This window comes from Williamsia sp. Y721 (assembly GCF_059683565.1).
This window is the reverse complement of sequence record NZ_JCASNH010000001.1, coordinates 1,726,982-1,784,652: the sequence shown is the minus strand read 5'-3', so window position 1 is coordinate 1,784,652 and position 57,671 is coordinate 1,726,982. Positions and strand designations below refer to the sequence as shown.

At 61.6% G+C, this 57,671-nt stretch carries 48 protein-coding genes (1 of these 48 cut by a window edge); 27 read left to right on the top strand and 21 right to left on the bottom strand.

From position 1 onward, the window contains the following. From AC56PL_RS07980 to AC56PL_RS07965, 4 genes are all read right to left on the bottom strand, one after another. Window positions 1-385 carry the 5' portion of a mycofactocin-coupled SDR family oxidoreductase gene (locus AC56PL_RS07980; RefSeq protein ID WP_497153595.1) on the bottom strand. The gene continues 455 nt to the left of window position 1, outside the view, so 385 of the gene's 840 nt are visible here — the first part of the coding sequence; it begins with the start codon at window positions 383-385; its stop codon lies off the left edge, out of view. Between the two features lie 137 nt (window positions 386-522). Further along, window positions 523-1,977 (bottom strand): aldehyde dehydrogenase family protein, encoded by a 1,455-nt coding sequence (locus AC56PL_RS07975; RefSeq protein WP_497153447.1) that lies wholly within the window; start codon window positions 1,975-1,977, stop codon window positions 523-525. A 71-nt stretch (window positions 1,978-2,048) separates the two neighbouring features. Beyond that, entirely contained in the window at window positions 2,049-2,966 is a 918-nt protein-coding gene (locus AC56PL_RS07970) for a TIGR03564 family F420-dependent LLM class oxidoreductase (protein WP_497153446.1), read from the bottom strand. 2 nt (window positions 2,967-2,968) lie between these two features. Continuing rightward, window positions 2,969-3,577: a carboxymuconolactone decarboxylase family protein gene (locus AC56PL_RS07965; protein WP_497153445.1), complete on the bottom strand. Its 609-nt coding sequence runs from the start codon at window positions 3,575-3,577 to the stop codon at window positions 2,969-2,971. Between the two features lie 181 nt (window positions 3,578-3,758). Between AC56PL_RS07965 and AC56PL_RS07960 the strand changes: the two genes are divergently transcribed. Beyond that, entirely contained in the window at window positions 3,759-4,346 is a 588-nt protein-coding gene (locus tag AC56PL_RS07960; RefSeq protein ID WP_495515789.1) for a TetR family transcriptional regulator, read from the top strand. Window positions 4,347-4,366: 20 nt separating this feature from the next. Here AC56PL_RS07960 and AC56PL_RS07955 read toward each other — a convergent pair whose 3' ends face one another. Then, a complete protein-coding gene (locus tag AC56PL_RS07955) occupies window positions 4,367-5,131 on the bottom strand; it encodes an SDR family NAD(P)-dependent oxidoreductase (protein WP_497153594.1) in 765 nt (254 codons plus the stop codon). A 2-nt stretch (window positions 5,132-5,133) separates the two neighbouring features. After that, on the bottom strand, window positions 5,134-5,967 hold the full coding sequence (locus tag AC56PL_RS07950) for a TauD/TfdA dioxygenase family protein (RefSeq protein ID WP_497153444.1): 834 nt from the start codon (window positions 5,965-5,967) through the stop codon (window positions 5,134-5,136). 85 nt (window positions 5,968-6,052) lie between these two features. Between AC56PL_RS07950 and AC56PL_RS07945 the strand changes: the two genes are divergently transcribed. The 8 genes from AC56PL_RS07945 (at window position 6,053) to AC56PL_RS07910 (ending at window position 13,558) form a co-directional block, all read left to right on the top strand. Further along, window positions 6,053-6,637: a TetR/AcrR family transcriptional regulator gene (locus AC56PL_RS07945; RefSeq protein ID WP_497153443.1), complete on the top strand. Its 585-nt coding sequence runs from the start codon at window positions 6,053-6,055 to the stop codon at window positions 6,635-6,637. A 607-nt stretch (window positions 6,638-7,244) separates the two neighbouring features. Beyond that, a complete protein-coding gene (locus tag AC56PL_RS07940) occupies window positions 7,245-8,231 on the top strand; it encodes a thiamine pyrophosphate-dependent dehydrogenase E1 component subunit alpha (protein WP_497153442.1) in 987 nt (328 codons plus the stop codon). Then, window positions 8,231-9,232, top strand: coding sequence for an alpha-ketoacid dehydrogenase subunit beta (locus tag AC56PL_RS07935; RefSeq protein WP_497153441.1), 1,002 nt, complete (start codon window positions 8,231-8,233; stop codon window positions 9,230-9,232). Before AC56PL_RS07940 ends, AC56PL_RS07935 begins: the two co-directional genes overlap by 1 nt. Window positions 9,233-9,253: 21 nt before the next feature. Continuing rightward, window positions 9,254-9,484, top strand: a complete 231-nt coding sequence (locus AC56PL_RS07930) for a biotin/lipoyl-containing protein (protein ID WP_497153440.1) — start codon at window positions 9,254-9,256, stop codon at window positions 9,482-9,484. Between the two features lie 28 nt (window positions 9,485-9,512). Next, window positions 9,513-10,937 carry an aromatic ring-hydroxylating oxygenase subunit alpha gene (locus AC56PL_RS07925; protein ID WP_497153439.1) on the top strand — a complete coding sequence of 475 codons (1,425 nt, stop codon included), beginning with the start codon at window positions 9,513-9,515 and terminating at the stop codon, window positions 10,935-10,937. Between the two features lie 25 nt (window positions 10,938-10,962). Then, window positions 10,963-11,313: a 2Fe-2S iron-sulfur cluster-binding protein gene (locus AC56PL_RS07920; RefSeq protein ID WP_497153593.1), complete on the top strand. Its 351-nt coding sequence runs from the start codon at window positions 10,963-10,965 to the stop codon at window positions 11,311-11,313. Beyond that, entirely contained in the window at window positions 11,294-12,901 is a 1,608-nt protein-coding gene (locus AC56PL_RS07915) for an FAD-binding protein (protein ID WP_497153438.1), read from the top strand. The genes AC56PL_RS07920 and AC56PL_RS07915 overlap by 20 nt, the downstream gene beginning before the upstream one ends. A gap of 39 nt (window positions 12,902-12,940) precedes the next feature. After that, window positions 12,941-13,558 (top strand): TetR/AcrR family transcriptional regulator, encoded by a 618-nt coding sequence (locus AC56PL_RS07910; RefSeq protein WP_497153437.1) that lies wholly within the window; start codon window positions 12,941-12,943, stop codon window positions 13,556-13,558. A gap of 59 nt (window positions 13,559-13,617) precedes the next feature. Here the strand turns inward: AC56PL_RS07910 and AC56PL_RS07905 are convergent, their stop codons facing one another. Next, window positions 13,618-14,610 carry an NAD-dependent epimerase/dehydratase family protein gene (locus AC56PL_RS07905; protein ID WP_497153436.1) on the bottom strand — a complete coding sequence of 331 codons (993 nt, stop codon included), beginning with the start codon at window positions 14,608-14,610 and terminating at the stop codon, window positions 13,618-13,620. A gap of 187 nt (window positions 14,611-14,797) precedes the next feature. Between AC56PL_RS07905 and AC56PL_RS07900 the strand changes: the two genes are divergently transcribed. Both AC56PL_RS07900 and AC56PL_RS07895 read left to right on the top strand, forming a co-directional pair. After that, window positions 14,798-16,345: an AMP-binding protein gene (locus AC56PL_RS07900; RefSeq protein WP_497153592.1), complete on the top strand. Its 1,548-nt coding sequence runs from the start codon at window positions 14,798-14,800 to the stop codon at window positions 16,343-16,345. 67 nt (window positions 16,346-16,412) lie between these two features. Further along, window positions 16,413-17,798: an ABC transporter substrate-binding protein gene (locus tag AC56PL_RS07895; protein WP_497153591.1), complete on the top strand. Its 1,386-nt coding sequence runs from the start codon at window positions 16,413-16,415 to the stop codon at window positions 17,796-17,798. Window positions 17,799-17,882: 84 nt separating this feature from the next. On the opposite strand, the gene AC56PL_RS07890 is transcribed toward AC56PL_RS07895, so the two are convergent. Then, window positions 17,883-18,065 (bottom strand): hypothetical protein, encoded by a 183-nt coding sequence (locus tag AC56PL_RS07890; protein WP_497153435.1) that lies wholly within the window; start codon window positions 18,063-18,065, stop codon window positions 17,883-17,885. Between the two features lie 330 nt (window positions 18,066-18,395). Here AC56PL_RS07890 and AC56PL_RS07885 point away from each other — a divergent pair, with 330 nt between their 5' ends. Further along, window positions 18,396-19,268, top strand: coding sequence for an SDR family NAD(P)-dependent oxidoreductase (locus AC56PL_RS07885; protein WP_497153434.1), 873 nt, complete (start codon window positions 18,396-18,398; stop codon window positions 19,266-19,268). Between the two features lie 1,389 nt (window positions 19,269-20,657). Here the strand turns inward: AC56PL_RS07885 and AC56PL_RS07880 are convergent. Next, window positions 20,658-21,857: a metallophosphoesterase gene (locus AC56PL_RS07880; RefSeq protein WP_497153433.1), complete on the bottom strand. Its 1,200-nt coding sequence runs from the start codon at window positions 21,855-21,857 to the stop codon at window positions 20,658-20,660. An 82-nt stretch (window positions 21,858-21,939) separates the two neighbouring features. On the opposite strand from AC56PL_RS07880, the gene AC56PL_RS07875 reads away from it, so the two are divergent. Together AC56PL_RS07875 and AC56PL_RS07870 are read left to right on the top strand one after the other, a co-directional pair. Then, on the top strand, window positions 21,940-22,287 hold the full coding sequence (locus tag AC56PL_RS07875; RefSeq protein ID WP_497153590.1) for a transposase: 348 nt from the start codon (window positions 21,940-21,942) through the stop codon (window positions 22,285-22,287). A gap of 808 nt (window positions 22,288-23,095) precedes the next feature. Then, window positions 23,096-24,526 (top strand): peptidoglycan-binding domain-containing protein, encoded by a 1,431-nt coding sequence (locus tag AC56PL_RS07870; protein WP_497153432.1) that lies wholly within the window; start codon window positions 23,096-23,098, stop codon window positions 24,524-24,526. A gap of 950 nt (window positions 24,527-25,476) precedes the next feature. Here AC56PL_RS07870 and AC56PL_RS07865 read toward each other — a convergent pair. The 3 genes from AC56PL_RS07865 to AC56PL_RS07855 all read right to left on the bottom strand — a co-directional run bounded on the left by AC56PL_RS07865 (window position 25,477) and on the right by AC56PL_RS07855 (window position 29,000). Beyond that, window positions 25,477-26,004, bottom strand: coding sequence for an MFS transporter (locus tag AC56PL_RS07865; protein WP_497153589.1), 528 nt, complete (start codon window positions 26,002-26,004; stop codon window positions 25,477-25,479). Beyond that, complete coding sequence (locus AC56PL_RS07860; RefSeq protein WP_497153431.1) at window positions 26,001-26,915, bottom strand: MFS transporter; 915 nt, start codon at window positions 26,913-26,915, stop codon at window positions 26,001-26,003. Before AC56PL_RS07860 ends, AC56PL_RS07865 begins: the two co-directional genes overlap by 4 nt. Before the next feature lie 669 nt (window positions 26,916-27,584). Continuing rightward, the gene (locus AC56PL_RS07855; protein ID WP_497153430.1) at window positions 27,585-29,000 is read right to left on the bottom strand and encodes a pyridine nucleotide-disulfide oxidoreductase; all 1,416 of its coding nucleotides are present in this window, start codon (window positions 28,998-29,000) and stop codon (window positions 27,585-27,587) included. A 199-nt stretch (window positions 29,001-29,199) separates the two neighbouring features. Here AC56PL_RS07855 and AC56PL_RS07850 point away from each other — a divergent pair, with 199 nt between their 5' ends. From AC56PL_RS07850 to AC56PL_RS07830, 5 genes are all read left to right on the top strand, one after another. Further along, window positions 29,200-29,712: a hypothetical protein gene (locus AC56PL_RS07850; RefSeq protein ID WP_497153429.1), complete on the top strand. Its 513-nt coding sequence runs from the start codon at window positions 29,200-29,202 to the stop codon at window positions 29,710-29,712. Between the two features lie 365 nt (window positions 29,713-30,077). After that, entirely contained in the window at window positions 30,078-31,076 is a 999-nt protein-coding gene (locus tag AC56PL_RS07845) for an alpha/beta hydrolase (RefSeq protein ID WP_497153428.1), read from the top strand. Between the two features lie 270 nt (window positions 31,077-31,346). Further along, window positions 31,347-32,111 (top strand): amino acid hydroxylase, encoded by a 765-nt coding sequence (locus AC56PL_RS07840; RefSeq protein ID WP_497153588.1) that lies wholly within the window; start codon window positions 31,347-31,349, stop codon window positions 32,109-32,111. Between the two features lie 69 nt (window positions 32,112-32,180). Then, complete coding sequence (locus AC56PL_RS07835; protein ID WP_497153427.1) at window positions 32,181-36,131, top strand: amino acid adenylation domain-containing protein; 3,951 nt, start codon at window positions 32,181-32,183, stop codon at window positions 36,129-36,131. Window positions 36,132-36,363: 232 nt separating this feature from the next. Then, window positions 36,364-37,149 (top strand): O-methyltransferase, encoded by a 786-nt coding sequence (locus tag AC56PL_RS07830; protein WP_497153587.1) that lies wholly within the window; start codon window positions 36,364-36,366, stop codon window positions 37,147-37,149. Window positions 37,150-37,327: 178 nt separating this feature from the next. Here AC56PL_RS07830 and AC56PL_RS07825 read toward each other — a convergent pair whose 3' ends face one another. Together AC56PL_RS07825 and AC56PL_RS07820 are read right to left on the bottom strand one after the other, a co-directional pair. Beyond that, a complete protein-coding gene (locus tag AC56PL_RS07825) occupies window positions 37,328-38,503 on the bottom strand; it encodes an SGNH/GDSL hydrolase family protein (RefSeq protein WP_497153426.1) in 1,176 nt (391 codons plus the stop codon). Between the two features lie 957 nt (window positions 38,504-39,460). Beyond that, window positions 39,461-40,192: a TetR family transcriptional regulator gene (locus AC56PL_RS07820; protein WP_495515767.1), complete on the bottom strand. Its 732-nt coding sequence runs from the start codon at window positions 40,190-40,192 to the stop codon at window positions 39,461-39,463. 84 nt (window positions 40,193-40,276) lie between these two features. Between AC56PL_RS07820 and AC56PL_RS07815 the strand changes: the two genes are divergently transcribed. From AC56PL_RS07815 to AC56PL_RS07795, 5 genes are all read left to right on the top strand, one after another. After that, window positions 40,277-41,146: an NAD(P)H-binding protein gene (locus AC56PL_RS07815; protein ID WP_495515766.1), complete on the top strand. Its 870-nt coding sequence runs from the start codon at window positions 40,277-40,279 to the stop codon at window positions 41,144-41,146. Window positions 41,147-41,403: 257 nt separating this feature from the next. Further along, a complete protein-coding gene (locus AC56PL_RS07810; protein WP_497153425.1) occupies window positions 41,404-42,816 on the top strand; it encodes a 3' terminal RNA ribose 2'-O-methyltransferase Hen1 in 1,413 nt (470 codons plus the stop codon). After that, complete coding sequence (locus tag AC56PL_RS07805) at window positions 42,813-45,308, top strand: polynucleotide kinase-phosphatase (protein WP_497153424.1); 2,496 nt, start codon at window positions 42,813-42,815, stop codon at window positions 45,306-45,308. Before AC56PL_RS07810 ends, AC56PL_RS07805 begins: the two co-directional genes overlap by 4 nt. Window positions 45,309-45,510: 202 nt before the next feature. Continuing rightward, the gene (locus AC56PL_RS07800; protein ID WP_497153423.1) at window positions 45,511-46,215 is read left to right on the top strand and encodes a GntR family transcriptional regulator; all 705 of its coding nucleotides are present in this window, start codon (window positions 45,511-45,513) and stop codon (window positions 46,213-46,215) included. Further along, on the top strand, window positions 46,202-47,068 hold the full coding sequence (locus AC56PL_RS07795; protein ID WP_497153422.1) for an SCO6745 family protein: 867 nt from the start codon (window positions 46,202-46,204) through the stop codon (window positions 47,066-47,068). Before AC56PL_RS07800 ends, AC56PL_RS07795 begins: the two co-directional genes overlap by 14 nt. A 303-nt stretch (window positions 47,069-47,371) precedes the next feature. On the opposite strand, the gene AC56PL_RS07790 is transcribed toward AC56PL_RS07795, so the two are convergent. Then, window positions 47,372-47,932, bottom strand: coding sequence for a TetR/AcrR family transcriptional regulator (locus AC56PL_RS07790; RefSeq protein WP_497153421.1), 561 nt, complete (start codon window positions 47,930-47,932; stop codon window positions 47,372-47,374). Between the two features lie 86 nt (window positions 47,933-48,018). Here AC56PL_RS07790 and AC56PL_RS07785 point away from each other — a divergent pair, with 86 nt between their 5' ends. After that, window positions 48,019-48,480 (top strand): nuclear transport factor 2 family protein, encoded by a 462-nt coding sequence (locus AC56PL_RS07785; RefSeq protein WP_497153420.1) that lies wholly within the window; start codon window positions 48,019-48,021, stop codon window positions 48,478-48,480. A gap of 152 nt (window positions 48,481-48,632) precedes the next feature. On the opposite strand, the gene AC56PL_RS07780 is transcribed toward AC56PL_RS07785, so the two are convergent. Beyond that, complete coding sequence (locus tag AC56PL_RS07780) at window positions 48,633-49,307, bottom strand: TetR/AcrR family transcriptional regulator (RefSeq protein ID WP_497153419.1); 675 nt, start codon at window positions 49,305-49,307, stop codon at window positions 48,633-48,635. Window positions 49,308-49,389: 82 nt separating this feature from the next. On the opposite strand from AC56PL_RS07780, the gene AC56PL_RS07775 reads away from it, so the two are divergent. Continuing rightward, window positions 49,390-50,526 carry an FAD-dependent oxidoreductase gene (locus tag AC56PL_RS07775; RefSeq protein ID WP_497153418.1) on the top strand — a complete coding sequence of 379 codons (1,137 nt, stop codon included), beginning with the start codon at window positions 49,390-49,392 and terminating at the stop codon, window positions 50,524-50,526. Between the two features lie 387 nt (window positions 50,527-50,913). On the opposite strand, the gene AC56PL_RS07770 is transcribed toward AC56PL_RS07775, so the two are convergent. The 3 genes from AC56PL_RS07770 to AC56PL_RS07760 form a co-directional block, all read right to left on the bottom strand. Beyond that, window positions 50,914-51,195: a hypothetical protein gene (locus tag AC56PL_RS07770; RefSeq protein WP_497153417.1), complete on the bottom strand. Its 282-nt coding sequence runs from the start codon at window positions 51,193-51,195 to the stop codon at window positions 50,914-50,916. A 2-nt stretch (window positions 51,196-51,197) separates the two neighbouring features. Continuing rightward, on the bottom strand, window positions 51,198-51,455 hold the full coding sequence (locus AC56PL_RS07765) for a multicopper oxidase domain-containing protein (protein ID WP_497153416.1): 258 nt from the start codon (window positions 51,453-51,455) through the stop codon (window positions 51,198-51,200). 455 nt (window positions 51,456-51,910) lie between these two features. Next, window positions 51,911-53,257 carry an FAD-binding oxidoreductase gene (locus AC56PL_RS07760; protein WP_497153415.1) on the bottom strand — a complete coding sequence of 449 codons (1,347 nt, stop codon included), beginning with the start codon at window positions 53,255-53,257 and terminating at the stop codon, window positions 51,911-51,913. Between the two features lie 120 nt (window positions 53,258-53,377). Between AC56PL_RS07760 and AC56PL_RS07755 the strand changes: the two genes are divergently transcribed. Further along, window positions 53,378-54,289: a sigma-70 family RNA polymerase sigma factor gene (locus tag AC56PL_RS07755; protein WP_497153414.1), complete on the top strand. Its 912-nt coding sequence runs from the start codon at window positions 53,378-53,380 to the stop codon at window positions 54,287-54,289. 228 nt (window positions 54,290-54,517) lie between these two features. Here the strand turns inward: AC56PL_RS07755 and AC56PL_RS07750 are convergent, their stop codons facing one another. Then, entirely contained in the window at window positions 54,518-55,303 is a 786-nt protein-coding gene (locus AC56PL_RS07750) for an acyl-CoA thioesterase domain-containing protein (protein WP_497153413.1), read from the bottom strand. Window positions 55,304-55,505: 202 nt separating this feature from the next. Then, window positions 55,506-55,886 (bottom strand): ACT domain-containing protein, encoded by a 381-nt coding sequence (locus tag AC56PL_RS07745; protein WP_497153412.1) that lies wholly within the window; start codon window positions 55,884-55,886, stop codon window positions 55,506-55,508. Window positions 55,887-57,671 lie beyond the last annotated feature (1,785 nt).

Sequence of the window (57,671 nt, the reverse complement as noted above, 5' to 3'; positions counted from 1 at the left end):
TGACGTCGATCATCTCGGTCCAGTCGCTTTCACGGGTTTTGTCCAGTGTCTGGCCACCATTGCCGATTCCGGCATTGGCCACGATGACATCCAGTCGACCCAATTGTTCGACTCCGAGATCGAGCGCGGATTTCAAGGCGTCGTAGTCGCGTACATCCACTTCGGCCGTGATCACTCGTCGATCTAGGCCTTTCACCAGGTCAGCGGTCTCAGCGAGATCTGCAGATGTGGCCGCCGGAATGGGACTGTCGAGTGTGATCGGGCCGCAGACATCGACGGCAATGATGTCGGCACCTTCCTGAGCCAACCGCACCGCGTGGCTGCGGCCCTGTCCCCGTGCTGCTCCAGTGATGAAGGCAACCTTACCTTCCAATCGTCCGGTCATAATCCAACCTAACCTTTCAGTATCGTTCGTATAAGTTGTGCAGAGCCCGGCGGGCTGGTGTTCGCGCTGTTTCGATATAACGACCGGGATATGGCGTTGATAACGCACGCGCCGTCAACCGATCTGGCAATATCGGCCTATATTTGCGTGAAGACCGACTTCGTTTTCATGTAGGCTTCAATGCCTTCGCGACCGAACTCGTAGCCCCAACCGGATTGTTTATAACCTCCGAATGGCATGGCGTGATCAAAGACCAATTGGCAGTTCAGAGTTACGGTTCCGGCATCGAGCCGCTTTGCGAGACGATGAGCTCGGCCGACGTCCTGTGTCCAGGCGGTGGCGGCCAGCCCGTAGCTAGTGTCGTTGGCCAGGGCAATCACCTCGTCGTCATCGTCGAACGGCATGATCGGCACGACGGGACCGAAGATTTCCTCCTTGTAAAGCCTCATGTCGGGGCTGACATGGGTCAACACGGTCGGGTGAACGAAGTAGCCGGTCCGATCGAGCCGGTGTCCGCCGGCAACGACTTCGACACCGTCGCGTTTGCCCTCGTCGATGAATCCCAGGACGCGAGCGAGCTGTTTTTGACTGATCAAGGGACCGATGATGCTGTGCTCTTCTTGGGGTCCGCCGAGTTTGAGGTTGTTCGCCACTGTGGCGATGCCTTCCACCACCTGGTCGTAGACGCCGCGTTGGACGAAGATGCGCGAGCCGCACACACATCCTTGCCCGGAGTGCACGAAAATACCCATTGCCGCCATCATTATGGCTTTGTTCAGATCGGCGTCGTCATAGATCAAGACGGGCGACTTACCGCCGAGTTCGAGTGTGACCTTCTTGAGGTTTCCGCTAGCTGCCTGCACAATTTTCTTGCCGACTTCGGTGGACCCGGTGAAGGCAATCTTATCGACGCCCGGGTGTTCGGTCAGTGCCGCTCCGGTGGTGTGTCCGTGACCGTTTACCAGATTGACAACACCGTCGGGGACGCCGGCCTGAGCCAACAGCTTGACCAACAGTAGCGCTGAAAGGGGGGTTTCTTCAGCTGGTTTGACGACGACGCTGCAGCCTGCAGCGAGTGCAGGTGCGAGTTTCGCGGCCGCATTGAAGACGGGGCCATTCCAGGGGAATATCAGTGCAGCGACGCCGATGGGCTCTTTTATGGTGTAGCCGTGCATGTTCGAATAGACACCCGTGATTCCTCCCGTCATCTGGATGTCGTGAGCAATTCCGTTGAGCTTGGTGCACCACCCACCGTAGTAGCGGAAAAATTCGGCGCTGGTGCCGATAATCGCCTGAGCTTGGGCAAGAGGCATACCAGTGTTGAGTGAGTCGATCTCCGCGAGTTCGGCTGCATGCTCGTCAATCAAGTCGGCTGCACGCCACAGGATTTTGGCGCGCTCGTTGCCCGGCAGTCCATGCCAGACACCAGAATCGAAGGAGGCCCGTGCGCGTGCAACGGCTTCGTCAACGGCCTTCGACCCTCCATCGGCGAACTCGGTGATCTGCTCCTCGGTCACTGGGTTGATGACCGGAATCAGTTCGCCAGTACCTGGAAGGTCACGTACCTCGTCCAGAATTGATTGCAACTTCATTGTGGCCTTTCGAATTTCAGGGAGTTATATGTGTGATTTACGCGCATGTAGGAGTGGATGCGCTTGCGCGGCTATGTCGTCAGCTCGCTGAGGAATGCCACGGTGCGCATTCTTGACGCCTCCCGCTCGGCGCGGTCTTGGCCCACGGCAACCGGTTGTGCCCAAATTTCGGTTGCCCCTGCGTCCAGGAGCTGTTGCAACTGTTTCTGGACTGAACTCTCGTCGCCGACGATTGCGATCTCGGCCGCGGTGGTCCCGCCGCCGGTCTCTATGATGCGTTGATAATTGGGCATTTCCGCGTACATTCCAGAAGTCGCCGCGGTCGCCGTTCGTGCGGCGTCGACATCATTGTGTACAGCTACCGGCAGGCCGGCAATAATGCGTGGGCGGGGCCGGCCCGCCAGGGAAGCAGCCGCATTGACCTTAGGTGCTATGTGCGTCTCAATGGCTGTGGCAGAGGCCATCCACAGTATCGTCCCGTCGGCGAATTGCCCGGCGATGCGCAGCATGCGCGGGGACAGTGCCGACAGCAGTACCGGTACACGATGCGTTGATGGCGTCGCCTGGGCGTGGGCATTCCAATCCTGGCCAGTGAAATCGACCGACTCGCCGTGGAGCAGGGCGGAAATGATCTGCAGATACTCTTCTGTGTTTCGGCCAGGATGATCGTAGGAGAGCCCATAGACGCCCCGGATCGAAGATTCGTGCGAGGGACCTAAACCTAGTGCCAGACCCGATCGGCCCATGGCGTCCGCAGCTGCGGCGACGCGATTGGCCTGCAGGATCGGATGACACGGATACGTTTGCAGTACACCGGTTCCCAATTCAATTCGGGTGGTTTCACGTCCAGCAATCGCCATGGCAGTCAACGGATCTCGAACAACGTTGCTGGCGTACCAGAGCGACGAGAAACCATGGTCTTCGGCGTCTTGCGCTTGCTTGACTATCTTCTCGACGGTGGAACCGTGTCCGGTCAGACCGATGCGCATCGTTATTGTCCATTCTGGAAAAGGGAGTCGTACTGCTGCATCAGCTTGTCGATATCGCCGTCAATCCCCAGTTCCAAAGTGTTGAATAGCGACGCGAGCAACCCGTAGGTACCGACGGTGAAGATCAGGTCGAGAAGCTGCTGACGATCCAGCTCCGCTGCGAGTGTGTGCCAGGTACTAGCGCTGACGGCACCATCGAGAATGAGTTCGTCCACGGCGCGGAGCATGGCCGCTTCGAGATCGCTCCAAAAAGGTGCATCAGGTCCGTACGCGATACGGCCAACTTCTTCGTCCGTCAGCCCGGCATCGCGAGCAACGAACAAATGTTGCGCCCATTCGTAGGGGCTTTTGCGGACGGCAGCAACCCTCATGACAAGAAGTTCACGTTGACGCTCAGACAGCGTTGTTGCTCGGAGAATATGTCCGTTGAGCGTGAAGAAGGCGCGAGCGAGAGCGGGATGATGCGCCATAGTGCCAAGCGCAAGAAGGGCTTTGGGCCGATCCTTGGTGGGCATCGGTTCATGGGTCGGTTGGGGCGGCACCATAGCCGCCAGTGCCCCACGCATTTCCGCGGGGAACTCTGAGGGGGTCAGTGGATCAATTCGTGCCATGTCAGACCATCGTCCTTCTGCCGTTGACACCGCTGCTCGTTCAATCCGTCAGTGGCGCTTCGTTCTCTATTTAGGCGATCGCCTAATTAGGCTCTGGTTGTATGCTTAGCAGCTGCGTGTGACTGGGTCAAGGGCTAGGGATTCGCGCCAGCACTACTGCGTGGGATAGGACAGGAACTAAATGAGCGCAACGAGCCGTGTCGGGCAACGCAATACCGGCACCCGCGAGAAGCTTCTCGACGCCACAATCGAGATCATGCTCGACGAGGGATACGCGGCTGCCACATCGCGCCGGGTCGCGGAAAAGGCCGAAGTTCAGCGCGCCATGGTTTATTACTACTTTCCGACAATGGACGATCTCTTCCTCGCAGTTCTGCGGCGCGGCTACCAGGCCAATCTGGAAGCGCAACGCCAGGCATTCGCTTCTGAGAAGCCTTTGCATGCACTGTGGGACATGACAGTCGACCCGCGTGGATCGCGTTTGACCACAGAGTTCATGGCCCTTGGCGCCCACCGGGAGCAGATTCGCGAGGAACTGGCCGCCGGGGCAGATCAGTTTCGTGAGGCCCAGGTCGCGGCGCTAGAACACGTAGTTCGTGGCTATGCCGAGCACGAGGGATTGGATGCCGAAGTCGTCTCGGTTGTCATTGCCAGCATCGGCCGGACGATTGGTCTCGAAAACGGACTCGGTATTACCACTGGCCATGAACGAACCCTGAGAGTCGTAGCCGAATACCTCGACCGTTTCGAAGGGTCTCGTCCAGACTGATCGGCTTACGGTCGATTACGTCAGATAGTCCTTCCGCCATTGACGGGGATCACTTGCCCGGTAACGTAACCCGCGTCTTCTCGAGCCAGGTAGGCGCATGCGGCCGCGATGTCTTCAGGTTTGCCGACCCTGCGCATCGGGGTGGTCGCCTCAGCGGCCTCGACGCCCGGACCGAGGAGTCCTTTCTCTTCGGTCCGACGCAACATTGGGGTGTCAATGAAGCCCGGCGGCACCGTGTTCACCGTAATTCCCTTGGGGCCCAACTCTTTGGCAAGCGCCTTGGTGAATCCAACAACCCCAGCCTTGGCCGCCGAGTAGTGCACCATCCACGGATTGCCGGTCTGTGCACTCGACGAGGAGATGTTGATGATCCGGCCCCATCCGGCATCGATCATGTCTGGTACGACGGCCTGGCAACAGTCGAAGGTTCCGGTCAAATTCACCGCAAGGAGTCGCTGCCAGCTTTCTGCGGATATCGTCAAAAAGGGCTCGAAGCCGTCCATCCCCGCAGAGTTCACCAGTATGGTCGGCGGCCCGATCTCGCGACGAACCTCTTCGACCGCTTCGTCGATCCGCGGCCGGTCCGTGACGTCGACGCCGAGTCCGATCGCACGATAGCCCGATCCCGTGATCTTCTCGGCGGCCTCGGAAGCCGCGTCGACATTACGGTCGAAAATCGCGACCGATGCGCCTTCCTCCGCCAAGCGTTCGGCGATCGCCAAGCCGATCCCGGACGCCCCGCCGGTAATGATCGCGGCACGCGGGACCGAGAATGCCGGTGACATCATCACGCCACCGCCTCATCGCCGACCAGCGTGGTGCGATGCATCAGGCGGCGTGACGTGGGCTCGTAGGGAATCGCTCGATGAAGAAGACCGGTGTTGTCCCAGATGACGAGATCACCCACTCGCCACTTGTGGCGAAGGACGAATTGCGGTTGCGTTGTCCAGTCGAGAATGCTGTCGAGGAACTCTCGACTGTCCTCGGCGGTCATGCCGACCACTTGGCCTGCTGTCGCACCGACGAGTAGCGAGTGCCGACCATCCCGATGGCTCCAGATCAGTGGATGCTCGCGAGCGGGAAGCCTGTCCCACATCTGTTTGTCTTTCTCCGAGGCGTCGGGGTAGACCAACATCTGGGCGGCGGCCAGGCTGTGGACGACCCGGTAGCCGGCCAGTTCAGCCTTCTTCTCGTCACTCAAAGCGTCATAAGCGGCATAGGTATTCGCGAACTCAGTGTCCCCGCCTTCGTCGGCCACCTCCCGAGCGGTCAGCAGCGTGGCCTTCTGCGGTACGTCATCTGTGAGCCCGTCGACATGCCAAAAGATGGTGCTGCGGCGCAGTTCGGCCAGCTTGCTCCTGGTCGGATCAAGCGTGACCGGGGAGATCTCCGGATGGTTCGGGAGCCCGCCGACCTTGGCGACGACCACGTCCCCGAGCATCCGGCTGAAGGCCACGAGGTCGGGGTCACTGATGTTCGCGCCGCGAAAGACGACCACCCCGCGTTGCTTGAGCAGCCGCATGGCCGTGTCAGCCGTCTCGGCGGAGTTGAAAGCAGATCCCGACACCCCGGTTACCTCGACGCCGATCGATGGGGATAACTCGTTGGTCTTCATTGGCATTCCTCCCTGTGTCCTGTGACACGGTAAACGCGCAGCAGCAATGTTGTCAATGACTACATCACCCCGCGGTTGGTAGTGTTCCCACATGGATCACGGCTACCATCACGGAGACCTTCGTGCCGCGTTGCTCACTAAAGCAGAAGAGCGACTTAGCATTTCAGGGATTGAGAGTCTTTCGCTGCGAGAACTGGCGCGCGACCTGGGAGTAAGCCACGGAGCGCCGCGCCGACATTTCGGCGATAAGGCCGCACTGTTGGAGTCATTGGCCGTCGAGGGTTTTCGACGGCTGGGCGACAATCTCGCCGCAGCCGCCGACACCCACGACCGTGACTTCACCTCCACCTTGCACGACGTGGCTATTGCCTTCGTGCGATTTTCCACCGACAACCCTGGGCTGTTCGGTCTCATGTCGACCTATCGGAAGGGAGACGTTTCAGGCGAGCTTCGGCGTGCGCGCGCATCAAGTTTTCAGCCAGTCGCGGCCCTGATCGACGTTGGCCTATCGACCGGCAACCTCGCGGGTGATGCGCAAACTATCGGAACAACATTTTTTGCCACACTGCAAGGGCTCTTGGTCATGGCCAACAACAAGACGATCGATTCGCTCGACAGCCCATTCGTAATCGATGTAGTGAACGCGGTGCTCGTCGGCCTGGCGCCTAGAGGATGATCATTTGACTCATACTCCTAGGATTTTGACGTTTGAGTCCGGCCGTTAGGGACTGACCGACCAGCGGAGAATGGGGGCGGCAGAGTCCATGTCCTCAACGTGGCGGTGCGCACGCAGACAGGCCCGGTGCGCAGGGGGTACGCGGTAGCACCGAAACCCTCGAACGCCGTTCAACGTCGCAAACACCAATTGCACTCCCCACTGCAGAATCCGCAAACTCTCAATAGCGCCAACGGTCTGCCAACATCCACGACCCCGGGTTCGAAACTCGCCCAGTGTCAGGAACATTCAGCAGCCGGCCAATCCGTTGGCAACCTCGAGCCACGAGACCACGGCTTCGGCCGCGCGGTTGTTGCCCGAGAAGTGGACAAGGACGCTGGCGCCACCTCGGCCAACACAAGCGCAGATCCAATACCTTTGCTTGCGCCTGTCACGAGCGCAACCTTGCCGTCGAGGGGATGCCACCAGTGGCCAAGAGTGGTCGGCAGTCGCTTCCTGAGACCGAGACTCATACCTTGACGGAACAGTGATTCACGTCATACCTTACTCCTAATCAATCGTTTGATTAATTATGGTCGATGACGCGTCCAGAGGAGAACGGCCAACCATGACAACTACTGAATCAGGTCTCGACCAGCAGACCCTGGTCGATCTGTACCGGACCGCCGTGCGCATCCTTGCGTTCGACGAACGCTACCGGGCCTCGATGATGAGCGGGAAGTTCGGCGGAATGTACTACTCGCCGCGTGGACAGGAATTTGCTGCCGCGTCAGTGGCGGCGCACCTTGCTCCGACCGACTATGTCGTGACGACCTATCGCGGCCTGCACGACCAGATTGCCAAAGGAATCCCACTGCGCGATCTTTGGGCCGAGTATCTGGGTCGCGCTGCAGGTACGTGCCGCGGCAAGGGCGGCCCCATGCACGTCACTTCCCCCAAGCATGGCCTGATGGTCACCACCGGGGTGGTGGGCTCGGGCCTGCCGATCGCCAACGGGCTGGCGTTGGCGGCGCAACTCAAGGGCACCGGTCAGGTGACGGTCGTCAATTTCGGCGACGGAGCGAGCAATATCGGCGCCTTCCATGAGGCACTCAACCTGGCGTCGTTGTGGAAGCTTCCAGTGGTGTTCGTCTGCCAGAACAACAAGTGGGCCGAGTACACATCGCTTGAGGGTGGAACCACCGTGGCCAACATTGCAGATCGCGCGGTCGCCTATTCGATACCGGGTGTCACGGTTGATGGCAATGATCCGGTGGCGTTGTACGCCGCGGCCGGTGAAGCGATCGAGCGTGCGCGACGAGGTGATGGCCCCACCCTGCTAGAGGCCGTGACCTTCCGTCTGTGCGGACACTTCTTCGGTGACCAGAGCGAGTACATCCCGGCCGCTGAGCTCGCCGCTGCCGGTGCTGACGATCCGATCCCGATCTATCGGCAGCGTCTGATCGACGAATTCGGTGTTGCCGCCACAGTTCTCGATGACATCGAGCAGCAGGCGACGGCCGAGGTCGCGGACGCCGCGGAATGGGCCTTTGATCAACCGCTACCCGACCCGTCGGAACTGACCACCGACGTCTATGCGCAGGAGACCAACTGATGAGCACCGCAACCGCAACTCGAACCATGATGATGCTCGAATCGATTCGCGACGCCCTGGATGTGGCACTCGACTTGGACCCGATGGTCTTTGAGTTGGGCGAGGACATCCAGGACCCCAAGGGGGGCGGCTTCGGTATTCACAAGGGCCTCGAGACCAAGTACGGTCCCGAACGGATCCGACGGACACCGATCAGTGAGCAGGCGATCATGGGCGCTGCTGTGGGTGCCGCGATTGCGGGTATGCGCCCGGTCGCCGAGATCATGCTGATGAACTTCATCACGGTCGCCTCGGACCAATTGATCAACCATGCTGCCAAGCTGCGCTATATGTCCGGTGGTGTCACGCCGGTGCCGTTGACTGTGCGGACAACCACCGGTGCGGGTGCAGGCTTTGGTGCCCAGCATTCCGACATGCTCGAGAACCAGCTCATCCACACGCCAGGTTTGAAAGTTGTGGTGCCGTCGACGGCCGCTGACGCAAAGGGGTTGTTGCTCTCCTGCATCTTTGACGATGACCCGTGCGTCATGATCGAGATGAGCAGCCTGTACTTCTCGGTGCGGGACGAGGTGCCCGAAGGTGACTACCGGGTGCCTCTGGGCAAGGCCCGGGTGGCGCGTGCCGGTACCGACCTTTCGGTGATCACCTACGGGAAGCAGGTCATGGACTGTTTGGCCCTCGCGGATCGTCTTGCAGCAGAGGGTATCTCCTTGGAAGTCATCGACTTACGATCGCTCCAGCCTCTCGATACCGAGACGATCTTCATGTCGGTGGCCAAGACCAAGCGGGCCGTTGTCGTGCATGAGGCGGTCACGCGCGGTGGGTTCGGCGCGGAATTGAGTGCACAGATCCACAGTGAGCTGTTTGGTGAACTCGCCGGGCCCGTCGGCCGGGTCGGTGGCGCGAATACTCCAGTCCCCTATGCCTCCTCGCTGGAGCAGAACTTCTTGCCGACTCCACGTATTGAAGCTGCTGCCCGAGCCCTGCTTGGACACCACTAGACCCAAGAAAGCGGTCCCCAAGTGTCACATGAAGTTCGAATACCCAAACTCGGCGTCTCGGTTGAAGAGGGCCAGATCACTGAATGGCTGTGCAATGACGGCGACGAGGTCGAAACGGGCCAGGCCATCTATGTACTGGGGACAGACAAGACTGAGGCCGAGGTCGAAAGCCCAGCAACCGGACGCATCACCATCATTGGCGAGCCTGATATCGACTATCCAGTCGGGACCGTCGTCGCAACAATCGGTTGACTTTTGATCGATCAATGGAAGGACCACCGTGACAACTGATCTCACCTCGGGCGCGGAAATCGACTCTGCGGCGTCGCCTACCGCCAAACCGTCGGCCACGCCCTATGTTTCGCGACACGACGTCGATACTTCGCAGGTTCCGTTTGGCGTCCGCGACGGAGTTCACGTGCCCGTCGAGCGTTACTACGACGAGGAGTTCGCAAAACTCGAATACAACAAGATGTGGCTGCACACGTGGCAGTTCGCATGCCGGGAGGAGGAAATCCCCGAACCCGGTGATTATATCGAGTACACAATCGTTGACCGGACTGTTGTTGTTGTGCGCCAGTCCGATCGCAGCATCAAAGTGCTCAACAACGTCTGCCCTCACCGCGCCACCCAACTCGTCCAGCCTTCCACCGTCGGCACCTTCGGTGGCAATCAGATTGTCTGCCCGTTCCATGGCTGGCGGTTCAACATCGACGGCTCGCAGTCGTATATCTACTGCCGACAAGGATTTGTGGAGGAGTCGATCGATCCGGCCGTGATCAAGCTGGGTGAGGTCCGCTCAGAGCGTAGATACGGCTTCATCTGGATCAACTTCGACGACGATGCGCCGAGTCTCGACGAGTTCTTCGGTACGTACGACACGCATCTTGCACCGATGGCCATGGATCGAATGCGCCTGCGGTGGTGGAAGTACACGATCGTGCCCGGGAATTGGAAAGTTGCAGCGGAGGCCTTCTTGGAGGCGTACCACGTGATGCAGGCACATCCCGAGCTCACGCTCGGTGTGACGGGCGACGACTACGACGTCGACCGTATTCCCTACTTCCATCACGGCATGGGCCACGTCGATACCACCGCCCCGTTCGATCCAGAGGATCCCGGTGGCTATGAGATGGGACAGCCGCCAGTAGTTGGAATGGAACAGGGACGCTACTTTGTCGATCAGAACCAGGTGCTCTTCGACGGGACCGATGGATTTGCCACGGCCCGCGACCAGTTCATAGCCGATCGAGTCCGCGATCTCCCCGATGATCAGGTGCTCTGGAAGTTCTTCGAGGAGCTGTACAAATATGCTGACGAGGCCGAGATCCCGCTCCCCGCTCTGGATCCCAACTCCTCGACCTTCGGATTCATTTTTCCGAACATGGCATTTCTGGGAATGACGGGCAACCTGTTGTTCTATCGGTTCCGTCCCAATGGCACGGACCCCAATACATCGATGTTCGAGGCGTTTGCGATGCAAATCCCACGCAACGCGGACAAGGACATTGCTCCACCCGAGCGAGAGGGTCCTCTCGAGCCAGGCGACTGGCCCTTTGTTCTCCGTCAAGACATGGCCAACGTCTATCAGCAACAACGGGGCTACCGATCAGGTGCGATCAAGCACACAACGCTCTCGCCGCGGTACGAACCGATGATCTTTTCGCTCCATACACAAATCGATCGTCACATTGCCGGAAACTGATCCATCGGGAGTCGACAGCTTCACCATGCGGGTGGAGCCTGCCAACATCGAAATAGAAGTGCGCCGGGGGGAAACCCTGATCCAGGCAGCCTGGCGCGCCGGGTATTACTGGCCCTCAGTGTGTTACGGAATGGGAACCTGTACAGCATGCCGGTGCGAGGTCGTCGAGGGCATGCACCTGCTCTCAGAACGTACCGAAGTCGAGGTCGAACTCGCTGCCGACCTCGGCCGCAGAGTGCGCCGTACTAACCCGCGGCGCGTTCGAATGGCCTGCCAGGCCATGCCATGCGGCGACATCCTTGTCCGAAAATCTGGGGTGAAGCCAGAGCCGCCAACCCGTGTTGAGGAGAGATCGCATGCCGACAGTAGCGACTGAGTTCGATGTCATCGTTGTAGGCTTCGGAGCTGCCGGTGCTTGCGCAGCCATCGCCGCGGCCGAAGAAGGTGCCCGAGTTCTTGTTGTGGACCGCGCAATGGGTGGCGGTGCGTCGGCCGTCTCCGGTGGTGTTGTGTATGCCGGTGGCGGCACGCCCTATCAGAAGGCGGCCGGCTATGACGATGACGCAGACAACATGTTCGACTACCTGCGGCAGGAAGTCCAAGGGGCGGTCAGTGACGACACCTTGCGGCGGTTCTGCGATGACAGCGTAGGTCAGCTGGCCTGGCTGGAATCCCACGGAGCGAAGTTCGAAGGTTCGTTGTGCCCGTATAAGACGACGTACCCGACAGACAGGCACTACCTGTACTTCTCAGGCAACGAGAAGGCATATCCCTATCGATTGGATGCCAGACCCGCGCCGCGTGGGCATCGTCAGGTGGCAACGGGCACCAAATCAGGGCGCGACCTATGGCGCGCGCTCCGCGATTCGGCACTTGGGCTCGGGGTGACATTCCTGCCCCGAACCCAAGTTGACGATCTGGTGATCCTTGACGGACAGGTGCGCGGTATACGTTGTCGCACTTGGATTGGCGACGATCGGTCGGCGCAGGCAGTTCATCGTCGAGTAACCGCCGTTGGTGCAAAACTGACCAACTGGGCTCCGCCGGTGGGACTTCCGATCACCGGTCTGGCCGAGAAGGTCTGGAAGAAACGTGCGGTGCCCCGGACCTTCGCCGCGGACAGGGTGATACTCGCTGCCGGCGGATTTGCTTTCAACCAGGATATGTTGCGGCGACATGCGCCCGCGTATCAACACATCCGCCCGCTCGGTACCAACGCCGACGACGGTTCCGGAATCAACTTGGGCGTCGGTGCCGGTGGGGTCACAGATCGTCTCGATCGTGTCACTGCGTGGCGGTACTTCACACCGCCGTCGGCGTTGATCGAGGGGATCACGGTGGGTAGCAGTGGCGAACGCATCGCCAACGAGGATCTCTATGGCGCCACACACTCGGAAGTCTTGATTCACAAGTTCGGGGGCACTGGCTACCTGGTGTTCGACGCCGACACCTGGAAACGGGCCAAGTCGCAGTTCTTGTCGCAGACCGAATCGATCCTGCGCCTGCAGGTTGCCGCCATGTTGGTGTTCGACAGGCGAAAGGCCGCCACTCTGCGCGGTTTGGCAGACAAGGTGGGCATCTCCCCCGACGGACTCACAGCGTCGGTGGATGCCTACAACGCGGCGATCGCGTCCCGAAGCGAAGATCCGGGGCACAAGGCGTCCGAGTTATGCGCACCGATTGCCCGTGGGCCCTTCTATGCCATCGATATCTCGGTTCGCCCTTCCTTGACGTCACCTGTACCCGGACTGACACTCGGTGGTCTGAAGGTCGACGGCGAGAGCGGGCAGGTCATGAAGGAGGACGGCACCAGGATTCAGGGTCTGTATGCGGCGGGCCGAAGCGCGACCGGGGTCTGCTCGAACAGCTATGTCAGCGGTCTGGCCTTGGCTGATTGTGTGTTCTCAGGGAAGCGGGCAGGAACCCACGCCGGACGGATGTCGCGGGCGCGTGGAGTCGCATGACAAACTCGAAGTGAACCCAACACCTAGCCAGGGGGCACTGTGTCAGCCACTCCACCGTTACTCGGTAGACCGATCGGCGCCAACGGTGAGGACACCCGGCGCCGGATTCTGGACGCGACCATGCAGTGTGTGGCAGAAGTGGGATACGCGAAGGCCACGATCCGGGAGATCGCCCGCAAGGCTCAGATGACCAGCGGCAGCCTGTACCACTATTTTCCCAACAAGACGGAACTGATCAACGCCACGTTCGACGAGGTCGCGCAGATGTCGATCCCACGGGTGGCTCACGCCGCGGAACATCATGTGGGCTACCACGACAGGTTGATGGCTGTGCTCGATGAGTGCGATCAGATGATGCGAGAGTATCCGCTCATCGCCGCGTTCGACCGCGCTATCCGAGTCGGTACCGCCCGTGATCTGGCGGAAAATCGCGACACACTTTTCTCAACGTTGAGCGGTGTCGTAGGTGGCATTATCGAGCAGGCCCAGCACGAGGGTGCGCTGCGAGACGGCGTGAGTATCGAGAGTGCCTCCAATGCAATTTTCATTGTGCTCCGAGGTCTGACGGACTACGCCGCCACCTCGGAACCGGAGGACTACCATGCGACCGTTGGTGCCTTGAAGTTGCTTCTCGGCGGCACACTCTTCGACAACTAGCGAGTGCGAAAGCCCGGCCCACTGCGGTCAGCCTGCCGCCCGAGAGGTGCACCGATTATCTACCCGATGTCGTGTGCGCGGTAGAACTCGACCGCTTCACCGACCGAATCTTCGAAAGCAGTTGTCTTCCAGCCGAGTTCTCGTTCGGCCTTGCTGTGATCGAGCGCGGACATGTAGTTCCACATCCGGAATGCACGACTGACAAAAACGGGATCTCGGCCAATCGCGCCGGCGAACAGTTGATTGACGGCAGCCGCGCCAAGCATGAGCTTGGTCGGCAATGCGAGCCACGGCGCTCGCCGTCCGCCGGCGATCGTTGCGAGCGTGTGCAACTCTTTGGACGTCATGTATGTGTCGGAAATGATGTACCGCTCACCATTACGGCCGTGAGTCATGGCCAACACCATCGCTTCTGCGGCATCCTCGATGCCTACGACCTCATGTCGCAAGCCGGAAAAATAGAAGGGCGCCTTGCCTGCCGAGATCCTGGCCAGGAGTCCGCCGTGCGGGGTTGGTTGCCAGTCGCGTGGACCGTAAGGGGTAGAAATGCACAGTGCCACTGCGGGTAGGCCCTTGTTCTTTGCGTAATCCAACACCAAATTTTCGGCGTCCACCCGGCTTTGCGTGTAGGGGCCACCGGCCTCGTACCAATTGCAGGGATCATCCTCGCTGACAGCAGTTCCGTCGGTCCGAACTGCAAGTGTTGCAATCGTACTCATGAACACGAACTTCTCCAGATCAGCCTCGATCGCTACGTCGAGCACATTGCGCAGGCCCTCGACATTGGTTTTGAAGAGCGGCGTCGGATCCCGCAGCCAGGCCCGCGCATCGACAACGCAGTAGAAGACAACATCGCAACCACCCATCGCGTCGCGCAGGGCGTCGGCGTCCCACACGTCACCGAAGCACCTCTCGACTTCGAGGTCCGCGATGCCCTTCACGGAGCTGATTTCACGAAGCATCACTCGTACGTCGTCACCACGCTCGACGAGCTTCCGGGTCACATTCGATCCCACGAAACCGCTTGCGCCAATCACCAATTTCTTTGCCATGCAACACCTTCACATCTGTGGCGGGTTCTCAGTGGGGCGCGGTTCATCGCCTCAAGGTCGGGAGTACCTCCGAGCCGGAATCAATTAATTGATCACTTGATTGATTCATATGATGCGTGTCACACTGCCCCTGTGTCAAGGACAGCGCCAGGTGATTCTGGCCCCGATCGATAGCGAGCACGCACGTATGCGCAATATTCCTACGGATTTGTCGGACCTATACGTACAGCAAGGTTGGTGGACCGAGGCGACCATCGGTGACACACTGGCGCAGGGCCTTTCGGATGCGCCGGACGCGCCCTTTCGCGTCTATTCGGATTTTCATCCCTTCAGCGGAACGTTCGCCGATGTGGAGCACACCGCTCGCCGATTGGCGCAAGGGCTCCGGAAGAGGGGTGTTGGCCCCGGCGACGTTGTCGCGTTCAAGCTTCCGAACTGGATGGAGGCTGCGGCAACCTTCTGGGCAGCATCGTTCTTGGGTGCGGTCTCGATTCCGGTTGTGCATTTTTACGGGCCGAAGGAAACCCGGCATATCATTGCGACGGCAAAGCCAAAGGTGTTCATCACCTTCGAGGAGTTCGGGCCCCTACGGTTTCAGGCGGACCTGTATGTCGATGTCCCGATTGTGGGAGTGGTGGGCCGCGATTTCGACGACCTGCTCGACAGTGAGCTGCTGACCGAGAACCTCCCTGTTCCGGCGTCGGCGCCGGCCGTGATCGCCTTCACCTCGGGGACGACCAGTGATGCCAAGGGCGTCGTTCATACACATCAAACGCTCGGGTATGAAACCCGGCAGCTTGGGGACAGCTATCCGGTTGAGTTGGGGCAACAGCTCACCGCCTCACCGGTTGGTCACTTCATCGGGATGCTCAATGCGTTCTTGATCCCGGTTGTTCAGCAGACGGCCATCTACATCACCGACGCATGGAACCCGCAGCGCACCTTGGAGTTGATGCTCAGAGACAACCTGACTTTCGGTGGTGGCACACCCTACTTCGTGATCAGCCTGCTCGACCATCCCGATTTCGTCCCCGAGCATCTCGAGTACATGAGGTATGCGGGGATGGGCGGCTCGACGGTGCCCGCCACGGTTGCCCAGCGACTCCACGATCAGGGTGTCATCACGTTCCGCTACTACGGCAGCACCGAGCATCCGTCGATCACCGGCTCACATTACACGGACCCGGTGGACAAACGACTCTTCACGGATGGGAAGGCGATGCCGGGTGTCGAACTCCGGCTGTCGGACGACGGAGAGATCTTGAGTCGCGGACCAGATCTGTGCATGGGCTACCTTGACGACGAGTTGACTGCGAAGGCATTTGACGAGGAGGGCTGGTACCACACCGGCGACATTGGCATCATCGATGCCGACGGCTACCTGAGCGTAACCGACCGCAAGGGCGACATCATCATTCGCGGCGGCGAGAACATCAGCGCGATCGAGGTCGAAGAGGTTCTGCTGAGGATTCCGGGGATCGCAGAAGCCGCCGCTGTATCAGCTCCTGACCCCCGACTGGGTGAACACACTGCCGCGGTGGTGCGACTCAAGCCAGGAAGCGCCTTACCTACTATTGCTGAGCTTCGAGAGCACTTCGGCCATGCCGGTTTGGCGAAGCAGAAGTGGCCCGAAGAGATCCATCAGGTCGAGGACTTCCCACGAACCGCAACCGGCAAGGTCCAAAAGGCGCTGGTTCGAAAAATGGTTACGTCCACTCACGCGGTTGACCACTGATGTCCGGACTCGCTCACTCGAAGTCCGTTGCTGTACAGCCAATCATCGCACTAGTGAAGGAAAAGACATGTTGAGATCGCATCGCTTGGTGGTCGCGCTTGTGGCGACCGCGGTTCTTGTGGCTGGGTGTGGTGACCGCGGTGGTGACTCCGACGAAGGAGGCGGTGGAAGTACGGCCACAGCCGATGCTGCGACGAGCAACTTTGGCGACCTGACGGAGGTCTGTCAATCAGGCGAGGCGAAAGGAGCTCCCACACAAGGTGTTACCGACGCAGAGATCAAAGTCGGAGTGATGTCCGATGTGGGATTCAACAAGGTGTCAGAGTTCGACGATGCCGCCAAGGTCTTCACGTCGTGGTGCAATGACCTCGGCGGGATCAACGGTCGCAAACTGGTTGCCAATATTCACGACGCTGCCTTCATGAATGTTCGCCAGCAGATGACCATCGCGTGCCGTGAGGATTTTGCGTTGGTCGGCGGAAGTAGCGGGCTCGATGCACTGGGTGTGAAAGAACGTCTGAATTGTGTTCTACCGAGCTTTCCTGCCCAGGTGATCCAACCCCGGTCGGTCGGCGCGGACCTCGAGATCAGCGCGTCGCCGAGCCGGGTTGCCGGTTACGATCCCTTCTTCGGTATCGGCTACTGGCTGGTCAACGAGGCCTACCCGGACTCTGCAGATGCGGTGGGGATCATCGGCGCCGATACGCCATCGGTGAAGACCTCCGGGGTTCAATCGCAGGAGGCGTTGGAAGCGGCTGGGGCCACTGTCATCTACAACGACGTCTACCCGCCGATGGGGATCTCGGATTGGACACCCTACGCGCAAACCATCAAGAGTAAGGGCGTCAAGGGACTCTACTTCTACGGTGAGCCCGCGCAGTGGGCAAAGTTGCAGGCGATTCTTGTGGATATGGATTACAAGCTCGACTGGGTCAACCCCGGTAACAATGCCTACAACGAACCGTTTGTCGAGGCGCTCGGTACCTCGGCGGACGTGATACCGAACTACGTTGACCTCGGAGGCGTTGCGCCACTGGAGAGTTCGGATACGGTGCCAGCGGTCAAAGAGCTGAACGCCCTGTACAAGAAGTACGCTCCGGACGCGGTGATCACTTTGCCTGCCATGCGCGCCATGTCTGCATGGCTGTTGTTTGCCAAGTCCGCCGCAAGCTGCGGTGACGATTTGACGCGTACCTGTCTCTACAACGCCGCAATCAAGGAGACGGCGTGGACCGGTGGCGGCCTGACCGCTCCGGTCAATCTGACGCCCGGCGCCCCGCCGTCGCCGTGCTTCAACGTCGAGGAGGCCACCACAAATGGCTGGAAGGCCGCCGCCTTCAATCCGGACGAGGGCCTATTTCGTTGTGATATACCAGCTTTCAAATACACAACCGAGTTTGGTAGCCCTATGACTCTTGCTGATGTTGGTAAGTCTATGAGCGACCTCAAGTAGCAGTTCGGCGGTGGTGGGTTTGGCGCCACCACCGCCGGCACCGCGCCAAGTGAATACGGATCGGAGCCTGCTTCCGGGTTGCTATCAGCACCAGTCGATCTCGGCGACAGTGTGGCGTCGAATAGCCTTGCTCTCGCCGAACCCCTCGACGCGAATCCCGGTCGGGGTCGCCTGCTGCATCGTCATGGCCGCCTCGATCGCCTTACGCGAGGTGAGGTGGAGCAGGTTGATGTTCGGCAGCTCGCCCCCTCCAGAATCCGTTGACATCAATGAATCGGAAGGGGTCCGACCAGTGTCCGCCAGGTCGCGACGAGCCCGATGTCGTTGCGCAACAAGACTCCTTATTGCGGCGATGGCATCAACCGTTCACTCGACGGCGTAATGGCGCCCTGTTCATAGCTGTGGCGTTACCCCTGGAAGGGGCTTTACTCAATCGGTTCGGAGCAACACCGAGTGTTCCCGCCTGAGTGCCAGAACACCCAGTACCTGCGTAGAGGACATATGACACAGCCACTTTCGGGGGACCCACGCCAAGCCGTAGAGGAATACGCGGAGGTGAATTAATGAACCATTTCGCCATACAGCCGTATAGCCTACTTGCCTACGGGCAGCTCGCTATCGCCCGAACATCCACGCGCGCGGTCGAAGCGCGTTGATCCTCTAAACGTGAACAGTAGAAATCAGGAGACCCAGATGGGCAAGTTGAACGGGAAGGCCGCGATCCTCACCGGCTGTGCGAGTGGCCTCGGCCGACAAGAGGCTATTCGCTTCGCGGACGAGGGTGCGAAGATCGCTATTTGTGACATCCAGGAAGACAAACTCGAGGAAACACGAAAACTCTGTGCCGAGAAAGGCGCTGAGGTGTTGGCATTTCCGTGCGATGTGCGATCGGTCGAAAGCCTATCGGCATTCGTCAATGCAACCGTGGAGCGCTTCGGAACCGTCGACATCCTCGTGAACAACGTGCATTCCACGACGCTCAAGCCGTTCCTCGACCAGGATTTCGCCGACCTCCAGCGCGAGATCGAGATCAGCTTTTACTCCGGCTGGCACATGATGAAGCTCTGCTTCCCGTATCTGAAAGACAAACCGGGCGCGGGTGCCTCGATCATCAACTTCGGTTCACGCTGGGGAATGGAAAGCCCTGCACTGGCGTCGACCTACTCCCCTGTCAAGGAAGCCGTCCGCGCGTTAACCCGTGTGGTGGCGCGAGAATGGGGCGTACACAACATCCGCGTCAATGCAGTGTGCCCGGGTGGATTCACCGACAATGCCAAGAACGATCTACACACGTTTCCCACTGAGGTGCAGGAATACGCCACGGCAGCCTTCAGGGACAACGTCTTCCACCGACTCGGCGATCCCTACGATGACGTGGCGCCGATCGTGGTCTTTCTGGCTTCCGACGACAGCCATTGGATGTCCGGGCAGACGGTGAATGCCGACGGTGGTGGCTGGATCACCGCCTGAGGGGCATTAGATGTTCATAGTCCCGCAGCGAGCTCAACCCGCTGCGGGACTGCACTCTCCGGTCCTGGCCCGTGGTAAAACCGTGGCCCGGTACTGCTTGAGTCGGCTGAAGCAGCGTTCGACCACGGTGCGGTGCCCATAAAGCAATGACGCCGAAGGCCAGGCGGGACGATCTCCGACGCTGACCCAAATCTGTTGGTGCCCAGAAACTTAGCGACCATCTGGATATCATCTTCCAAATTCACTGAGACACTTGCTCCACCTATTCGCAAACGCTCACTTGCGACGCACTGTGAGTGGACCAGTTCGCTCTAGTTGGAGCATTTGCTTTGGCCAGGGCCACCACACCGGCGGACCCAGCGCTACCAAGAACGCACACGTGAATCACCCCGGTGCGTCCGGAGGCTTCGCTCTTTGGGAAGGATGAAGTCATGTCGCCAGGATCGCAAAAGAGGTATCCGCCGGAGCTGCGAGAGCGTGCGCAGTCGCAACAAAAACTCACTGCCAACGCTCAAGAAGTGGCACCTCTCGAACGGGACATCGATGCAGTGAATTTCGGCGACCAGGCGCGCACTGCCAGCTCACGTCGTACACCACCTCGCCGAGCTGCAACGACCGACTCTCCTACATCAACACGTCTCGTCACCAGTAGGTACTGTCGAACGATATTGCCCCCGGTACGCAGAGGGTACGCAGCAACAGCGAAACCAACTACACTGGCTCAACATCGCAAACACGAACACCACTCCCCCACTGCATCATTCGAAAACCATCGACAGCGCCAGCGATCTGCAAACATCCACGACCGCAGGTTCAAAACCCGTCCAATGTCAGTTCGAGTCTGACCGGGGGCACCACGTCAACGCGCCGTCACATCGTCGACGGACTAACCACAGACCTTTCGGCGACGACGCCGGAATACCAGGCCCGAACCTGCCGTTGCCGAACCTCCACCGCGAGCAGCAACCCGTTGACCTCGACGGCGATGTGCCGTTTGCGGCCGTTCGTTTTCTTGCCGCGGGCGGGCACTGGTCGTGTCCGGCGTGCCCGTAGCCGCTGGCTCAGGATGTCGTGGATGTGCTGCCACGCCCCCGCACCGGATCCAGCGGACGAAGATCTCGTGCACGGTGGTCGGCGGCGGCTATGCGTTTCATGTCAACTGCCCCGGCCGATCAGCGGAATTGCTTTGTTGGGCATCGTGACTGCCACTCGGGCGTCTTAGTTGCTCGAGCAGATTGCGGAACACGACGATGCAGCCCATAGTGCGACGCGCAAGCAGGTGGCGGATTTAGCCGAGCAGGTTCGACTCCGGGCGCAGCAGCCTGGTCACGGCTCTCGAACATATCGGAACCGAAGAGTTGCGTCATGAACTGGAGCGACGCGAGCTAATCAAGTCGAATGCAGTGTTATCACAGTGATTTCACTCGGCGCGAAGATGCGTAGCGGAGGCCCCCAAAAACCGGAACCCCGGCTTGTATAGAGCTGAGTGCGCTCACCGTGGCGGCTCAAGCCGTGGACGGTGGGCTGGTCGAGGCGGACCAGGAAGTTGAACGGCCAGATCTGCCCGCCATGTGTGTGACCCGCGATCTGCAGGTCAACTCCGGCGGCTTCGGACTGGAAGACCTGCTTGGGTTGGTGCGCCAACATCAGCACCGGCAGTTCCTGGTCGGCCCCGGCCAGAGCCTGGTCGAAGTTTGCGCCGTGGCCCGCGATCTGTGAGGACTTCGCGGTGGCGTCGTCGACACCCGCGATGATGAGTCGGTCGCCGCCGCGTTCGACGACAATGTGCTTGTTGTGCAGTGTTTCCCAGCCTATCGAGTCCATGTAATCGATCCAGCCCTGTGCCTCGCCGAGATACTCGTGGTTGCCGGTGACATAGACCTTCGCGAGTTCGGCGCGCATGGTGGTGAGTGGTGTTGCTTGAGCCCGTCGTTGTTCTACCGTGCCGTCGGCGATATCGCCGACGTGCGCCACGATGTCGGGGCGCAGTTCGTTCACGGCTGCTGCCACTCCCTCCGACCACTTCGTGCGGTTGATCGGACCAAAATGTGTGTCGGTAACCGCGACAATGCGGGTGCCATCCATCCCCTTGCCGAGTCTCGGAAGCATGATGTCTACATGCTTGATCCGAGGCACTCGCATGGCTTCCCGATTACCCCAGATTACGAGAATCACGGACACGGCGATGACGGCTGCGGCTACCCAACGCGAGCGAGTCGGGTCTTCGACGCCAGCGAGACCGAGCGCGAATCGTGCGAGATTTCCGATCACCGACCATGCGAACAGCACCCAGATGATGCCCAGAATGGAGTCGCCGACCAACCCTGCCCAATCGAGGTGGCGGCGGCCGTGGCTCAGAACCAACATCACCGGCAGTGCCACCAACGTCAGCGCGAAGGCCACGGTTCCCAGTGCGGTCACGGGAGTCGGCCACTGCGTTCCCGACATCACCAACGTCCACCACGGGACAACAAAAAGGATCAGCAGGACGGAGACGATCGTCGCGGTGATCGTGATTGCACGCAGTGGTCTGCGGGCTTTCGGCGAATCAAGCTCGGGTGTTATCTCTCGCGACTGGGGAGTACTCACCACGCCGATCATAAAGGCTCTTCAACTTTATGCCGGCAATCACCCTGAGAAAGCGTCCGAGAACTCGTGATGGTGAGCAGCGCTGGCGGTCCTGGAACCGCTACTGCCGCCGAGCAACTTCGCGGGCCGCGGTGGACGGCCCGAAAAGCATTCTCGCCGTGTGATCCACGACGCCAATCTCTATCTATTGCGGGGCGGGATCGCGCGGCGGCAGATGCCGGCGGAGTTCCCACCACCGACCACGGTCTACGACACGTTCACCCGAGGGTGCGGGCCGGTGCCCGACTGCGGCCATCATCGATTCGCAGACCGTGCCCGCCGCCGACACGGCGCACCGGTCGGATCGCGGGCGGGATGGCGGAAACGGACGAATGGCCGCAAACGGCACATCGGGCGTGGACGTCAACAGCCTGCTGCTTGCGGTCCATGATTTGCCCGGACATTGATGGGTCCGGCGCTAACGAGATGCCGCCCGTGGGCCATCGGTAGATGCCATCCACGGAGCTCTCCGCAATCTGAGACAGGGACTTTCCCTCGGCTATGTTGTTCTCGATCGCCCACAGGGAGTTCAGCAGGACCAGCACAGGTTTGCGCTGTTTGAAGATCTACCGCCACGACTCGGTACGGATGAATCAGTGCTGGGCCGTCGACCAGAAAGGCCACTCCACCCAAGCTCCATTCGGCCGGCCGCAGACAGCTCGGAGGATTCAAGGCCTTCGGACTGCGGCTCGTCGATGACGCGCACGCCCGAATGAAACTCATCGGCTTTCAGCAACTCGGACCGGGGCCGCTGCTCGATGCCGGATATCGAAACACCCCTCATCCTTGGAGAACTCGCTCCGCACCAGCAGCAAACCATCGTTGAGCGTCCGAAATTCGCCCAGAATTTGCATTCGCCGGGGTGCTTCAATTGGTGGTTCCACGCCGGCACGGTGCCATTCGCAGCTGGATGACACGAAATCGCGAGCACCCACCTTCGAGCGATACTCTATCTATTGCCGTTGCCGCCCTACCGGTTTCATCGCCATTGACCGAAGAAGTCGGGGTATATGCACACTCCCTTGAACCAAAACGGCCCGTGCCGCCAACATGGACCTCGACGGCTTATTTCAAACCACGTTGTACGGGAGCCGACAGTTGCGGCCATCGCCGCGGCATTGGGTCCGGTGACCTCTGACGATCGCCTGCCACCTAACGCGCCACTCAGACACTGATTCCCGAAAGAGCACTGTCGCGCGATGAGATTCCGGTCGCACTGCTCAACCGCCTCAACGCTGCGTCTTCGACAGCGGAAGTTTCGCGAGATACCGCAATCATCCGAAACGCCCGCGTTGCATCTGTCAACCTTGATCAGGACGCACCTGCCGACGAACAGAGGAGGTCGGGTCGAGATGCCACTAACGGGTCCGCGATTTTCTGGTGACCCTGTACTCGAGGAGTGCTTTGCCGGCCGTCATCGCATGTTGTCGGGAGAGGATGGACTCCCCGTCAAGCGTGTGCAAAACGCCTTGATGGAACTGGGTTTCTCGATTCCTGATGGCGACACCGGTTTCTTCGGTAATCAAACTGGTAGCGCAGTCACTGCGTACAAAACCCACAAAGGACTAATACCCAACGATCCCGTTGTAGGATCGGGCACGTCGAAGGCGCTCGACGATGACCTATTCTTCGCCCCGCCCGTGCTGGATCCGGCATTCGCCGAATTCAGCCCAGCCGTCGTGGCCCACCGAGTTGAGCCCTTCGTGGCGCGTGAACTCGTATCACTGATGAGTGCGCCGGTCGACTCTTGGCGGCGAAGACTGGCCCAGTCTGCACTCTCCCGTCTGAATTCAGGCGAGATCCTGGGCATCGTCGCGCAGAGTCGTGCGATTGACATCCGGCCGGCCTTCATTCAGGCCGCCGATCCAACGCAAGACGGTATGAGCGCAGGAGACTACTTCGACGATCTGATAGTCCTCGGGAGTGCGCTCGGCAGAACGATACCTTTCCAATCTGCCGGCAGCACTCACGTTTTCATTGTTATACGGGACTCGGTTATTCTTGGGCGAGAAGCGATCGTTCTGCAATCGAATCAAACAAGGGCCCCGGTTACACTCCTTGGCGTGCTCGTTCACGAGCTAACGCACGCCCGCAATTTCGCCGCGCACGCTTCGCTCGAACAAACAGCCGACACCGATACCGACGCATTCGCCGACACCGCATTGGCCCAGGCCCGCACTTCCGCCACGGGAGTGGCGACGGCCGATGTTCTCACCAGCTTCGTCGACGAGATCGTCGCGCGGCATGTGCATTGGATTCTGCTGAAGGAACTGAGCGGAACACCGGGAAACATCGCTGTACAATTCCTTCCCGCGGACCAGCTAGCAGGTGCCGCATTCTTTTACTTTTCCGAAGCCGGTGGGCTTTTCGACTCCAATCAATACATTGCGGGCATCAATGGAAAGGCGCCCGCCGCCCGGGCCGACGCCCAGCTTCATCAGGTGCAGCTTTGGATCCAGCTGGCAGGGGATCGATATTTGTTCAGCGACGACCCCGCCCAGGACGCGACGTCAACGGCCTTGTTCCGCGCCGCTGTCCAGGAAATCGCGGACCGGCGCGCCGCACTGCCGGTGTTTACTGCATTTTCTGATGAGGACGGGCTCTTTCCGCGACGGGCAGATTTCCAATAAGCATGCTTACTGCCTTGACGGAGTCGACGGACAAAGCACCGCCCTTCGCTGCACGCTGTGCTGCTATAGCTCGGCGACCCACCCGTTCCACGACCGGATTGCGCCGCACCGAACGAAATCCCTGAGCACCCTTCGATCACCCCGGCGAACGCCCAACTCACGGGAGCAACGTCCACCGGTGTGCCACGATAATGAGGGGGTCTACCTGCTCGCCAAACTTGACAGCGAGCGTACCGCGATCTGGCTGTCGCTTGTAGGACTCCTCGGAATCACCGGTGTTGCAGCCTCATTCGACCATGAAACATCGATGCTGATCGGAGCAGTCGGCGGATTCCTGGCCCCAACCGTGAAGCAAATAACCGCGACCCACACCAGTCATTGCCGACCCACTGACCCGTCCTGCCCAATGGCACACCAACAACGGACCCTCAGAGAACACTTCGGAGTGCGTGTTGTCCACTCGATTGCGACCGACACCCCGGTGACCTGATTCAATTCGCTACGAGACCACTGATGGCGCTGCATTGGGTATGCAGGAGACCTGGCGAACAGCCGTTTCGACGGGGATACGCCCAGAAGTGCATCCAACCCCGACTAGAGCGGCCAGTCACAAGGCGAGTCGCAGACACTCCGAATTTGCAACGCGCACAATAGCTCCAACGCATCTGAGCCACTTCTTCCAACTTTCGTCCGCTGCACACCCAGTTCTGAACCGCGATCCAAGCATTGACTGGACGGGTTTCGCAATACCAACCGTTGGACGAGATGGTTGGGCCATGCGATCAGCGGCGGGCCGTGCGCGCCGTTTTGCATATCCGGTCGAGCCGATAGGACTCGAGCACCGCCCGCCTGCCCGACCTCGTACTCGCGCACGCCGCCACCGACCTCCACGATCGTCGCACGCTGGTCGCCAAGGCTGATCTCGAATTGCTGACCCGATGGAGGACCGGTCATCCCTCTCCCCTCTTTCCATGCGCGCGGGCCTGGAGGTCGGCGTCGATCTGCTTGAAGTTCCGGTCTTTGGTCTCGGGCACATAGCGGTAGACGAACGCCAGGCCGAGCACGCACACGCCCGCGAAGATCAAGAACACCGGGCCCGTGCGGATCGCCCCAACCAGCGGCAGAAAGGCCGTGGACAGGGCAAAGTTCGAGAGCCAGCTCACCGCCGAGCCGGCGCCCGAGCCCTCGGCCTGGTTCTCGGACGGGAAGATCTCCCCGAGGATCACCCAGAACACCGGGCCCATCCCCACAGCGAAGGAGGACACAAAGACCAGCATGGCCACGAGCAGGATCACCGAGCTGAGCTCGGCGACGAACGCGAGGCCGAGCAGGGCGACCGAGATGGCCATCCCGATCAACGAGACCAGCAGCAGCGGCCGACGCCCGATCCGATCGACCAATCTGAGCGAGACGATCGTCATCGCGAGGTTTACGACACCAATGATGATCGAGTAAACGATCGAGTTCGAGGCGCTCAGCCGGTCTGGGCAATGATGGTCGGGGCGTAGTACAGGACGGTGTTGATGCCGACGAACTGCTGGAAGATGGCCAGCCCGACTGCGACGATCAGCGCCGGGCGGACCCGGGGCGAGAACAGTGCGCGCCACCCCGTGCGCTCGGGGCGCTGATCCTGCGCCCGCTGGTGTTCCTGCTCCTCCTCGTCGCGGCGGTATGCTTCGATCACGCGATCGGCGCCCTCCGGACCGGCGACCGATTCGATCACCTCACGCGCCGTGTCGGCACGTCCCGTGCGAACGAGCCAGACCGGCGAGTCGGGCAGCCGTACCGCGATCACCGCCAGCACGACCGCCGGGACCGCGCCAACCCAGAACATCGCTTGCCAGTTGCCGCTGGAGCTGAAGGCGAAGTTCACGATGTAGGCGACGAGCATCCCGACCGTCTGCAGCAGCTGATTGAGGGTGAGCATCCGGCCCCGGATCTGCGGCGGCGAGATCTCGCCGAGGTAGGTGGGCACGAGCGCCGACGCGATGCCGACCGCGAGGCCCACGACCAGGCGGCCAACAATCAGCATCACGAAGCCCGTCGCCAGCGCCGAGACCGCGAAGCCCACCGCGAAGAGCACCCCCGCGATCCCGAGCATGGCCTTCCGTCCGAAGCGGTCCGCGAGCCGGCCGGTGAACACCGCGGCGACCATCGCGCTCAGCAGCACGATGCTCGTCGCGAGGCCCTGCTGAGCGCTGTTGATTCCGAAATCGTCCGCGATGTAGAGCAGCGCCCCGGCGATGACGGCAGTGGCGTACCCGATCAGGAAGGTTGCGAGGTTGATCCACAGCCCCCAACGCCGCGTCCGGGCCAGGCCCTCATCGGAGATATCGACCTGCGGCCGCCTCCCGGCTGCCTTGTCCTTCGCCGCGTCGTCTTTCGCCATGTCACTATCTCCCTACGGGAAGCCTGGTGAGCGACCAGCCGCCGGTGTCGGCGCGTCGGCGGCCAGCAACCCGCCCTGCCCTGGCAGTAGCCATGCAGTCAGGTCGCCGCTCGCGCCCAGAACAAGAAGGGTCTGATCGCGGGAACTGTCCGTCGCGGATTTTCCACGGGCAATGCCTTCGCGGTGTGTGTCGGGTCGGGGGCCATGAGTGTCCCTTCCAGTCATTCAAAGGGTATTACGCGCAACGCGCCACAGTAGCGTTATCGCGTCGTGAAGCACCCCAGGTCCGTTCCAATGTGGTTGCGAATGCATGGATTCGCAACTGATGCAGCCAAACGGCCCGCCTACCCGGAGGTTGGCGATGGCGCGCACATTCGAAGCCCGCGAAACAGTTGCCGACCACGAGGCGCGGCAGAGCAGACCGCACATTGTGGTTGCCTCAGACTGTGTCGTGATACGTTGCGCCGCAGGGTAATTTGTGTCGCCGGTGACGTAATACAACTCACCGGTGACGTAATGCGACTAGAGCCAACACAACCGCACCGCCTAGGCCGATCAACGTACGCCCGCCGTCGCGAATAAGTCTGGGGCACAATCGATCACGGTAACCCGCCCCGGAACTGGACCGAAGCCGCAGAAGAAGTTGAGCTAGAGGCTCCGACTGTACGGTCACGCGGGCATCCCCGCGAACTCGGTCAGCCGGCTCATCCCCAGCGCCGCGTACTTCGTCAATCGCTCGACCACAGCGGCGAGTTCATCGGACTCCATCAGGTCCGGTGGCGTACGAGAAGGGTTCAGCGCGACCTGATCAGCCCACGCCTTGATGTCAGGGTTCGCACTGAATGCCGCAGCGGCGCGGCCTCCGGTGACCTGCATCCACGCCCACTCGGCAAGACCGTTGGGATAGGTCGACGACGGGCAGACCGCGTTCTTCACAGCATTTGCGGCGTCGGCGTCCATTCCGACAGCCACAGTCGCCTCGACATGACCCGATAGCGCCGCGCCGAACAACGGGAAGCCGGCACGTACCGGCTGCAGCGTCATCGTCCGGTTCCCCCAGATGGGCACCTGCGGCGCAGTACGTAGTCCCCGCGCGGCACAGTGCACGATCACCGCATCGGGGTCGACGGCCACCACATCATCAGCAGCCTCTTCCTTGTCGAACGTGAGGTGCCCGGGCGCGACTGCGCGCAGGTGCCCCCGGCGTACGACATTCTCGATCATCCGCAACCGGTCGAGCTCCCACTGCGCGATCGTCGGAGTCCTTGCCATCGTGGGCGTCACCGAACGGTCGATCCGCAGCATGACGCCGGCGTCCTCGAGGCGGCAGAACATCTCCTCGACCGAGGCGGATTCGGATGCGGCCTGCATGGTGTCGGCCGCGGCACCGATGAACATCACCGGTTCGGGCTGGATGACGGCACGGTTCAACATCCACGGATCGCGCGGCCGCACCCAGCAGATCGCGTCGGGGTCGACCCCGTTGTCGATCAGCCACACGCAGGCGTCAGTGGCGGTTTTACCCGAACCGACAATCACGTACTGCGATGTGGCACGACCGAGGCCGACCAGACCATTGATGGGTATGACGTGCGCGCCGTCGGCCACTTCGAACGGCGGCGGCATCAAGGAGGGGATGTCCGGGGCGAGATAGCGGGCATCGACCACGCTGCGACGTACCCGCACCTCGTGCTGACGCCCGGAGATCAGGGACACAAACCGGCCTCCGCCGAGGTAGTCGCAGTTCGAATGGAACGACACCTTGCCGGAAGCGAGCAGGCGGTCACGCAGGATGCGTTCGTAGTAGGCGCAGATCTCCGGCGCGGTTGCCCGCTCGTGCAGACCAGCCTCGGGCCCGCGCTCCTGGATCCGTCCACCTCCCAACGGCGTCGAGGCCACACCGTAGAGAGCAGAGGCCTGGTGGAGCCGGACGAACGGATAGGCATCGAGCCAGTGACCGCCGACTCCGTGCCGCCGATCGACCATGACCACGGAGACGTCGGCGCGGTCGATGAGGGCGTCGACAAAGGCCATCCCCATCGCACCCGCACCCACCACCAGGTAGTCGGCCTCTAGCACCGCCATCTCCTCAGACTGACCCTGGCCACAGGGAACGTCAATGACCTCTTGGGTTCGGCGTAGCACCGCTACCGCCCGGTTCGCCAATGGGCCCCGACAATGCCAGTGGCTCGAGGGAGGAGGCCGGCCCTACCAATCCTCGGCATGGTTTCTGCCGGGATGGGTACTGAAGCAGAAGCGCAGGAATGAAGGAACTGGGAGATGTATGGGTGTGGATCGAGATGACCTCGGGTGTTGGATCGTCAAAGGCAATGGCGCGACCAACCCCGGCTACGTCGGCACCGATATCGGTGCGGCGCGCAGCATGCCCGCCTCCGTCATCGAGGCGACGTGGTGCCTGAGTGCCCGGACCCGGCGTCCGGCACTCGTTCGTCGCGGTGATCTCATCGCGCTGTGGATCACCGGGAAAAAGAATCCGGGCATCTATGAGTTCGGATACGTGACGAGCGACGGCGTCGCCGACAAACCGATGGACCCAGGATCTGCTCTGCACGTTGAGTTTCAGGCAATTCGACTCGATCGAGACTCATATGTGCCGAGGGCGGTGATGGCGGCATCGCCGACGCTGAGGGATTGTGAACAGTTCCGCGCGCCGATCGTGGCAAATCCGTCGTATTTGACCCGTCCGGAAACGGTCGTACTGGCCGGATTGATCGCTCGACGGGTGCCGCGAGAATCGATGGAGATCTCCGGATGGGCAACCGCACTCACGTGGTGAACGAAGGCGACTGCCGGCTTACCGCTACATAACCCGGTACGCAGTTGCACCGAAACCGCTCACACTCATCGGCCAGGAACAAACACAAAAACCGCTCCCCCACTCCATCATTCGCAAACAGGCAACGATGCGAATGCTTTACAAACATCCACGACAGCAGCCAAATGCGGCAGCAACACCTCATGACACTCGAACTCACATGTCCGATATCAGTCGCCTACACGACTCGCCCCAACGGCACCCCGCGCAATACCGGCATCACCAAATTCGCGCCAGGACCATTCCCGCAGCGGTTACGATTTTGGAATGTGTGAACACAACGCTCGGCGGCGTGTACCGGCGAGCAGCGAAACAGTCCGATGACAATGCGCCGGCGGGGACCACTGTGGATGGCCGTCGGCGCGTGGATGGTGGTCTGGGCGATGGCCGCGTCTTCCACGGTTGCATTCGCGGCCCCCAACCCGGCAAATGGATCCGCCGTGGTGGCCGTGGCGCCGCTGGGTGGACGCCAGTTCGCCGTGACGGTGTATTCGGCAGCGATGAATCGGCAGATACCGCTCTGGGTGTCACACCCGAACGCTTCGGCACCTGCGCTGTACCTCCTCAACGCCGTCGATGGCGGTGAGAGTGGAGGCGCGTGGACCGGGCGGACGGACGTGGCCTCGTTTTTCGCCGACAAGAACGTCAATGTGGTGATCCCGATGGCAGGTCGCGCCAGCTTCTACACCGATTGGAAACAGGACGATCCGGTCTTGGGTTCCAACAAGTGGCAGACGTTCCTGACCCGCGAGCTGCCGCCGCTGCTCAACGCCAGGTTCTCCATGACAGGTCGAAATGCGGTCGCCGGATTGTCGATGTCGGCAACCTCGGCGCTGGATCTGGCGGGCCATGCACGCGGGCTGTATCAGGCGGTGGGTTCCTACAGCGGCTGTACGCGCATGAGCGACCCGCTGGTGCAAGGATCTGTGTATTCGGAGCTGGCGGCCTTCGGCGCCAATGCAACCAACATGTGGGGTCCACCCGGAGATCCTGCGTGGGCCGACCACGATCCGACGCTTCACGCGGAGCGACTACGTGGCACCAAAGTGTACATTTCGGTCGGCACCGGCCTTCCGGGTCCGCACGAAACACTGAATGCGCCAGGAATCGGCGGCAATGTCGGAACGCTGGTCGATCGAGGCGTTGTCGGCGGAGCCTTGGAGGCGGTTGTCAACCAGTGCACGCGGCCGTTGGTGGACCGACTGCACGCCCTCGGCATTCCGGTGACTGTGAACATGCCTGCGGTCGGCACACACTCATGGCCGTATTGGCAAGACGAGCTGCACAATTCCTGGCCCACGCTGGCAGCCGCGATCGGCGCATGAGCTACGGCCCCCAGAACGTGTCGGACGTTGGTGACATCCGAAAGGTCCATTTCGCACATTTCGGGCGGGATTTCTGATTTGGCAGGACATTTCGCCAAATATCGCTTCCCGAAGGCGAGCTTGGATGTTGCCGGTGTGTGGTCTATCGGCAGGACGGGTGGCAAGATTACCGTTGATAGTCGGAGAGCCCGGTACGCGTATGAGCTGAGCGCCGATAGGGAGTAGCTGAGACGGCAGGAGAATTCCAGCGACCAGAAAGTGCCGATTGTGATGACAGAATGTCTCAATGTCCGAGCCGAGCGTGAGCGGCTTACCGGCGCGTTCCGTCCGGGTCAACCGCTGCCTGATTTCGGCTACAGCCACGAAGAGGACGCTTTGTGGTCACGTGTGTTCGCGACGCTGTGCGGCATGCACGGGCATTTCAGTTGCGCGCGATATCAATTGGCCGCACAACGGGTAACGCTGCCCACCGGCCGGGTGCCGCAACTCAGTGAGGTCTCGCGCACCCTTCGGTCGTTGACCGGCTTCGAGCTCGCACCAGCTATGGGAGCAGTACCAGGTCCGCTGTTCTACGGCCCACTTGCCCGGGGGATCCTCACTTCTACTCCGGATTTGCGCCCGGTTACGGAGCAATCGTTTTCGCCGGACCCCGATGTCATTCATGAACTGGTCGGCCATGGGGTGATGCTTGCCGATCCAGAGTTCGCGCAGCTGTACCGCCGGTTCGGACGAGCCGCCGCACATGCCGCCTCGGAGGAGGTGCGGTCGGCGATCTCGCGGTTGTTCTGGTTCACCATGGAGGTCGGTCTGGTCGTCGAGAAGGGTCGCCCGCGAGCGTGTGGTGCCGCCATCTTGTCCTCGGTCGCGGAGATGGAGTCTTTCGAGGATGCGGAGTTGAGAGACTTTCGGGTCGAGGATGTCATCGCCAGCGACATCGACGACAGCATTTGTCAGCCGGTGATGTTTGTCGCCGAATCGGTCAGCCAGATGATGGATGACGTAAAACGTTTCCTCGCGACAAGTGCCGACTTGTGACAGTGCACTTCGGCATGGTTGCCGTCGCTGACACCCTCGCCCTCGACCTCGAGCGTTAAGGACTTTGCGGTGCTGGACCTGCCAGGCAATGTGCGCCGAGATGGCAGCACGGCACCGCAGGCGGACACCTTCGAATTGTCGGTCGCTCAGTCCGAACTGTGGATGGCGCAACAACTTCACCCGAGCGTGCCTTTTTCCATTTCTCAGTATGCCGATCTGCACGGGCCCGTCGATCTCGAACTGCTACAGGATTGCTCGCGACGAGCCGGTCGCGAAATGCAGTCGCCGCATGTGCGATTTGCAGTCGTCGGTGGCCGACCGTGCCAGTACGTCGACCATGACCTGCTGACGGGATTCAACTGCGTCGATGTGAGCGATCACCCAGATCCAGACGATGCCGCTCGTGTGTGGATGAGCCAAGACCGTGAGGCCGCCATCGACTTGTCGGGTCCCGATGTCACCAGGACGGTGATGTTCACCCTCGGTCCTGACCGGTACCGCTGGTACGCGCGCAGCCACCATATCGCGGTCGACGGCTTCGGCGCCGCGCAATTATCGCAGCGAACGGCCGAATTGTATTCCGCCGCAACCGAAGGACGGACCGCTCCACCGTGTCGGGCCATGCTCCTGACCGAGATTGTGGCGGCCGAGCAGCGGTATCGGTCCTCGCCGCGATTCGATGCCGACCGCGAGTACTGGGCCGAGCAACTCGCCGGTCTGAATAGCATCACAAAGCTGACCGATCGGTACGCTGCACCGTCGGCACGGCCGCATACCGCGCACGCAACGGTGGATGCAGCAGCAACGGCGCGGCTCGATGCCGTGGCCGGCCGGTATGGCGCCGGAATGGCGGAGGTGTTGGTCGCGGCAGTGGCCGGATTCCTGGCGCACATGACCGGTGACCGCGACATCACGGTGTCACTGCCGGTCGCCGCCCGCACCACCGGGGCGCTGCGGCGATCGGCGGGGATGGTCTCGAACGTGGTGCCTTTACGCGTGCGGGGCGTAACCGAGAGCACGGTCGCTGACCTGGTGCAACAGGTGCGCCTGAACGTCATCGGGGCGTTGCGCCACCAGCTGTATCGCCACGAAGACCTGCTCCGCGACCACGGTGTGGGTCTGGCCGGTCGCAGTGGCTACGGTCCGCTGATCAACGTCCTCACCCTTCCCGCGAGCATCGGTTTCGGTGTTGCCCGCGGGCGGGCGCACCTGCTCTCCGCCGGGCCGGTGGAGGATATCTCCGTCAGCTGCTACCGCGTCGGTCCCGGACCCCTCAGCATCGATTTTCACGCCAACCCCGACCTGTACACCCCCGATGAGCTGGATCGATATCAGCAGCAGTTCATGCACTGGTTGTCGCGATTCCTGCAGGCTTCGGCTGAAGAGAAGGTGTTCGCACTCAGCGCCGGCACACCGAGCGTCGCGGCCCCCCAGCCCCGGCGCCGGTCGCGGTTGCTACCGGAGTTGCTGGCGGCCGAGATCGGTGCCGGTGAACGGATTGCACTGAGCGGGCCGGACCGGTCGGTGTCCTATCGCGAACTCGACGAGGTGACCGCGCAGTGGGCACGTGAGCTGATCGCGCACGGGGCTGGACCGGAAGTCGTTGTCGCAGTGGCATTGTCCCGGTCGGTGGAATCGGTGATGGCGTTGTGGGCGGTAGCCCGAGCGGGCGCGGTGTTCTTCCCGGTGAATCCCACCGATCCGCCGGCGCGGGTGACGAAGCTGATTGCAGATTCAGGGGCGATGCTGGGAATCACCCTCACCAGATGGTGCACACGGCTGGACGCCACGACGGTGGACTGGTTGCTGCTCGACAGCGACGAGTTCACCTGCGCCGCCGCATCACACCCGGTAGCGGCGATGACCGATGCGGAGCGGACACAGCCACTGCGTGCCGCTCACCCCGCATATCTGATCTACACCTCCGGATCCACCGGCGAGCCGAAGGGTGTGCTCAGCACTCACGAGGGCCTGCCGGCCCTGAGCGACGAACTGCTCACCCGTGGTCGAATTTGCCCGGAATCGGTCGTGCTGCTGGCACATTCACCCTACTGTGACGCGTCGATGCTGGAATACCTCTCCGCATTCGCGGCCGGGGCGAAGCTGGTCGTGTTGGCGCCGGACATCGTGGCCGGCGAACAGCTTTCGCAGGTCATCGAGCATGATGCGATCACCCATTTGAATGTCACGCCGACCATTTTGGCGACACTCGACCCGCACCGACTGACGTCGCTGCAGAGCGTCACCGTCGGCGGCGACAAATGCCCACCGGCACTCGCCGGCCGCTGGGCCACCCGGGTGCCCATGTTCAACTCCTACGGCCCGACCGAGGCCACCGTGATCGTGACCCACACCGGCGCGCTCGAACCCAACGCGCCGATGACGATCGGCGAAGCACTTCCCGGAGTGCAAATTCTTGTGCTGGATGCCAGGCTCGGCCTGGTCTCGGCCGGGGCCCGGGGCGAACTCTATCTCGCCGGTGACGCGTTGGCGCGAGGGTATCTGGGACGGGCCGCGACCACGGCGCATTGTTATGTCGCAAACCCGCACGGGCCCAGGGGAACCCGAATGTATCGCACGGGCGATGTAGTACGCGAGCAGGCGGACGGCACGCTGGAGTACCTCGGACGAAGCGATGCCCAGATCTCGCTACGCGGGCAGCGCATCGAACCGTCCGAAGTCGAGCGTGCTCTGACCGCGGACGGGGCAGTCGATCAGGCCGTGGTGCGGATGTGGACGTCCGAGACACTCGGCGACCGATTGATCGGCTATGTCGTCGCCGCAGATGGCGACAGCTTCGACCGCACCGCCGTGTTGGCGCGGTTACGGACGGTGTTGCCGCCAGCCATGATTCCGGCAGCGCTGGTTCCGTTGACCGCGATACCGATCAACCCCAGCAGCGGTAAGACCGACCGATCCGCACTGCCCGATCCACAGGTGCTGGCGCGTCCCGCATTTCGCCCGCCGCACACTCAGATCGAGCACACGGTGGCAGATGCGATCGCCGATGTGACCGGACAGTCGTGCATCGGTCTGGACGACAATTTCTTCGAACTCGGCGGCAACTCGTTGCTGGGAGTGCAGCTGTGTCAGCGGTTGTCGGAGCAATGCGGCGCTTCGGTGGCGATGTCGTGGTTATTCACCCCGACCGTGCGCACCTTGGCAGCCGCCATCGAATCCTCAACGGCGATCGGTGGAAACAGTGATGCGACGGCAGGCGTATCGGCGCTGGAGACGATTCTTCCGTTGCGCGGCAACGGTTCAGGGACTCCGTTGATCTGCTTGCACTCTGCCGTGCCGCTGTCGTGGTGTTATACCGGCTTGCTGAAATACGTCACCGACCGGCCGATCTACGGGCTGCAGTCCCCCACCGTCGCCGCAGGAGGGCGCCGATGCCGGACCGTCGAAGAGTTGGCGCAGGTGTATCTGGACGAACTCACCCGTGTGCAACCACAGGGGCCGTACTACCTGTTGGGTTGGTCGCTGGGCGGGCAACTCGCGCACGCGCTTGCCATTGGGCTACGTGCTCGGGGGCATGACGTGGATTTGCTCATCATGCTCGACAGCTTGGCATTCGCCGACGGTGCACCCCAACCGCCATCGCCGACCATGCGCGATCTGCTGACCCACCTACAGGGCAATGAGACAGACACTCCGGACACCCGGCCACTCGCCATCGACGACGCTGTCGATGTGCTCGCCCACACCACCGGGCCGGGCCGGGGGTTGACCCGTCAGCAGCTCGAACGCCTGCACCAGGGATATGTCGACTGCGTTGGCATGTCGGCGCGCTACCGGCCGGAATCCTATGACGGCGACCTGCTGTACTTCTCGGCACGCGAAGGAATCACCGGCCAACTGACCGGCGACATGTGGCGACCGTATATTTCCGGACGGATCACCGAACACTCCGTCGGCGTCGCGCACGCCCAAATGGCGAACCCCGACGCCCTCGCGGTCATCGGACCGATCCTGGAGGCCGAATTGAATCGGCGACAATGCATCGACAGGCGACAGTGAACTCACACAGCACGCAGAGGGTCTCGCATGACCATGCCGACAGAATAAGGAGGGACGTGTGAGGAAGCCTTTCGCTGCGATCCTGGCAGTCACGGTGTCGGTCGCTTCATCGGTTCTGCTGACCACACGTCGGCCAAGACTCTTTGGGAGCCGCCTCCCACAGGCTGTGCTGGCAGCCATCGCGGCACTCGGTCTGGCTATCGGCGTCAACGAGTGCACCGGTAAACCGGTGATGTTTCTGCGCTGGTCCTATGTGCGGTTCCTCTTCGGTCTACGGCGCATGGGCGCCACCTGGCAGGTCGGTGACGGCCGCGAACAAGCTTTGGCCGACTATGTGTGCGCGCATGCGCGCAGACACGACATCGACGACGTCATCCGGGTGATCGACGAGTTCTGCTACACCAGGAGCTATCTGATCAACATCGGTGATGAGAAGGGCAAGCTTCTCGACCGCGCCGTCGTAACAGCGCAACCGCGCCAACTGCTGGAACTCGGCACCTACTGCGGCTACAGCGCACTGCGCATTGCGCGTGCCATGCCCACCGATGCCGTTTTGTACTCGATTGAGTTCAATCCGGCGAACGCCGTCGTTGCCCGACGGATCTGGGATCACGCGGGCATCGGCGAGCGCATCGTCGTGATCGTCGGAACGTTGGGCGATGACGGGAGGACCCTCAGCACACTGGGCGACAAACACCGGTTCGCTCCCCGGACCCTCGATTTCGTCTTCATCGACCACGACAAAGACGAGTATCTTCCCGATCTCCACCGGATCCTGGACCACGAATGGCTGCACCCGGGCTCGGTTGTCGTGGCAGACAACGTCAAATACCCAGGCGCGCCACAGTACCGAGCATTCATGCGCAGCCAAGAGGGCCTCGACTGGCATACCCGAGAACACCCGACACACGCCGAATACCAAAAGATCATCAAAGACGTCGTGCTCGAATCGACCTACCTCGACCGACCAGACAACGCGCAGTCAGGTCGCCGGCCCAACCCGCCTCGCTCGGGATAAGCAGCCGCACCCCTTGAAAGGCAGATCTCGGTCGACACCGATCGCGCCGCGGTGGAGGCGTGACGACCGCTCCTAAACACCCCGGTACCAACAGATCCGGCAGGTAGCCTTCCGAGGTGCCGAATCCTGCACCTGCACGGGCGACCACAAGCAGCCTGTGAGCTACGAAGTTCTCGCCTCACCTACGCATGGCAACTTTGTCAGGGAACGCTTGGGCGGCGAACCGCTGTCCGATCCGTTGATGCGCGGCAGCGTCCGGATGCAAGTTGTCGGCTAGGGGCAGGTCTATGAAGTCTTCTTCGCCGTATAGCTCCCTGCCGTCGAGATAATGCAGGTTGGGATCGTCGATCTCGCGCTGCGCGACGATTCGAGCGAGCTCGGCCCGAATTGTGTTCAGTGTCAATTTGCCGGCAGACACCTCCGTGGGTTCGCCGGTCGCGATGAAACGGACGCTCCCCTCGGCTATCGCAGCCGGGTCGAACGCACCGGGACCCGGTGTTTCCTCATGGATCGGGCAGTAAATTGGGGACACGATCAGCAGTGGTGTCGTTGGGTGGCCGTCACGAATGGTGTCCAGAAAGCCGTGGACGGCAGAAGTGAAGGCGCGCATCCGCATCACGTCGGTGTTGACGAGGTTGATGCCGATTTTAAGGCTGATTTGATCGGCACGCGTGTCCCGGATCACCCGGGCGACGAATGGGTCCAGCAGTGCGCTGCCAGCGAATCCAAGGTTGATCAGTTCCGTGTTTGTGAATGCGGCTACCAGCGACGGCCACGTAGTGCTGGGACTTGTGGCATTTGAACCCTGGCTGATGGAGCTTCCGTAGTGCAGCCACGTGCGCCGTGAAGGAGCATCGAACGGTTCGAGCGGCGCATTCGAGCGGAGCTCTACCAATTCGAGGTTCTCGTTGTGAGGCAACCAGATCTCGACATTCTTAACACGGTCAGCCAACCCTACGAACTGGACGGTTCCGACCGGACCTGGCTCATCGGTCATGGTGCCGGCAGCCATGTCAATAGTGATCCTGTTGCCACCCACCGTGACGGCCTGGTCTGCCAGCTTTCCATCGATGACGAGGTCGAAGACACCGTCCGGCCGCGGCGGGAGGCCGACGTAGACGCGTTTTGTCGGCAGTGAATCGAGCTCGATGACGGTCGCCGCAGTGCGAAATGCGATCCGTACCCCCGAAGGCTGCGACTCGGCCATCACCAGTTGTGGATCAACACAGCGTGAGCGGGCTTCCGAAGGAAGTCGGTGGACGACCAAGCCGCGATGCGTGCGCTCATGGTCTAGGGCGCCGCGCAGGAGATCTGGCGTGACGGGCGTTGTGGTTAACAACTCGGTGGCTTTCATGGTGGGCTCTCCGATCGTCGATTACGGGGTGGGCGGCCAAATCCGCAGGAGTTAGTACGACTCTCCTGGTTCTCGGCATGGTCAGTGAGCGTGTCGTTCTGAACTCCAACGATCGCACCTTGTCGGATCGAGTGAGCCGGCGCGTACCGAACCGCGACCTGTTCCGACAGATGTTCGAGTCGCCCGTCCGTGGCAACGTTGTTTCACCTGGCGACCGCCAAGTTTCGGCGTGGGTCATAGAGCGAGCTGTCGCTCACGGTCTCCAACTCACAACTTCGGTGATGCGCGCTGACAGCCCCTTCAGTATGCGACGCACGCTGAGCGTGGTCTGGAATCCCCAGGTCGCCTCAGGTACCCGCTTGTACGTCTATGCAGGTTATGTCTGACCTCTGACCACGAGAGGATTTCGGGCACGGATCACGGCCGGCTCTCCTACACGCGCAGTCACCTCCCCCTCAGAAAATTGGCGCATGTCTGCCTGACATCACCACTGCCGAGCCGCTCTCCCACCAGACGCATTCGATGTCATCAGCGGTCAGAGTTCCTGAAACCGAACAGTTTTGAACCCCTATGTGTCACATGACGTATAGCGGTAAGTCACTGGGGCCGAAACGTTGTATTCCATCGCGCAGTCCTTGGCGCTATCGGGATTGGTGACGATTGCATGCGAGTGAGCGATCAGGCGGCCGCCTTCCCGCTCCCGCACAAGGGCGGCGCCGGTTGCGACCTAGCCGGCGATCCTTCCCGATGAGGCCCACCACGCTTCTAACGCTGCGTCTGATTCTGGTCCCCCTCAGTTCGCTTTCAAAGTCAAAAATTGACTAGACCACATAAGTACCGACAATGCCGACACTGCCATGATTCCGAAAACAATCAGCAAAAGGGATAGGGGCCACGTGAGGCGGGCCAACGCTTCCCGGGTGTATCAACTACCCCATCGATCCGCCCGTGCAATAGTCACTCAGCGTTGTCGACATTTCGCAAATGGGTAATTGCCCGGTTCAGCCACTCGGCCATAAGCGTGCGCTCTGCATCGGTGAGCGCCGGGAGTTCGGGTAATACGCTTGCGAAGGTGACTGCGACAGTACTCGTCCCGGTATCCTCTGCCATCGGTGCAGAGGCGAGTATCTGGCCCAGGACGGCGACGAGCATCGCCTCGGAGAGGCTCATATCCCGTTCAGCGGGAGGGGTTCCCAGCAAAGCCAGAACGGTGCCGGAACCGGCGGCGTGGATCATCGCGACCGCGCGCTGCTCGTCGACGCGGAGCAGTCCCGCAGTGGCCAGGCGTCGCACCCGGGCGCGCAGTACGTCGATGCCCGCAGCGGTGGCCGGTGACGTCTCAGCGCGTCCGGGGGCGTTAAGCAGCGCGTAGAGTTCAGGGTTCGCCAGCCCGAAATCGACGTGCATCTGCCATCCGGCGCGTAGGTCCGCGACCGGATCAGGATTGTCGGTGGCGGACGCAGCTTGAGTTTTGGCCGCCACATAGGTCTCCATGACGTGCTCGGCGACGGCGTCGATCAGGCCATCCTTGTCGCCGAAGAGTCGATAGAGCGTCGGCGCCTGCACTCCGGCCGCCTTGGCCACCCTGCGCGTAGTCACCGCACGAGCGCCCTGTTCGCGTAGAAGATCCGCGGCCGCCTCGACAACGGCAGATCGAACGTCGTCTCGTATCACTGTCACTTCCGACATGTATCGACGCTAGCAGATGCCTGTTATCGACGGAAATACAGGTGATAACGTCTAAATCGTATCAGCGGAAACTAAGGAGAAATCATGCTTATAGTCACCGGTGCCAACGGCAGGCTCGGATCGCAGATCGTCGAACAGCTGTTGCAGCGCATTCCGGCCAACGAGATCGGCGTGAGTGTTCGCGATGTTGACAAAGCGGCGGCCCTGGCGGAACGCGGCGTCCGCGTCCGGGCGGGCGACTTCACCGACCCCGCGACCTTGGATCACGCCTTCGAAAGCGCCGACCAGGTGCTGGTCATCTCGGCCGCGATTCGCGGTCCTGGTGCTGTGGAGGCGAACATTGCGGCCATCGATGCTGCTCGGGGCTCCGGCGCGCAGAGAATCCTGTACACGAGTCATCAAGCGGCATCGATGAACTCGCTCTTCGCCCCGCAGATCACCCATGCCAGGACCGAAGCCCATCTCGCGCAGCAGGGTGTGCCGTTCACCTCACTACGAAATGGGTTCTACGGGAACACCCTTAATCAATACCTCGACTCAGCTCTCGAGTCAGGCCGGCTCGTCGCGCCGGAGGACGGACCGGTGTCGTGGACAGCGCACGCTGACCTGGCCGAGGCCGCCGCGATCGCACTCGTCGACGGTAGTGGCCTCGACGGCGTCACCGCTCCGTTGACCGCGCCGGAGACACTCGATTTCGACGCCGTCGCAACCATTCTCAGTGAGATCACCGGACGGACGATCGCGCGCATTGTTGTCAGCGACGAGGAATGGCAGTCGGCCGCGATCGAAGGTGGAATGCCGCCGCAGGCAGCCGAGTTCACACTCGGTTTGTTCCGAGCGTCCCGACGGGGCGAGTTCGCCATCACCGATCCGGCGCTGGAAAACCTAATCGGCCATCGACCGGTATCAACCAGAAATGCTTTGAGCGACTTCGTGTCATCCAAACGGCTCTGAGACTATCCGTGAGGTCGGCTGGTACCAGTTCAGACTGTCGTCACGTCCGATCCGATGTTCGGCTTTGATACTCCCGGGTCCGATGAGGACGATGTTGCGGGCTTCGGAAAGCCAGCCGCCAGTCTCGTGCACCACCGGAAGATGCCGGTGGCTTCTCGCCGGGAACCGAAACATCATGGCGTGATCATCGTGATGAGTCCGGACGCCCACGGGAGTAATTGACTGGACGGAAACCATCTGTACGTCAGACTGTCCTGATGCTGTTGACCATCTCTGCCGAACGTTCACCGACTCTCGAGGTGCCGAGCGATTTCGGCTACCTACTGCACAAGCATCCGGAGAAGGTTCAGCCGTTCGGTGTCTACGGCGGGACAGCGCACGTCTTCTACCCCGAGGTCAGCGATGACCGTTGCACGGTCGCGATGGTGCTCGAGGTCGATCCGGTTGCCTTGGTACGGGGACGATCTGGTGCGCATGACGGGTTCGCGCTGGGCCAGTACGTGAATGACCGGCCGTACGTCGCGTCGTCGTTGCTGTCGGTGGCGATGGGGAAAGTGTTCCGGTCGGCGCTGAACGGGCGATGCACTAATCGGGAAGATTTGGTGGATTCCGCGTTGGATCTGACGATCGCACTCCCCGCGGTCCCGGGCGATCCTGCGCTGTTGCGGCGTCTGTTCGAGCCGATCGGATGGGACGTTACGGCATCGCCGATCGTGTTGGACGCCACCAGGCCCGAGTGGGGTGATGCACCTGTGGTGTCGTTGACCCTCGAGGGGTCGCTGCGCCTGACCGACGCACTGAGTCATCTGTACGTCCTGCTGCCGGTGCTCGACGACGCCAAGCACTACTGGGTCGGCGACGACGAGGTGGAGAAGCTGGTCAGGGTCGGATCGGGCTGGTTGGCGACTCACCCGGAACGAGAATTGATCACACACCGCTACCTGGCCCACCAGCGTGGACTGAAAGATGCTGCAACACAACGACTCGTCGAGCTGGATGACCGTCCGGTCGAGGACGCTGCGGAGGATGCCGAACCCGACGCGTCGCGCCCCCTGGTCCGGTTGCGCCACGACGCGGTGCTGGAAGTCGTACGTGAGCTCCGGCCGACATCGATCGTCGATCTCGGATGTGGGCCCGGCGCCCTGCTCGGATCGTTGCTCGAACTGCAGGGTGTGGCACGGGTGATCGGCACAGAAGTCTCCGACTCGTCGCTGACCAAAGCTGCTAAACGGCTGCACATCGACCGGATGACCGAGCGTCAGTCTGAACGCCTGACGTTGTTGCTGTCGTCGTTGCAGTACGGGGACGACCGCCTCGAAGGTCTCGATCTGGCGATCCTCATGGAGGTCATCGAGCACATCGACCCAGAACGGTTACCGGCGGTCGTGGCCAACGTGTTCGGGTCCATGCGGCCACGCCACGTCGTGGTCACGACACCTAACAGTGAGTACAACGTGAGGTACCCGGCGCTGGCCGCCGGCGGTTTCCGTCACCCCGACCACCGATTCGAGTGGACCCGTGCGGAGTTCGCGAGCTGGGCCGGCTCAGTAGGCCAGACCTACGGGTACAACGCCGACCTGCGGCCGGTGGGCGAGCGTGACGACGAGGTCGGGTCGCCGACGCAGATGGCCGTGTTCGCACAGCAGACTTCGAGTGGGGAAAGCGTATGAGCGAGCTGAGCATTCCCGAACTGTCTCTGGTAATTCTGGTCGGGACGAGCGGTTCTGGAAAGTCGACCTTCGCCGCGACCCACTTCCTTCCGACCGAGGTTGTATCCAGCGATGACTGCCGGGCCATGGTCTCCGACGACCCGAACGATCAGGCTGCGACGACGGACGCCTTCGCCCTGCTGGAGTACATCGCAGGCAAGCGACTCGACCGCGGCCGGCTGACGGTGATCGACGCGACCAACGTGCAGGCGTCACCGCGCAAGTCACTGCTCGCCCTGGCCAAAGACCACGATGTGCTCCCGGTGGCGATTGTCCTGGATCTGCCGGTCGCACTGGCATTGGAACGCAATGCTTCTCGCCCGGACCGGGACTTCGGCGCCCATGTGGTCAAGCGTCAGCACGACCAGCTGCACCGTTCGCTGCGCAGTCTCAAACGCGAGGGTTTCCGCACGATCCATGTCCTGGACTCGGCGGAGGCCGTCGCGGAGGCCTCAATCGCGCGGACCCGCCTGTTCAACGACCGCAGGCACGAGCACGGTCCATTCGACGTGATCGGTGACGTGCACGGCTGTCGTGAGGAGCTCGAGATCTTGCTCGGACGCCTGGGATATGCGATCAGCCGGGACGACGCAGGGCGCTGCGTGGATGCCGAGCATCCAGATGGTCGCCGGGCTGTATTCGTCGGTGATCTGGTCGATCGTGGTCCGGACTCCCCAGGCGTGCTCCGCCTGGTCATGCGCATGGTCGCGAGCGGCAACGCCCTGTGTGTGTCGGGCAACCACGAGGCGAAACTTGTTCGCGCGCTGGGTCGTAAGGACGTGAAACCGACACACGGTCTCCAGGAGACACTGGATCAGCTGGCAGCCGAGGACGATTCGTTCGTCGTTGAAGTGCGTCAGTTCTGCGACGGCCTCGTCGCCCACTACGTACTCGACGAGGGCAACCTCGTTGTCGCGCACGCAGGCTTGAAGGAGAAATACCACGGGCGGGCATCAGGCCGGGTCCGGGCGTTCGCTCTGTACGGAGACACCAGTGGCGAGACCGACGAGTTCGGGCTGCCGGTCCGGTACCCGTGGGCCGATGACTATCGGGGCTCGGCGACGGTCTTGTACGGGCACACCCCGGTCCCGGAGACCGAGTGGGTCAACAACACCATGTGTCTGGACACGGGATGCGTCTTTGGCGGCCGTCTGACGGCGCTGCGCTACCCCGAGCGCGAGGTGGTGTCAGTGCCGGCGCGGGCGACGTATTACGAACCCGTCCGGCCGCTGGCTCCGCCGCAGCGCGACCCCGAGGTGTTGACGCTGACCGACATCCTCGGGCACCGCGTCATCGAGACCGAACACTTGGGGCGGGTTTCGTTGCGGGAGGAGAACGCAGCCGGTGCGCTGGAAGTGATGAGCAGATTCGCCATCCCGCCAGCCGAGCTGCTCTACCTGCCACCGACCATGTCACCGGTCGACAGCTCGTCGCGTGACGGCCTGCTCGAGCACCCGGATGAGGCGTTCGCTCACTACGCGAAGCGATCCGTCGATCGGGTGATCTGCGAAGAGAAGCACATGGGATCCCGCGCCATTGTGCGCGTGAGGCGCGACGGATCCGGCGTCATCTACTCCCGCACCGGACGAGCGTTCTTCTCCGACGAACAGCAGGCGGCGGTGCTGTCGCGGATTGCCGACGCCATCACCACAGCAGGTGTCTGGGCAGACCTCGACGCAACCTGGCTACTCCTCGATACCGAAATACTGCCGTGGACCGCGAAGGCGGAGGCGATGGTCCGCAGTCAATACGCCAAGGTGGGCGCCGCCGCGACGACCGCGCTGCCGGCGACGATCGACGTGCTGTCGGCCGCCGCAGCGAGAGGGGCTGACGTCGCCGATCTACTCGACAGGACACGAACCCGAGCCGTCAACGCCGAGCTCTTCGTCGACTCGTACCGCCACTACGTGCAGCCGATCAACACCCAGTTGGGGATCCAGGTGGCACCCTTTCAGATCCTCGCGGGGGACACAGCTACGTACGAGACCCGCGATCACTACTGGCATCTCGACATCGCCGATCGCCTGGTCACCGCAGACCCGGAACTGTTCCGTCCCACCCGCCGCCTCGTCGTCAAGACCACCGACAAATCGTCGTGCACCGCGGGCACGGCTTGGTGGGAGGACCTCACCGCGGGCGGCGGCGAAGGCATGGTCGTCAAGCCGTTCAACAATCTCGTCCGAGGCCCGAAGGGCCTGGTGCAACCGGGCCTCAAGGTTCGCGGGCGCGAGTACCTGCGAATCATCTACGGCGCCGACTACACAAACTCGTCGACGCTGACCCGGCTCAAGCAGCGCAATCTCGGACAGAAGCGGTCGATGGCGTTGCGAGAGTACGCACTCGGGCTCGAGGCCATCCGCCGAGCCGTTGCAGGAGAGCCGGTGTGGCGCATCCATCAGTGCGTCTTCGGTGTCCTCGCTATGGAGTCGGAAGCTGTGGACCCACGGCTATGAAACACGAGTCAGACCGGTCGTGATCGGAAGTGCTACCGGGACTGCACACTCGCGGCATCTCAACTGTCCCGCGCTCGACCTCCCCGGAGGCATCCGATCGGCAGCAACGGCCCGACGCACAATTTAATCGGGCTACTTCACATGTGCAGCCTCCAATCGATTGAAGAAGCAATAATCGATTATTTCTGTTAGTGTCGATCCCATGGCAAAAAGTGTTGACGCTGTCGCGCCGTCGGTGCGGGCATACGAGGTGTTGCGTTCGGCTGTCCTGCATGGCGAGTTTCGCCCAGGACAGCCCTTGAAGCCGCAAGCGTTGGCTGCTGAGTACGGGGTCAGTTTGGCGGTGGTCCGCGAATGCCTGTTACGACTGGTCGGCGAGGGTTTGGCTGAGCGGCTGCCGAATCGAGGCTTTGTGGTTCCCGAGGCCGGCGACGACCGATGGCAGGCTGTGGCGGAAGCACGGGTGGTGGTCGAACCGGCAATGCTGCGCATGTCGATCATGCGCGGTGATCTGGAATGGGAAGCCCGTGTCCGTGCCGCTCACCACCGACTGGCCGGCACGAGCGGCTACGAACACGAAGACGACGCCCATTACTCCGACGCGTGGTCGTCGGCTCACCACGAGTTCCATCGGACGCTGCTAGACGCGTGTGGCAACGACATCTTGTTGGACACGTTCGAGCGACTCTGGACCGCCAGCGAGCTCTCACGCCGATGGTCGGCTGCCGACAATCGAGGACGTGACGCCGTCGGCGAACACCGAGAACTCGAGCAGCTGGCGCTGAATCGACAGGGCGACGCGGCAGCGGCCGCGCTTGCAAGACATGTCGCACACACCGCGGCCATCCTCGCCCAGGACGTCAAATCATCAAATCCAAAGGAGCTCAACCGAAATGAAAACCGCTGACACCCTCGACCGCACACCCGCCGCAGATCTGGAGGCGGTGCGCGAGGTGAGTGCCGCGATCACTGCGGCCCACATGTTCATCCACCTCGTCCCCGAACCAGCTGACGAAGCCGCCTCACTCGGCGTCACCGATCGTGCCCAGCGGTACTTCGCATTCCGGTCGGCCGCGCTGGGCACGGTGCCGTGGCAGGTCACGGCCGCGACCTTCTACAACTTCAGCCCTCGGGCAGTCCAGGCCATGGACGGGGCGTGGAACTCCGCGTCACCCGAGCAGTGGCAAGCTGCACGATTTCGAGCGGTCGAGCGTGCGATGAGGCGCGTCGGCGTGCGGATGACGGACGACCAGATCAGTGAAGCCCGGTCACTGATCGACCCCGTCGTCGCCGAAGCCGATTTCGCCGGCAAACCATTGGCCGCGGCGAACGCCTCGGTCACGCTGCCATCCGATCCTCTACTCGCCCTTTGGCAACAGATCACGGTGCTGCGAGAGTGGCGCGGCGACGCACACATAATCGTGCTCTCCGACCATCGACTCGGACCGTGCGAGTGCACGGTTGTTCAGGGTGCGACACATCGCATCCCGACGGAACTCCTGCGCGCCACTCGATTGTGGAATGACAACGAATGGGCAGCGGCAACCGAACGTCTCATCACACGGGGGTGGCTCAACGCCGACGGGACGATCACCGCTGCGGGAACCGCAGCGCGCGAGCAGATCGAGATCGAGACCGACGAGCACTGCGCTGCCTTGTGGGCGCCCATCGGCGGCACCGGCATCCGGCGACTCACCACACTGATCGCGCCGATCAACGATGCCTTCTCGGCTGCGGGAACCTTTGATCAACTTCGTTGAATACGGGCGGATTTCTCGACTTCCGGCGTTCCAATTCCCGTAGCTTCGGGAGTTGAAGATCACGACCCGCTATCTTCATCAGCGTTCCGTCAACTCTGGGACTGCCAGATTATTAGTGAATCCGACCGTGGCATCTGTTGGTTACCGGACCAGCTGACGTTGGTTGCATTTCCGGATGACCCGAAAAGGTACCCGTTGCCGTCGTGCCGGCATTGATTCGAAGCCAAGGCAGCGGAGGCAGTTTCGGGTGTGCGGCAGCCTGGTTTTGGTTCTAGGTGTTGGGGGACGAAACGTTGATGACGCTCAGTTGATGAGGGCTTTGGCGGCGGCCCGAGCGGGGCGGGCGGCCTTCGCGTCTCCGGTGATCGCGGCGGTGACGATCGCGCCTTCAGCCAGGAGGCTGACGGGTTCGGCCGGAACGTTCGCGGCAGCCTCGACCCACTTGGCGATCTGTTCGTGGAAGGCCTGCTTGTGTGAACGCACCTCGATCAGGATCGCAGGTGAGGTGGAGCCCAGTTCGCCGTAGGCGTTGATCCAGGCGCAGCCGCGGAAGCCGGGTTCGGCGAACCATTGCTCAAGCCAGTCGAAGATCGACAGCACCCGTTCGCGGGGATCCTCGTGCTGCTCCACGTATTCGGTCAGGCTCGCTCGCCATCGGTGATCCCGCCGCCGCAGCACCGCGACGACCAGGTCCTCCTTCGTTGAGAACATTCCGTAAATCCGATTCAAGGGCATCCCTGCAGCGGTGCGGATGGCATCCATGCCGACCGCCTGGATGCCGCGTTCATAGAAGAGCGCTTCGGCGGCGTCTAGGAGTGCGACACGGCTGCGGGTCTTCTGCTCTTCACTGATCGGCGCTGGCACGGCAATCCTTCTTGACGTTGAGAACGGGCGTTCTTATGCTAGCCGAACACCTATAGAAAACGACCGTTCTCAACGAGGAAGGACCCATGAACGAATCACGCCCGCCGCTCCCCCCGTTCACCGAGGCAACCGCACTGCAGAAAGTACAGGCGGCCGAGGACGCCTGGAACACGCGCGACCCGCATCGCGTCGCCATGGCCTACACGACCGACTCTGCATGGCGGAACCGCGACGTGTTCGTCACCGGCCGCGAGGAGATCATCCAGTTTCTGACCAGCAAGTGGGAGCGCGAGCTCGACTACGCCCTGCGAAAGAGCCTGTGGGCATACCGCGAGAACCGCATCGCCGTCCGCTTCCAGTACGAGTGGCACGACGCAACGGGACAGTGGTGGCGCAGCTACGGAAACGAACTGTGGCAATTCAGCACCGAAGGCCTGATGGAACGACGCGAGGCCAGCATCAACGACACGCGGATCGATGAGGCGGACCGGCGAATCTTCGGCCTACGACCGGAGAATGAGCGCGGCGTCGAAATTCCCCTCCGATAGCCAGGTGGTCAATCATCGGTAACCGTTGCGGCACAGTATGTTACGAGTCACAAATAGTGCTCAACCGAAAGCGCGTCGCTGGTATACAGAAGTGGTCGGCGAAAGCCCGATGCGGCTCGGTCATCGCACCGAGCCGCTAGCGGTGGGCCGCCCTACATATCAGCCTGTTTGGCGGCGATGCCGGCCAGGAAAATGTCCACGCCGGCGAGGAACTGCTCGCGGTCATCGTGGTCGCGGAGCAGTGAAGCATCCTCCTGCGCAACGGGGTTGGAGTCGTGGTGGGCCCACTCTGCGGCCAGGGTTTCGAGGTACGCTTCTCGATCCGCGTCGGCGGGGGCACGTCGTGCGCCGGCCGCATATTGTGCCGCTGAACCAAGGACGTAGTTGACCAACGCCGACCCGGCATCAGATCGGGCCGACCCGGTCACACCGAGGCGTTGGAGTTGCAACCCCACGCCATTCCAGATCATGAAGACCGCGGGTTGCAATGGTCCACGCGAGAGCTGCGCCCCGATCCACGGATGTGCGTCGATCGCGTCGAAGATCCCCAGCGCCAGAGCGCGGACCGCCCGCTCCGCGTCGTCGTCGCCTCCCACTCCCGCCACCACCTGACCGATGATCTCGCCGGTGGCAACCGCAAGGAGTTCCCCCTTGTTGGCGACGTGGTGGTAGATCGCTCCCCGGCCGGTCGATAGATGCGCAGTCAACGCACGGACCGTCAGGCCGTCCTCACCTGATGCGTCGAGCAACTCGATTGTCGCCTCAACGATCCGATCACGCGACAACGCATCGGAGCGTCTCGGACTTCGCGGCGTGGACCCAGTCATGGCCAACATCTTGACATTGTTTGGACCGTGGGTCCAAACTACTGATTGGACCACCGGTCCAATCGCTTTCGAGAGGAACATCATGACCACAGCAGTCACCATCATCGGCGCGGGCCTGGGCGGCCTCACCCTCGCTCGCGTCCTTCACCTTCACGGAATCCCCGTCACCGTCTACGACGCAGACGCATCACCCACCGCACGGACACAGGGCGGGCAGCTCGACCTCCACGAGCACAACGGTCAGCTCGCCCTCGAAATTGCCGGGCTCACCAAGGAATTCCGCGCAATCGTTCACCAGGGCGGCGCCGCCCAGCGCGTACTCGATCAGCACGGCAAGGTACTTGCTGACCTGCCCGACGACGGTTCCTTGACCAATCCCGAAGCCCTTCGCGGCGACATCCGGCGGATCCTCTTGGAATCCCTCCCCGAAGGCACGGTGCAGTGGGGCAAGAAGTTCCTCTCGGCCACTTCGGTCGGCGACAGTGGGCACGAGCTTGTGTTCGCAGACGGGTCCACAACCCGCTCTGAGGTTTTGGTGGGGGCCGACGGTGCCTGGTCAAAAGTCCGGGCACTGCTATCCGGCGAGATCCCCACATATGCGGGCATGAGTTACATAGAGACATACCTGCATGATGTTGACGTACAGCACGCCGCGACGGCCGCGGTCGTCGGCGATGGATCTCTGTACGCCCTCACCCCCGGCAAAGGGTTTCTCGCCCACCGTGAAGCCGGCGCCGTCATCCACACCTATGTTGTCCTCAACCGTCCGGTCGAGTGGTTCGCAGACATCGACTTCACCGTCGCCGACGATGCGAAGGCGCGCGTCGCGGCCGAGTTCGAGGAATGGGCACCCGAACTCACCTCGTTGATCACCGACGGAGAAACCGGACCCACGCTTCGAAGCATCTACCAACTCCCGAACCGCCACCAGTGGGACCGAATCCCCGGTGTCACCCTCCTCGGCGACGCCGCGCACGTGACTCTCCCAGGGGGCGAAGGTGCAAACATCGCGATGCTCGACGGGGCCGAACTGGGCCAGGCGATCGCCGCGCACCCAGACGATATCGAAGTCGCCCTTGCCGGTTACGAAAAAACCATGTTTCACCGCAGCGAGGCCGAAGCCGTCGCCGCGCGAGAAACCATCGACCTCATCTTCGGCGCCGGCGCACCTCACGGCCTCGTCAATCTATTCAACGGAAATGAAGGCTCCACGGACTGATTGGGTCCGATCTGATGTTTTAATCCGATCCTCAGACCCCTAACGGTCAACTCACACCAAACCCGAAGGCACCTGCTGCCTGACAGCCGTTTTCAAGTTCGGATGACAACAGACATCGGCGAAAGTCACGCTCTGGAAATTTCGAACCTGCGTGATCCGCGAAAGGTGCGAGCGCTCAGCGACGCAACGGCACCGAAACCACCCGCACTCCTCCGACAGGAAAAACACGAATACCACTGGCGGGTATGAACCTGCGGTCGCGGATGTTTGCTGCACCGTCAGGAATGCACGTGCATCTGCGCAGCGCGGCCCGCCGACCCGGTGAGCACTCATCGGCCTTTCGATGACGTTCATCGAAAGGCCGCAATGACGAAGGGGCTGCTCCGGTCAGGAACCTACAACCACCAACGCCACAATGAGATTGATCAACGTTGCCGATACGGCGAAAGCGATCGCTCCAGGTCGGGCGTCTCGACAGCGAGCGACGACGACACCCGCCAGGCCGAGCGTGACGACGACAGACACCGCGACGACACCCGCCCCGGATTCGAGCGGAAGCACTCGCAGCAGTGCCGCCACCGCCATCGGGCCGAGGATCAGCCCGGCGATGATCTGCAAGACGGTGCCGATCTTGCGGTACCCGCGGGCATCCTTTGTTGTCTCGGCCATGGTTATTTGTCGACCACTACGAGCAACTGCACCATTCCGTGGTCCTCGTGGAAGAGGATGTCGCAGTGCATGACGAACCGACCGGTGAAGTCCTCGCTTCGATGGCGGAAGGTGAGTGGCTGGAGGCCGTCGCGACTGTCCGAGGAATCGTCGTCGCCACATCCGCCCGCCACCAGCACCAACGCACCGGTGAGCACACTGTCCATGCGACGCGGCCGCCGCCTCGGCACCCGGCTCACGAGTCCTGCAATCTCGCCCATGGTGATACCTCATCAGAACAGTGCATATTTTTTGCATAGCGACCCGGCGCCTGGGAGCGCCAATCGAAATACATCGCTTCGACATCACCGGGGCGAACCACACCCTGGACACCTCCAGCGTCTCGCTGCGGCGGAACGTACAATCACGCCTGGACCAATAGCCATAAGTTCTGCCGGGACGTCAGCTTTGACACACCCAATCCCGATGCTCGAAGCGTCTGCATCGTAGACCCGCTACCAATGGCGACGGCCGAGTTGTCCACCTACCCAGCAGACCTGACCCAGATTCGTCCAGCGCTTACGTGATCTGTCGCGGTCTTGGCGAAGGTTGCGTTGTTGGCGGTGGCCGGGCTCGCTGGTGTGGGTCAACAAAGTCTCCGGCGGAAGGAGCGGCCGTGGGCATAGCGATGACGACGTCGACGTCGACGTCGACGTCGTTTACATTCTCTGAATGTCTACCGGGACTGTTCGTTTCCCACTGGGGTGTCGAGCACGCTGAAGTTCCCCCGGATGATTCGGTCGGGATCCCTCTGCGTCTTGAGTTGACGAAGACGCTGGATCGATCCGGCAGGAAGCGCGTCGGTGAGTTCTTCAGATGGATTGAGGAATGTGATCGGCTTGCGTCCACTGATGGGCAACGAGTTTGCCACTGCCGCTTGCTTGCCCACGATGGACTCGGAGATCTCGGCGCTCGAAGCAATGCCGAACATGTAGACGGCGTATGGCTCGGTGAGTGGTCCGTGCGGGCTGTCGCTCGGTTGCGCCAACGCTCCCCCGAGATGGCGAACCTGCACACTCAACAGAGGAGCAATTGGTCCATTGATCAGGGCCGCGAGTGCCTGGTCATCGAGCCTCGTCAGAAGTTCGGCACGTGATTGTCCGGGCCCCGGATCGGTCGGCTCCGCAGTGATCGACCCCAGATTCGCGGCGCTCATGACCGCGCGCGTGTCCGAGAGAGGCGCAGGTAGAGGATCGGTCTCGCTCATCAGGCCACGCGCGGTGGCTTCGTCACCCAAGAATGTTGAATCGATAGCGATCAACGGATCCGAGCCGGGGAAGTTCAACAGCTCGAGCCACAGGCTCAGGGCATCTGGCGCTTTCTCGGTCATCGACCGGTACGCCTCGGCGACCTCACGGGCATGGGTTGCCGGCCAAAGTTGACGGCCGCCGAATATCTGGGGCGCCGGGCGCAGTTGCAGTTCGATCGCGGTGACGATCGCCAGATCGCCGCCACCCCCGCGCAGTGCCCAGAACAGGTCTGGGTCTGCGACCGGGGTGACGCGGTGCGCGTTGCCGCCGGCTTCCACCACATCGAAGGCACGCACGCTGTCGGCGATCCACCCGAACGAACGACCGAACCAGCTCAACCCTCCGCCGAGCGCTGCGCCCGTCACGGTTACCACAGGTGAACTGCCGGGTAGCGCAGTCAAACCGTGCACCGCGGCGGCTCGTTGCAGGTCGCCAGAGCGGACACCGGCACCGATTCGAGCGGTCATAGTGGTCGGATTGATGTCGATCGAGTTCAGACGGGCAGTTCGCAGCAGGATGGACCCCGCCGTGCGGCCTGTCGCCCCATGCCCACTCGGTTGTGTGGCAATCGATAGCTTCCTCGAACTGGCAAGGCGCACAAGGTCAACGACATCGTCGGCGTCGGCCGCTTCGACGACTGCGGAAACGTTCTGCTCGACAGCCAGGTTCCAGGGCCGTCGCGCGTCATCGAAGCCGGTGTCGGTGGTGAGCCAGACACGCCCGCGGACGATCGATCGCAACTCTTCACTGATTGTTGAGGGAAGAATGGTCATGGTGGCTCCTTCGCCGAGGTGATGTTGTGGATACCGAGCAGGGAACGAACGACCTGTCTCACCTACGAGTCGAGCGAGCCGAACAAAACGTGACACGCTGCTGTCAGAAGGAGCCCCGTGATGCCTGACCAGTCTGACTACACCCTCGACGCCCTGGCGGAACAGTTCGCCGTTCATCAGCAGAAGCTCTATGCCATCGCCTACCGGACGCTGGGCTCGCCGTGGAATGCCGACGACGCAGTGCAGGATGTCTGGCTCCGGCTGCAGCGCAGCGATGTGGCCGGCATCGACAACCTCGAGGCCTGGCTTACAACGGTCATCTCCCGGGTGTGCATCGATATGATCCGTCAGCGCGTGTCATGGCGCGAAGACTTGGACGGTGAATCCGGCTGGGATACCGAAGCTGCCGACCACACCCCTGCGGCAGGCGACCCGGCGGGCAGCGCGCTGCGATCGGAAGAGCTCGCAGTGGCCATGCAACTGGTTCTCGATACGCTCGGGCCGCTCGAGCGGCTCGCATTGGTACTTCACGACGTTTTTGCGTTGTCCTACGACGACATCGCTCCCATCGTCGAACGAACCCCCACCAACGCCCGCCAACTCGCCTCCCGCGCTCGCGCACGCCTCAGAGCGGTCGACGTCAACAGTCTGCGCAAACATCAGGAAACAGCGATCGACGCGTTCCTATCTGCGGCACGCAATGGAGAGTTCGGAGACCTGCTGCAACTCCTCGACCCGGAGATAGAACTGCGGAGCGACGATGCCGCTGTCGAACTCGCAACAGCCGGGGCACAGTTCGGTGCGCCGCTGCTCACCGAGAACATCCGCGGTGTGGACGCCGTGGCGAGAGTCTTTGCCGGCCGGGCGGAACTGACAAGGCTGGTCTACATCGACGGCGTTCCAGCCGCAGCCTATGTAGCAGACGGTGTGGTCCACGCGGTGTACCTGATCACCTTCCGTGACAACCACATCGCAAAACTGGATGTACTCGCAAATTCCGAACATTTGGCCAACCTGGACATCGCATTTTGAGCCGACGCCCACGGACTTCTGATGCGGCAGATCTCCGTCTAGGGCATTCACCCAATGACTACAGTCGGCTCGACGACGACATCTGCGGGTCCCCCTGGCATCGTGACAATCGGACATGCATTCTGGCGCACTGCAACAGATTGTTCCACCGGTAGACTCAGACGACTCACAGTAGGCAAATCTGCTGTCCCGCAGATCTTTTAGCGAGCCCCTCAATGTTGGCCTGGTTCACAGTGATCCAAGGTCGACCTGTCGACGAGCATTGGCGATTGCGGTCACCGTGCAATTGCCGACATACCCCAGGCGGTCAAACATAGTGGCCGTGCCTACGGAGATCCCACGTTCGCTGAGTTGGCTGTCCGCACGAAGGCCGAGGCCAGAGCCCACCGGCAGGCGACACAAAGCGAGTGTCGTGTCTATGTTGATGAAACCGGCACCCTCAGTCCCCCAGTGACACACAAGGCTGGTCGTCTCCGCCATGACCGCCGCGCGTTGAAACGGAGACATGACCTCGCCTGCGATGAGCGGCGGAAAGTTCTGCCACACGGCCTTCCGATCCGAGTTCTGATGCTCCGAAAAGTCGCCGCTCCACGGTCCGTCGCCACTTTTCAACAGCGGCGGGCCAACCGTGTCGACCACGTCCGGCGCACCCGGGAGCGGATCGTTCGACCGCCACAGATCGCCCGGCGGTTGGCCACCAGCTGCAACGAATAGAGCACTCGCGCGGGCCTTGACCTCACCGTTCTGGACGATTTCGCTGTCGACGACCTCGATCCGTGGCCCGCTCCGAACCACGACACTTCGCGTATCGATCAGCTCGGTGAGGATCGGTTTGAACAGATCCACCGTCAGCCGAGCCGGCGTGAAGCCCTCCGTCTGCCGACTGTGCTCGATTGAACGCGCGAGAGTTCCACAGATTGCGTAACCACCGATTTGCGATTGCGACCATGGGCTGATCGATAGATACTCAGGCCGCAATGAGCCGCCGTCGACCGCTGAAAAGAACGCCACCATAATCGAACCCCCAAATCGCCGACGTCCCACACTAGAACATGTTCACCCCACCGCAGGAGAGATGAACCTCGCCGGAGCATGACGGTCAGGGCAAACATCAGCAGCAGTGCAACTTACGAAACACATAGCGCACCAAAACCCGCGCCGTATCGAGTAGCAGCCGTCAGGTCGCCCGCTGGTTCACCGCGACGTTACTGCCATCCTAGGCAGCGACGCGATGACCAGATTCACGCAGGACCTCGATCGCGGCCTCGACGTGATCAGTTGGGACGTACACCAGATCTGCAGACAGCGTGGACAGGACGAATACGGAGATGTTTGCGGTTGCCAACGGGGCAAGTACCGAGACCGCCATCCCGGGGACGTCCAGCTCATGTGCCGACTCGTCACCGTAGAAACACCGCCACGTATCGCCGTCCCCGTCCGAATCCTGCACCTCGACGACTGTCGTGCAGTCCGGCGCGACAACGGTGGCCACTGCAGGGCCGGGGACCTTGCCCGATGGTGAGTCCGCGATGCGGTATTCGCCCGGCAGGAGTCGAAGACGTTGCTGTACAACAGTGATTCGAATTGTAGTGCTCATCTGGAGGATGCTACGGAAGTTGCGCAGCCAGTTCCATCCGCCCCAAGATGCGCACGAAGACGTTACGACGAATTCCTTCGTGCGCGCCCTTGTCGCGTTAGGCCTCATCGCGGCATCCCACGCTCGGGCTTCGGTTCCACAAAGTCTTCCGCGCGCGGCGCACCGACAAGCGTCGCGGCGCAATCCACGCAGACCGGCCCCGTACGCAGAGAGTACGCAGCAGCACCGAAACCGACCGCACAACACCACAAACGCGAATATTGCTCCCCCACTGCATAATTCGTAAACGGTCAACAACGCCAACGATCTGCAAACACCCACGACTGCAGGTTCAAAACCCGGGGCGAGGGATCCTCACATGCTGCGCCGGAGCCGTCAACGGAACCGCCCTATGGTCCGATCGAATCCACGTTGTACGTCAGACCCATTGCTGCGCTGTAGCATTTACGCGAGTCAGATTCCTCAAGAGTAGCAAGTACGGATGGCCGAGGTCGGGATCGATCCCACGAGTGAAGGACCACTACCCGCCAGAAAGTTCCACACTTTCGAAGCCGCAATTGCCTTCGCGGCCAACTTCACTGGAGCGGGACTCACACACGAGTTCTTATAAAAACTCCGAATTCACACTTGGTGTCGCCGCCGATTGAGTCGAGCAACCCACAAACTTCGGTACGCCTGCCCAACGGCTACCTCACGGACCCTTGTTGCGACGCCGCTCAGGTGGACTCACGAAATGAGCGGACTCTGTAGAAGAGCTCGACGACGCCACAGAACGAGGACACAACAAGTAGACAACCCCCAATGCGCTGCATCACCGAGGCCTGCATCACCACTACGAGCACCCCGGCGACCCCCAAACCCAGACAGCATAGTGCGCGAAATGCCATTAGCCGCCACCGCATCGGGCGATCGAGGTCTACCTCCCGCAGTCGATCTCCACCCCACCAACTGACCGCCGAAGACGCCACCAGCACAACCCACAACACCTGAACCCAGCGACCGTTCACTACCCCCTCAATCAGGAGAATAGATCCCGCTACGACAACAACCGCAGCGACAACATGAGCCCAACGTGAGTGACTGACATTTGCTCGACTGGTGCCTATGGCCCTGACCATAGACCGCGCACTCGGTGAAGACCGATAGCGGACACCCACGCGTTTCACTTCGACACGTCTCGTTGCCCAGTTCTCATTGGCCCACAATCTGTTACGTCATCAGTGACGACGTATGGAGGGCACCGCCAAAAGCGACGTGCGCACTGCACCGAATCTGACCCATATGTCGACGACCTATCGAGATTATCTCTGGACCTTTCATCCAGCCCAGTCGGCATGACCCAGATCGGTCCCCTGGCTTCGGAACCGTGAACCACACGGGCGCTCAGGAAAACTCGCCCACATCGAACTGCTGCTACCCGCCGCAGGTCCGTGTAGCAGCGCGATCGATCAACACGTCGACCAAGCCACCGGCCAACTCTTTGATTCGAGCTTGACCAGCCAGACCCCCTCTTACGTCCCTCGGTCAGGTCGTTCAGAAGTAGCGGGGACGATGCAGAGATAGAATCAATACAATGAGACCTTGCCAGCGGCTGCTTGCCGCGGTCGCAACGAGTGCATTCATACTCGTTGCCACCGCCGGGTGCACCGACGAAACGAGCACCGAGGCAGACGGCAATAGTCCAACTGCCACGCGGGATGCCTGGCAATGCCCGCCGTCGCCTACCGATAAATTGTGGCCTGCGAGCACGCACTCCGACCCAGACGTGCTAGTACCTGCATCTCC

Bases quoted from the DNA above. Each gene is read 5' to 3' on its own strand.
- AC56PL_RS07975 (WP_497153447.1), bottom strand. From the start codon at position 1,977: ATGAAGTTGCAATCAATTCTGGACGAGGTACGTGACCTTCCAGGTACT.
- AC56PL_RS07970 (WP_497153446.1), bottom strand. From the start codon at position 2,966: ATGCGCATCGGTCTGACCGGACACGGTTCCACCGTCGAGAAGATAGTC.
- AC56PL_RS07965 (WP_497153445.1), bottom strand. From the start codon at position 3,577: ATGGCACGAATTGATCCACTGACCCCCTCAGAGTTCCCCGCGGAAATG.
- AC56PL_RS07960 (WP_495515789.1), top strand. From the start codon at position 3,759: ATGAGCGCAACGAGCCGTGTCGGGCAACGCAATACCGGCACCCGCGAG.
- AC56PL_RS07955 (WP_497153594.1), bottom strand. From the start codon at position 5,131: ATGTCACCGGCATTCTCGGTCCCGCGTGCCGCGATCATTACCGGCGGG.
- AC56PL_RS07950 (WP_497153444.1), bottom strand. From the start codon at position 5,967: ATGCCAATGAAGACCAACGAGTTATCCCCATCGATCGGCGTCGAGGTA.
- AC56PL_RS07945 (WP_497153443.1), top strand. From the start codon at position 6,053: ATGGATCACGGCTACCATCACGGAGACCTTCGTGCCGCGTTGCTCACT.
- AC56PL_RS07940 (WP_497153442.1), top strand. From the start codon at position 7,245: ATGACAACTACTGAATCAGGTCTCGACCAGCAGACCCTGGTCGATCTG.
- AC56PL_RS07935 (WP_497153441.1), top strand. From the start codon at position 8,231: ATGAGCACCGCAACCGCAACTCGAACCATGATGATGCTCGAATCGATT.
- AC56PL_RS07920 (WP_497153593.1), top strand. From the start codon at position 10,963: ATGCGGGTGGAGCCTGCCAACATCGAAATAGAAGTGCGCCGGGGGGAA.
- AC56PL_RS07915 (WP_497153438.1), top strand. From the start codon at position 11,294: ATGCCGACAGTAGCGACTGAGTTCGATGTCATCGTTGTAGGCTTCGGA.
- AC56PL_RS07905 (WP_497153436.1), bottom strand. From the start codon at position 14,610: ATGGCAAAGAAATTGGTGATTGGCGCAAGCGGTTTCGTGGGATCGAAT.
- AC56PL_RS07900 (WP_497153592.1), top strand. From the start codon at position 14,798: ATGCGCAATATTCCTACGGATTTGTCGGACCTATACGTACAGCAAGGT.
- AC56PL_RS07895 (WP_497153591.1), top strand. From the start codon at position 16,413: ATGTTGAGATCGCATCGCTTGGTGGTCGCGCTTGTGGCGACCGCGGTT.
- AC56PL_RS07890 (WP_497153435.1), bottom strand. From the start codon at position 18,065: ATGTCAACGGATTCTGGAGGGGGCGAGCTGCCGAACATCAACCTGCTC.
- AC56PL_RS07870 (WP_497153432.1), top strand. From the start codon at position 23,096: ATGAGATTCCGGTCGCACTGCTCAACCGCCTCAACGCTGCGTCTTCGA.
- AC56PL_RS07860 (WP_497153431.1), bottom strand. From the start codon at position 26,915: ATGGCGAAAGACGACGCGGCGAAGGACAAGGCAGCCGGGAGGCGGCCG.
- AC56PL_RS07855 (WP_497153430.1), bottom strand. From the start codon at position 29,000: ATGGCGGTGCTAGAGGCCGACTACCTGGTGGTGGGTGCGGGTGCGATG.
- AC56PL_RS07850 (WP_497153429.1), top strand. From the start codon at position 29,200: ATGGGTGTGGATCGAGATGACCTCGGGTGTTGGATCGTCAAAGGCAAT.
- AC56PL_RS07845 (WP_497153428.1), top strand. From the start codon at position 30,078: ATGCGCCGGCGGGGACCACTGTGGATGGCCGTCGGCGCGTGGATGGTG.
- AC56PL_RS07840 (WP_497153588.1), top strand. From the start codon at position 31,347: ATGACAGAATGTCTCAATGTCCGAGCCGAGCGTGAGCGGCTTACCGGC.
- AC56PL_RS07830 (WP_497153587.1), top strand. From the start codon at position 36,364: ATGTTTCTGCGCTGGTCCTATGTGCGGTTCCTCTTCGGTCTACGGCGC.
- AC56PL_RS07825 (WP_497153426.1), bottom strand. From the start codon at position 38,503: ATGAAAGCCACCGAGTTGTTAACCACAACGCCCGTCACGCCAGATCTC.
- AC56PL_RS07820 (WP_495515767.1), bottom strand. From the start codon at position 40,192: ATGTCGGAAGTGACAGTGATACGAGACGACGTTCGATCTGCCGTTGTC.
- AC56PL_RS07815 (WP_495515766.1), top strand. From the start codon at position 40,277: ATGCTTATAGTCACCGGTGCCAACGGCAGGCTCGGATCGCAGATCGTC.
- AC56PL_RS07810 (WP_497153425.1), top strand. From the start codon at position 41,404: ATGCTGTTGACCATCTCTGCCGAACGTTCACCGACTCTCGAGGTGCCG.
- AC56PL_RS07805 (WP_497153424.1), top strand. From the start codon at position 42,813: ATGAGCGAGCTGAGCATTCCCGAACTGTCTCTGGTAATTCTGGTCGGG.
- AC56PL_RS07800 (WP_497153423.1), top strand. From the start codon at position 45,511: ATGGCAAAAAGTGTTGACGCTGTCGCGCCGTCGGTGCGGGCATACGAG.
- AC56PL_RS07795 (WP_497153422.1), top strand. From the start codon at position 46,202: ATGAAAACCGCTGACACCCTCGACCGCACACCCGCCGCAGATCTGGAG.
- AC56PL_RS07785 (WP_497153420.1), top strand. From the start codon at position 48,019: ATGAACGAATCACGCCCGCCGCTCCCCCCGTTCACCGAGGCAACCGCA.
- AC56PL_RS07780 (WP_497153419.1), bottom strand. From the start codon at position 49,307: ATGACTGGGTCCACGCCGCGAAGTCCGAGACGCTCCGATGCGTTGTCG.
- AC56PL_RS07775 (WP_497153418.1), top strand. From the start codon at position 49,390: ATGACCACAGCAGTCACCATCATCGGCGCGGGCCTGGGCGGCCTCACC.
- AC56PL_RS07770 (WP_497153417.1), bottom strand. From the start codon at position 51,195: ATGGCCGAGACAACAAAGGATGCCCGCGGGTACCGCAAGATCGGCACC.
- AC56PL_RS07765 (WP_497153416.1), bottom strand. From the start codon at position 51,455: ATGGGCGAGATTGCAGGACTCGTGAGCCGGGTGCCGAGGCGGCGGCCG.
- AC56PL_RS07760 (WP_497153415.1), bottom strand. From the start codon at position 53,257: ATGACCATTCTTCCCTCAACAATCAGTGAAGAGTTGCGATCGATCGTC.
- AC56PL_RS07755 (WP_497153414.1), top strand. From the start codon at position 53,378: ATGCCTGACCAGTCTGACTACACCCTCGACGCCCTGGCGGAACAGTTC.
- AC56PL_RS07750 (WP_497153413.1), bottom strand. From the start codon at position 55,303: ATGGTGGCGTTCTTTTCAGCGGTCGACGGCGGCTCATTGCGGCCTGAG.
- AC56PL_RS07745 (WP_497153412.1), bottom strand. From the start codon at position 55,886: ATGAGCACTACAATTCGAATCACTGTTGTACAGCAACGTCTTCGACTC.